Origin of the sequence: Chlorogloeopsis sp. ULAP01 (assembly GCF_030381805.1) — a bacterium.
Taxonomy (GTDB): domain Bacteria; phylum Cyanobacteriota; class Cyanobacteriia; order Cyanobacteriales; family Nostocaceae; genus Chlorogloeopsis.
Genome location: NZ_JAUDRH010000004.1, coordinates 173,015 through 230,685, shown reverse-complemented (window position 1 = coordinate 230,685; position 57,671 = coordinate 173,015). Strand labels below are relative to the sequence as shown.

Below are 57,671 nucleotides of genomic sequence, written 5' to 3'. Positions count from 1 at the left end.
GGGGGTGAGGTGACTTTCAAGGCAGGAGGCAGGAGGCAGGAGTTTTTACTGTTCCCCCAACCCCCAACCCTGTTCCCGACTTTTCGAGGCAGCATCCCACAAACCCTCATAAACCCTCATTACCAAGCTTCAACCTGGTAACGAGAACTAGAGCAATCTGGCTCTCTTAATTTTCCTTCTGCCATCTGCCATCTGCCTTTTTTGCGATCGCTTCTCTAATTTTGGGAACACTGAAATTAAGCGTTGAAATTGAGTGATTTATATGACAACAAAAAGTATCAGTGCCAATATTTCCAAAGTAGACAGGGAAATGGTGATGCAGGCGATCGCTACTATCAAAGAAAAGTTACCGTTTTTAGTTGATTTGACAACAGAGGAACGACGCTCAATGTTGAAGATGGGAGATAAAAGTCGGGCTTTTGTCAGCAAAGCGTTAGAGGTAGCGACACAAAATCCTAATTTTCTCCCTCGTTCTTTTGATGTTGACGAAATGCGCCGCGATATTGAATTGTATGAAGCTTTGTATCCCATATTGCTATCACTAACGCAACTGCAAGAATTAGTAGATGACACTTGGATGACAGCTGGGAGTGAAGCGTATGCATCAGCACTGGCAGTTTACAACTATGCTAAAGCTAGTGGTGACGTCATGGGTTTAGATGCGGTGATTGATGAAATGGGACGTAGATTCAACCGCCGTTCTAAGAAAAAGCCATCAGAAATTCCTGCTAGTTAATTAGCGATCGCAGACAAAATTTGCCCTGTCAGATCCCCAACTTATTAAAGGATGTTTTAAAAGCGATCGGGGATGTATCAAAGCTTTTCGATCCCCCTAGATCCCCCTTTTTAAGGGGGACTTTGATTTATTTTCCCCCTTTTTTAAGGGGGGCTAGGGGGGATCTTGATACAACTTGATACTTTACAAACAACATCTTAGAGAAGTCGGGGATCTATTTGCTAGATCTTGATGTGTTGAGCTTTCGAGGTTCAACATTGAGCTTCTGAAGATGAAGTTTAAGCTTTCGAGGTTCAACCTTGAGCTTCTGAAGATGAAAGTTAAGCTTTTGAGGTTCAACCTTGAGCTTCTGAAGATGAAGTTTGAGCTTTCGAGGTTCAACCTTGAGCTTCTGAAGGTGAAGTTTGAGCTTTCGAGGTTCAACCTTGAGCTTCTGAAGATGAAGTTTGAGCTTTCGAGGTTCAACATTAAGCTTCTGAAGCTCAATTGTGACCTTTTTTGAATAAATTTTAAATTTACTAGTGTTATTCAGAAAAAAAGATGTCTGGCGTTGTTTAAATAGATTGGCTAAATATATCTACAGCGTCACACAACAGCCATGAGCAGCGAATCGGGATTTGCAGTCACTAAGCCTGTTGCATTATGGAATAAACCAGTAAAAGCAGACTTCAAGGAACTCTTTAAGTCATTAAGCAAAGCTGCAATCAATACTGCTTTAGGCAAGTGGGATAGTGTTGCCACCGATGTTGTAGACGCTTCCGCAGCACTGGGTTTGGCAGAAACACCACAAGAAGTTGCCTGGGTATTAATTTATCGCTCCTTGACTCAAGCAATGGTGGATTTGGTAGAGGGCAATAAGGAATTACTTACCAAACAACCAGACACCAATGAAATAGAAATTATTTGCAATCATCGGCTAAACTTCTCCCTGGAAAATATAGAGTTACGCATTGACGAAGATTTTTTTCGCTACCCAAAAAAATTACCGATTGTAGAAGCCATCAAAACTCCTTTTGCTCAGTGGTTAGAAGGCTTTGGTGTCACACCAGCACAAGCAGAAACAATCAGTCATCGCTTGCCTACCTATTTCGTCTTTGCCCTGCACGAAGAATGGGCAAAACACCCAGATAAATATGCCTGTTTAAAAGAGGAACTCGATACCCCTTTTACTCAAGCCAATGCACGAGAACAAGCATGGCAGCGTTATGGCGCTTGGCTGCAAAAACAAGTTGAAGAACCGATGTTTTTAGAAGCCTTTGGCTTGAAACAGGTTTATGTTCCTTTGTGTGCCTACTATCAGCGCAAAGTTGACAGTCAAAAAGAAGACGAATTTGAATACCGTCTCAAAGACAATAAACAATATGAGCGGGTTGTAGTCGATCTAGAAAAACAACTACAAACTTGGTTGAATAACAGCGATCGCCATGATGCCATTCGCGTGATTAGTGGTGGACCTGGTAGTGGCAAATCTTCCTTTGCTAAAATCTTTGCAGCCCAGGTAGCAGAAAAGGGAGAAATTAAAGTTTTATTTATTCCTTTGCATCAATTTAATCCTTTAGATGATTTAGTTGATGCAGTTGGCAAATTTGTCAACTCAGATATTTATAGTATTTTACCTTCTAATCCCCTACGTTCAGAGTATGCTGAATCGCGGTTGCTAATTATTTTTGACGGCTTAGATGAACTATCTATGCAAGGCAAAGTGGCAGCAGAAATTGCTCAACAATTTGTTCGAGAAGTACAGAAAAAAATAGATAGATTTAATCAGCAAGAAACTCACGTCCAAGTCATAATTAGCGGTCGTGACTTAGTAGTTCAAGCAAATAGCAACGAATTTCGCCAACCACAGCAAATTTTGCATATCCTGCCTTATTTCATCACTGAAAATCAAAAAAATCAAGAAAAATACATTGATAATCAAAACTTGTTAGCTGAGGATCGGCGGCAATTGTGGTGGCAGTATTATGGCAAGGTTAAAGGTTACGGATATACAGGCTTACCACTAGAATTAGACCGAGGTAATCTCACAGAAATAACTTCCCAACCTTTGCTTAATTATTTAGTGGCATTAAGTTTTGTTCGCGGTGAAGTTGAGTTTTCTCAAGACAGCAACTTAAATACTATTTACTCTGATTTACTCAAAGCCGTTTATGAGCGGGGTTGGACGGGTTATCAACATCCTTCACTACAGGGAATTCAAGAAAAAGACTTTGTTCGCATTCTGGAAGAAATTGCATTAGCTTCCTGGCATGGAGATGGACGCACAACAACAGTTAGAGAGATTGAAAGTCATTGTGACAACAGTAGTTTAAAACGACTTTTAGAAATATTTCAAGAAGGGGCAAAATTAGGGATAAATCGTCTGTTAACCGCCTTTTATTTTCGCCAAAGTGGATTTAATGAAGGCGAGAAAACCTTTGAATTTACCCACAAAAGTTTTGGTGAATATTTAACAGCAAGACGCATCGTGCGAGAAGTACGACGTATACATGAAATGCTCAAGCGTCGCGAAGACGATCCAGATGAAGGATGGGATGAACGAGATGCATTACAACGTTGGGCAACTCTCTGTGGTGCATCCCCTATGGATGAGTATCTTTTTAATTTTGTTGTTGATGAAATGCGTTTGCAAAATCCTTCAGATGTCGGCAATTGGCAGCAGACACTATGCGATCTAATTGGTTTTATGCTGCGTCATGGAATGCCGATGGAACGCTTAAATCCTAGAGCAGATTTTCAGGAAGAAAACCGACAAGCACGGAATGCAGAAGAAGCTTTGTTAGCTGTTTTAAATGCCTGCGCTAGGGTAACAGAAAATATTTCTCAAATTAAATGGCCTACTCCAGAAGCTTTTGGCACTTGGATTTCTCGACTTCAGGGGCAAAGAATCGATTTCGATGATGTTTTTTGCTTAAATTGCTTGAGTTTTTTAGACTTGCAAAACAGTATTCTCATCCTCAAAGATTTTTGCGGAGCAAGCTTTGTAGGGGCAAACCTTTTAGGAGCAAACCTTTTAGGAGTAAACCTTGAAGGAGCGAACCTTGCAGAGGCGAACCTTGAACGGGCGAACCTTAAATGGGCGAACCTTAGATGGGCGTACCTTACAGGAGCGAAGCTTGCAGGGGCGAACCTTGAACGGGCGTACTTTGAAGGCGCGATCTTTAGATGGGCGAATCTTGAACGGGGGAACCTTGAACGGACGAATCTTGAACGAGCAAATTTTGAACGGGCAAATCTTGAAGGGGCGAACCTTGTAGAGGCAAACCTTGTAGAGGCGTACCTTTTAGAGGCAAACCTTGTAGAGGCGTACCTTTTAGAGGCGAACCTTGCAGGGGCGAACCTTGTAGAGGCAAATCTTGAAGGGGCGAACCTTGAACGGGCAAATCTTGAAGGGGCGAACCTTGTAGAGGCGAACCTTGAGCGGGTAAACCTTAAATGGGCGAACCTTCGGGGAACGATTCTTGAGGGCAAAGATTTATCAAGCTTGAATGTGGTAAGAAGTTCTGACACTGATGAATCTGAGACAAAGTAGCATTCAGTCTGAGTAGTTTCAACTTTACAAAGGCAACTGTAAGCGCACTCTCAAAAAAGCAGCCAGTAGTAGCGTGTCAAGACTAAAATGTTACATGATAGCTTTCTTGTGGAATGGGCTTCTAGCCCGTCCGGTGCGGACAAGATGTCCACACCACAAAATTTATTTTTATAGACGTTAGTCCTAACGCATCGAAAATTAGGATGGTGCGGTCTTGGCGACAACACACCCTACTACGATTGCAAATCGTCGCCCAGGATTTCGGCAATTGTTCTAGCAACTTGATCAGGATCGATAGGCTTCGTTAAGAAAGTTTGGACACCAACCCGCATCAGTTCTTCCCGCACCGACTCGCGCAAATCTCCCGAACAAACCACAATCGGAGTCGATTGATCGAAAGCACGAATTCTATCAATCAATTCAAAGCCTGTACCGTCCCAGAAATATAAGTCCACCAAGTAAAGATTGAACTTCCCACTTTCAGCAACCCGCAAGCCCTCAGTCACGCTTTGCACCGTCTCGATCTCATATCCTGCATCGTTTAGAATAAAACTTAACAACTCACAGTTGTCCTGTGAATCATCGACGTAGAGAATCCGTTTTTTGACGGGATGAACCACAGCTACTTTTTTACCATCCTGCTTTAGGTGCCTGTTTGCTCTGGGTAAGATTACCAAGCTAAAGTGATACCTGTCCGTTCTCCAGCGAACGGACAAAGGAATAGAATTATGCTGAATTTTAGTGAGCCTAAGCGATCAAAAAATTTCATTCTCAATTCGATACCACAAGAAGAATATGATCGCCTACATCCTCATCTAGAACGAGTTGAATTGAACCAAAACGACGTTCTCGCACATATCAGAGAACCGATAACTCATGTGTATTTTCCAACGACTGCTCTACTTTCTTTGGTGCATTCAACAATAGAAGGAGAAACTGTTAAAGTTGGAGCGACGGGATTTGAAGGAATGGTTGGAACTACCTTCATTCTCAATCGAGATGTTGTACCCTGGGAGATTAACGTTCTCCTTACGGGCGAGGCATTCAAATTAAACGCTGAAGCTTTTGTCAGTGTTTTGCACAAGTCTGTTGTTCTCCGGCAAAAAGTGACGGCTTTTGCTTACCTCAAAGTTATGCAGCTAATGCAATCCGCACTTTGCAATCGCTTCCATACTATTGAGCAACGCTTTTGTCGCTGGTTGTTAGCAACCCAAGATCGAGTCAAAACCCCTGAACTGTTGCTGACGCCAAACATCCTAGCTACGATGATTGGTTCAAATCTTTCCGCCGTTAACATTGTTACCGGAACTCTCCAAACAGCCGGATTTATTCGCACAGTTCGCGGTAAAGTTACCATCCTCAATCGCGAAGAAATGGAAGAAGCAACTTGTGAGTGCTATCACATCATTAAAGATGAATTTGAACGATACCTCCGAAACTGAGAGTTTCGTCTGCCTTTAAGAAACTCTGCTATCCTGCTTTGGGTGGAATAAATGGATTACTAAGCTAATATAACTCCTCCGTTCGCTAGAGAACGGACGAAGAAGGGGTAATCGTGCCATTTTGGGAAAATTGTACGTTAAGTAATATGCCTGTACTGCCCAATCATGACTATGTTTGGGTTGCAGACACACAGCTAGCTAGTTTCCCTAGCCTTGCCAGTTCAAGAGCAGCAAACCCGAAATGTATCTATCTGAAAGTCAAACGGTATAAGGCTTTGGGAGGTGCTCTAAATCTATCTAAATTTATTAGCGTACAATTTTCCCCCTTCCCCACGATCACCCTAAGGAAATTATGCTAAATTTCAATGAGCTTCAACGGTCGAAAAATTTCATTCTCAATTCGCTACCGCAAGAAGAATATGATCGCCTACATCCTCATTTAGAACTAGTAGAGTTACACCAAAACGACATTCTCACCAGGATTAGAGAACCGATCACTCATGTCTACTTTCCGACAACTGTCTTGATTTCCAAGGTACATTCAACGCAAGAAGGCGAAACCGTAGAAGTCGGTATCACTGGATTTGAAGGAGTAGTAGGGACAGCATTTCTGTTCAATCAAAATTCTGCTCCTTGGCAAGTTGAGGTGCAACTTACAGGCGAAGCATTTAAATTAAGTGCCGAAATCTTTGCCCGCGTATTACATAAGTCTGTTGTTCTACGACAAAAAGTGACGGCTTTTACTTATCTCAAGCTGATGCAGTTGACGCAATCTGCACTTTGCAACCGTTTCCATACCGTTGAGCAACGCCTTTGCCGTTGGTTACTCGCAGCCCAAGATCGTGTCAAAACCCCCGAACTGTTACTCACGCGAGACACTCTAGCCTCAATGATTGGTTCAACTCGCCCCGCCGTTAGCATTGTTACCGGAACTCTCCAAACAGCCGGATTTATTCGCGCTACCCGTGGTAAAGTCACCATCCTCAACCGTGAAGAAATGGAAGAAGCGACTTGTGAGTGTTATCACATCATTAAAGATGAATTTGATCGATACTTAGAAATTAAATAAGAAGCGATCGCTAAGAGTTCCGTATACGCGATCGCTCCGAGTCGCTCCTCAGCTGGAGGAAACATCGATCCAGATTATATTAGTTACTATGCCATTAGTGATTGCAGTGGCAATCCCCTCATACCCGCAACCCCCCAAGGCTAATCTAAAGACTGCTCAACTTCTTGATAGACAATAATAAAAATTAGCGATCGCCTCTGCTTTGATTCAGTCTAAATAAACTATTTAATCAACATTCACTTATAAATAAATATCGCTCCCCACTAGAGATAGATGTTGATAAATTATTCATATGTTTAGATACCTAGAGATTAGAAAGTCTAAGCTCTCTATAAAAACTTAGGTTACTATGATTTAATTTTGCCCAACTATTTATTGACCGCACCTACGAAGATAGTCCCACAAAACAATTTTCACTGTAGGGGATGTAAACTTCACTTCTTGTCTCTCTTTTGTAATTAAAAATATACAAATAATAAATAAATACTCCTAAAGATAGATTATTATTAGCTAAGAATTTGTTAATAGAAAAAGTCCTAGCTTCATAGAGAAGTCCAGGACACTAAGTGAATGGATAATTGCTTACCATCATAGCTAAAACTTTCAGGAAATTGAATAAAAATTGAGTTAAAGATTGAGTAAAAACTTAAATATTTATTTAAGCAAGTTATGATAACTATTTAGAGATTTTAAATTTTATTAAGATTTTTATGAACAGCAAAGTCGTAGTAGCTCAAAATTAAAAAATATCACCTAACTTTGAGTAAACTACTGGGTATTGAATCAAGCTGTTTTTGAGCGTGGAAAACAATTATACAAGTCATACTTTCTTATATAAGTCTTAGATAAGTACGACTTGCTATACGTAAATAAAAAGTTTTTTATTGGCTTTTAACTAACTCTTAACTAGCTCTTAACTAAACACTAACTGTGCTTGCAATAGGCATTGTTACTTCTGTGACATTCTTTTGATTCTGGCTGACACTGCTATCAGTAAAATGTTTTTCCATCAATGCAGGTACTTGGGCAGCTTGAATGCGACTGTAACGGGTTTTGTCTGGCATCACTACATTTGGCCCTGCTTTACAGTTTTTCATACAACCAGTACCTTTGATAGTGACTTGATCTGCTAAACCGCGATCACGCAAAGCTCCTTGTAAAGCCTGACATACCCCATCAGCACCACGTTTCACGCAATCAGACTTTTGACAAACCAAAATAGTCGCTTTTGCTGATTTTGCCTTAGTTTCAGTTAGAGAGGACACAGAGAAAGTTTCTCCCCCTGTCTCCAACTCTCGCCGTGCTGCCATTATTTGTTGAGCTTTCAGCTTAACTTCGCCTGTTTTGCGATCGTGTTTTTTCTCACCTACGACTTGCAACCAAGTACCACGTGGTAAGCGCCAGTCAAACGCCACTCGCAGATGTTTAGCTAGCTTTACGTAACATTCACCTTCAGAAGTCCCTAGTACCAAGCCTTTGAGCTTATAGCCATCTTTAATCACAAAATCAAGAAATCTTCCCTCAAGACAAAATTCTGATATTTCGTTGCTATGGCAATTACTCATGTTTCTAACCTTTTCTTTAGTTTTTACGAAAACCAGCAATCAGGGAAGGCAGGTTTTGAGATGCACAACAGCTTCCCATCGGGATTCAAGGCTTTTAACGTTTAACTACTGATAGCGATGCTGCCAACAGAGTTCTAAAGTCCAAACCAATTCTTGACGAGAGGCTGTGAATTGTCGCATCACACTCCAAACTTGAATAGCTGCAAGAGTATTGTCAATTTGGGCTGTTAATGGCTCGTTAGCCTCACACCAACAAGGAATATCTAGTTCCTGTAGGCGTTGATAAACTTGCCAACGCTCTGCCCAATTCACCTCTATAACGTGTTTTTCTTGTAATTTTGAACTGAAAGACTTCAAGATTCCTGCCCTCAAAGTGCTAGAAAATCGCAGTAAATGGTGTGTTATCGCTTTTTTATGGTTTTTATTTTGCGGAGTATAGCTCCTTAAATCAGGATAACCTAAGTGCGAACTTTTCTCAGTAGTTTTTGAAAAAAAATCTCAACCGTCCCGCCAGCGGCTAGGGGCTAAAGGCTAGAAACCTTGTCCTTACAATATCTTTGCCATCTCCACGTCATTACTATTCAGCTAGAGAATAAATTTTCTAGTGAGATAGCTCACGCTGCATATTTACGTCTACTAAAAGTGGACTTGCCCTATTTGCCTAAAACTTTAGATGTAATTGGAACTTTGATGATTACAAAAATGTGGGTAATGGCAAAATGGCAAGGGTTAAAAACTAGGGTTGGCGCTAGGTACAGAGAACAGGAAACAGATCACTGATGCTCAATTCTTATCCACGCCATAGCCTTTATTCCTGACAAGGAAATAGAGGACTGTATATAGATAAATAGAAAAACTGTTAATACTGTTAACGAGATATTGATGAGATATTGATGAGATCTATCGTCGTTAAGTCATAAAAGTAGAAGTTTTATTACTTCTAAAAATCAAACTTTTATCGTATTGCTTGGTCTTGATTTCATTTCTTAAAATGCTAGGATGTAGAGACCAAGCGGTTAGCAAAGAATAACTGCTGCAAAGCGAGGAGAACCATGTCTGAAACACAAACTTTATTACAAAACTTTGGTCAAGTTTATGACAATCCTGTACTGCTAGATCGCAGTGTAACTACACCAGTTTGTGAAGGCTTTAATGTCGCTTTAGCTAGTTTTCAAGCACTGTACTTGCAGTACCAAAAACATCATTTTGTAGTTGAAGGTGCAGAATTTTACTCACTGCACGAGTTTTTTAATGAAAGCTATGAAGAAGTTCAAGGACATATCCATGAAATTGGAGAGCGTTTAAATGGACTAGGTGGTGTACCAGCTGCTAGCTTCAGCAAATTAGCCGAATTGTGCTGCTTCGAGCCAGAATCTGATGGTGTATTCTCTTGCCGTCAAATGGTGGAAAATGACCTGAAAGCAGAACAAGCGATGATTAAACTGATTCGCAGCCAAGCTTCACAAGCTGAGAGTTTAGGCGATCGCGCTACTCGTTATTTATACGAACAAATTCTGTTGAAAACAGAAGAACGTGCTTACCATCTGGCTCACTTCCTTGCTAAAGACAGCTTAACCTTAGGATTTGTTCAGCCTGCTCAAAACTAATATCCTAATTACTCAAGCTGTCTGTTTGAGACCAAAGAAAAAGTTAGATGCTTTAGTTCTAAATAAATTATAAAGAAAAGGCAGATAAGGATATCTTTGAATATCTCTGCCTTTTTTAATATATGTATACAAAAAAACACAAAGTTTACTTTTAACGATTCCTTTTACACAGCGATGAGAAAATGTTCTTGTTTGACTGAGTAAAAGTATTAAAATTTTTCTGGCTGAAGATTACCAAACAACAACTCAATTATTGAGAAAAATAGCTAATAATATTTTTTATATGATTTAGACAATTGATAAATTTATTTATAGTTATCACATACAATTTTAGACAGACTAAAACAGCAAAGATAAATGTAAAAATTAAAAATGTAAATGCAAATACATATCTTTTTTACTATGCAATTGTTATAGCTGCTTTAACTTCTACCAGTTCTGTTTGTCATGTCATCCTGACTTAAACAAGACTAAATACTACCTGCTTAGACTCTAAACAAACCGATATCAAGTATCCTGATCCTTGTCTGTTCTCTGCAAACAGTTACAGAAAAGTTGATAATAAACAGCATTAGTGGTGGGTAAAGACCTTTAAAATAATCAGGATTTGTATTCTCTTACTCCAAAGCGACAACTATGCCCCGCCGTGACGACATTAAAAAAATTCTCCTACTAGGATCTGGCCCTATAGTGATTGGGCAAGCCTGTGAGTTTGACTATTCTGGCACCCAAGCCTGCAAGGCATTGCGAGAAGAAAACTACGAAGTGGTACTAGTCAACTCCAATCCTGCAACAATCATGACCGATCCGGAAACAGCCGATCGCACTTATATTGAACCTCTAACACCAGAATTAGTCGAAAAAGTTATCGCCAAAGAACGCCCCGACGCTCTCCTGCCAACAATGGGAGGACAAACCGCCCTCAACATTGCTGTAGCTTTATCAAAAAATGGAGTGCTAGAAAAATACAACGTTGAGCTGATTGGCGCCAAGTTACCAGCAATTGAAAAAGCTGAAGACAGAAAACTGTTTAACGAAGCGATGGCAAAAATTGGGGTGAAGGTATGCCCTAGTGGTACGGCTTCATCATCAGAAGAAGCAAAGGCGATCGCCCGGCGCATCGGCACTTATCCTTTAATTATTCGTCCCGCCTTTACAATGGGCGGTACTGGTGGCGGTATTGCTTATAACGAAGAAGAATTTGCCGAAATGGCACAAACAGGTTTAGATGCTTCGCCTGTATCGCAAATTCTCATCGATCAATCTTTGTTGGGATGGAAAGAATACGAACTCGAAGTCATGCGTGATTTGGCAGATAACGTAGTGATTATCTGCTCAATTGAGAATCTTGATCCGATGGGTATCCACACCGGAGATTCAATTACCGTTGCTCCAGCTCAAACCCTTACTGATAAAGAATACCAGCGCTTGCGGGACATGGCAATCAAAATTATCCGCGAGATTGGTGTAGAAACTGGTGGTTCCAATATCCAGTTTGCCGTCAATCCTGTGAATGGGGAAGTAGTTGTAATTGAGATGAATCCCCGCGTGTCTCGCAGTTCGGCTTTAGCATCGAAAGCGACTGGTTTCCCGATCGCGAAGATGGCGGCAAAATTAGCAGTCGGTTATACCTTGGATGAAATTAACAATGACATCACCAAGAAAACACCCGCTTCTTTTGAACCGACAATTGATTATGTAGTCACTAAAGTTCCCCGCTTTGCCTTTGAAAAGTTCCCCGGTGCCGAGCCTGTGCTGACAACACAAATGAAATCAGTCGGCGAAGCAATGGCAATGGGACGCACATTTAATGAGTCTTTTCAAAAAGCACTGCGTTCTTTAGAAACTGGGCGGGCTGGTTGGGGATGCGATGCCAAAGAAAAACTTCCCAGTGGTGAGCAAATTCGCGCCCAACTACGGACACCAAATCCAGAACGGATTTTCGCTGTGCGTCATGCCATGCAGTTAGGGATGAGTATTGAAGAAATCTACGAATTAACTGGTATCGACCCGTGGTTTCTCGATAAAATGCAGGAACTGCTGGAGATGGAGAAATTTCTTAAGCGCACACCCCTGCGGCAGTTGACAAAAGAGCAAATGTATGGAGTGAAGCGGCAAGGATTTAGCGATCGCCAAATTGCCTATGCCACCAAAACTAGTGAAGATGAAGTTCGAGCCTACCGTAAACAATTAGGTGTTATCCCCGTTTACAAAACAGTGGATACCTGCGCAGCAGAATTTGAGGCGTTTACTCCCTACTACTATTCCACCTACGAAGAAGAAACAGAGGTTATACCCACTGATAAACCCAAGGTGATGATTTTGGGTGGTGGCCCCAACCGGATCGGCCAAGGAATAGAATTTGACTATTGTTGCTGTCATGCTGCCTTTGCCCTCAAAAAAGCGGGCTATGAAACCATCATGGTTAACTCCAACCCCGAAACTGTGTCAACAGATTATGACACGAGCGATCGGCTTTATTTTGAACCGCTAACAAAAGAAGATGTACTCAACATCATCGAAGCGGAAAACCCGGTGGGAGTAATCGTGCAGTTTGGGGGACAAACACCGTTGAAGTTGGCAGTACCAATCGAGCGATATTTGCATTCCCAGGCAGCAACAGAGGCTAATGTCAGCACTTGCATTTGGGGAACTTCTCCTGATTCTATTGATATTGCCGAAGACAGAGAGCGGTTTGAGAAAGTTCTGAAAGAATTAAATATTGCTCAACCTCCGAATGGCATTGCCCGTACTTACGAGGATGCACTGATTGTAGCCAAACGTATCGGTTACCCGGTGGTGGTGCGTCCCAGTTACGTATTGGGAGGGCGGGCTATGGAAATAGTCTACTCTGATACAGAATTGGAACGCTACATGACCTTTGCCGTGCAGGTTGAACCAGAACATCCGATTTTGATTGATAAGTTTCTAGAAAATGCCATTGAAGTGGATGTAGATGCGATCGCCGATCAAACCGGGCGCGTTGTGATTGGCGGCATTATGGAACACATCGAACAAGCAGGCATCCACTCCGGAGACTCGGCTTGTTCTCTACCTTCAATTTCTCTGCCACCAGGAATTCTCAATCAAATTCGCCAGTGGACAGTGCAACTAGCACAGGCATTGAACGTGGTAGGACTGATGAATATTCAGTTTGCCGTTGTTGGTACTCAAGGTTATTCTCCCCAAGTTTACATCTTGGAAGCCAATCCCCGTGCCTCTCGCACCGTACCCTTTGTTTCTAAAGCCACTGGTGTACCTCTAGCGAAGTTGGCATCCTTAATTATGTCAGGCAAGACTTTGGAGGAACTTGGCTTCACCCAAGAAGTCATACCATCCCATATTGCTGTTAAAGAAGCAGTGTTGCCATTTAATAAATTTCCCGGTACCGATACTATCCTCGGCCCAGAGATGCGCTCTACTGGTGAAGTGATGGGTATAGACAGCGATTTTGGACGCGCCTTTGCCAAAGCAGAATTAGGCGCAGGCGAACGTTTACCTTTAAGTGGCACGGTATTTGTGTCAATGAACGATCGCAATAAGGCTGCCGCAGTGCCTGTAGTCAAAGAATTTCTCGATTTGGGCTTTGCTGTGATGGCAACTGATGGTACACGCCGTGTTCTCCAAGAACATGGGCTGAAAGTGGAGTTAGTACTCAAACTCCATGAAGGACGTCCCCACGTTCTAGACGCGATTAAAAATCACAAAATCCAACTTATTATCAACACCCCTTCTGGAGAAGAAGCCCAAACTGATGCCAGACTCATCCGCCGTACAGCCTTAGGTTACAAAATCCCCATCATCACTACCATTGCCGGAGCAAAAGCCACCGTCGCCGCTATCCGTTCCCTGCAAAATACTACTTTGGATGTCAAAGTTATCCAAGAATACTGCATGGTTCGTTAGGTAGAAGGCAGCTATGCAGAGGGCAGAGAGCAGCGCGCCCTTGGAGCCAGTGCGCCCTTGCGGAGCCAGTGCGGTGGACGGGTTCCCCGGCATAAAGCACCTGGCGTCGGGTTAAGCGCGTCGAGTGCGACTGCCCAGAGGCAGAAGGAACTTGGGATAGGGAACAGGGGACGGAGTTGAGGGAGATGAGGAAGTGATAAGAGAGTAAATATCTTCCCCATCTTCTCTATCCCCCTCATCTGTTCCTCCCCCACAGCCCCCAACCCCAGAGGGGAATCCCTTGAAAGCACTCCTCCCCTCTCTCCGTATTAATTACAAGCATCAGGAAAAATTTAACAAGCATTATAAAAAGATTATTATCGTTATCATTGAGTTTTGTTAAGAAAGATTAGAAAATTTTCTAAGCGCTGCTAGAGTGATGGAATAAAGATGCGAATTATATTCTCAAAAATACAGGGTTAAAGGAAACTGCCAAAAATAAAAATTTCTATCTGCTTTGTAGTCAAAAATTTATCATAAATGTTACACTTGTTTACGATGTCAAATTAAAAGACATGTTCGACAAGCTACTTTTTATCTAACTATAGATACTTGTACAAAGAAAAAAGAAATGTAATTTTTAGCAGTTAAGAACAAACTTGGATTTTTACAAAGCGCTGAATTTATCAAGTGCATATCAAGTGCATAATTTACAAGTTCAAGAACGGGTTCCCAGCCTGACTGGGTAGGTACCCATCAAAACCTATCTACATCGTTAACTACCCAACTGTTAAACCCAAAATTACTAAAGAGTAGTGCCATGAAGACCGCTCAGACAGCTACAGACCTTGTGCGGACTTACCTGCGTGAGATTGGCCGTGTGCCACTCCTAACCCATGAGGAAGAAATTTTCTATGGCAAACAGGTGCAACGTTCAACAGCTTTATATGAAGTGAGGGAATCTCTTGCTAGCCTGTTAGGCCGTCAACCAACTTTAGAAGAGTGGGCAAAAGCAACGAAGTTAGAAGCAGCAGAATTAAATGAAGTGATCGCCGAAGGTGAAATTGCCAAGCGTAAGATGGTTGAAGCTAATTTGCGGTTAGTCGTGTCGGTTGCCAAAAAATACATCAAGCGCAACGTTGATTTGCTCGACTTGATTCAAGAAGGTAGTATTGGGATGCAGAGGGGTGTAGAAAAGTTTGACCCTACCAAAGGTTATAGATTTTCCACTTATGCTTATTGGTGGATACGGCAAGCAATTACTCGCGCGATCGCCGAGAAAGGACGCACGATTCGCCTACCAATTCACATCACCGAAAAACTTAACAAGATAAAAAAAGCACAACGTCAGCTATCTCAAAGATTAGGACGTGCCGCTACAGTTTCTGAGTTAGCACAAGAATTAGAATTAACTCCCAAGCAAGTGCGAGAGTACTTAGAGCAAGCACGTGTTCCTTTATCCCTAGATATACGGTTAGGAGATAACTACGATACTGAACTCGGAGAAATGTTAGAAGACACAGCAGCTTCTCCAGAAGAGTTTGTGACTCAATCTTCTTTATCAACTGACATAGAGCGTTTAATGGCAGAACTCACCCCACAGCAAAGGGAAGTAATATCTCTGCGCTTTGGCTTAACTGATGGCAAAGCACTGACTTTAGCTAAAATCGGCGAGATGCTGAATATTAGTCGTGAAAGAGTGCGGCAAATCGAGCGAGAAGCCTTAAGCAAACTCCGCAAGTCAAAATCTGACATGGGAGAGTATTTAGCGAGTTAGTTGATAGATAGTGGTTAGTAGTTAGTGGGAAACAACGTAGTGGAAGAGTGGGAGAGGAGCCAGTACGTTGATCTTCCAGAGTTGTAGAACCTAGAACCACTAACTACTGTACGGGAGGCAGCGCGCCCTTGCGGGTTAAGCGCGTCGAGTGCGACTGCCGTGCGGGTTTAGAAGATAAATTATCAGTTTGAACAGCAAGATTATCAATAAAACCCGCCCCTACTAACCACTAACTAATGAGGTGATACTTTCCGGCTCATCTTGTACGGTTACAACGACTGCCAATCGGAAAATAGCCTGTTACATTAGTTTCCAAGAACACATGATAGTAAATTCCTATATTGAATAGAGTATAAAAACTTAGTAAATTATACCTATTCAAACAAATTTGAGTGTTACTGGTCGATATAACAGGAGGAAAAGACGTGAGTAACCCATCCAATCGAGTTTCAGAATTTTTTAACAGTGAGTCAGAGGCTAGCAGCCCGTTATGGCAATATGTTAAATCTCTAACTCCAGAGACTATCAGCCAGCTTTCCAAACCTGGTTCTTCAGAAGTCCTTCAGGTGATGGAACGTAATATCATCGGACTATTAGGAAATCTATCTTCCGAACACTTTGATGTTACCATTACTACCAGCCGGGAAAACCTTGGTCGCTTGTTAGCATCAGCTATGATTAGCGGTTACTTTTTGCGCAACGCTGAACAGAGAATGAATTTTGAATTAGCATTGCAAGGAATGGAACCTAATAACAAAGAAAATGAATAACAATTAGAAATTAGCTATATAGATAGAGATTTTAGATTGTTTGGTTCCTACTTTTATGCCAACTATACCTAATAAATTCACTCTTCCTCTGTTTGTGCTAAATCTCTTACAGTTTTACTTAACCTGCATAGGGGTAATCATATATCCCCTATGTTGAATAATCTAGAATTTAATATTCAAATTTTTGCTTCATACTTGTTTTCAGTAGTTTATTCTGAATAAAGCATGGACAATCCTAAAAATCTGAAAGTGATTTAATAAAATTTATAAATAATAAAAATTTTTTATAAAATGTAATAAAATACAAACTCGGCAGGCTATTGTCGAGTTTTTCTATTTAGCATCAAAGTCAACTACTAACTACTGTACGGGAGGCAGCGCGTTGCGCTTAACCCGCAAGGGCGCTTACGCTCCTTTATGGCGGGAAACCGCTTATCCACTACCAACGGATACGCCGTACCTACGGAAGCTGCTCCGCATCTACCGCGTCTACGTGTCTACACCAGTCACCTGCGGCGGAGGACAGTCCGTTGCCAAGAGAAGCGCCGTGCGGGGGTTCCCCCCAACCCCACTCCGTGGGGGCCCCAAAGCCCCCCGTTGTAGGAACTGTCCGTTGGAAACCCGCCAAGAGCACTGCTTCACCACCGCACTGGCTCCCCTACTATCTACTAACCAACAGCTTTTCTATGAACGAAACTACTTCCCTCCCACCTCATAAAATTATCGGTGTTGCTGTAATTTGGAACGAGCAGAGGCAAATTTTAATTGATCGGCGTCTTCCAAAGGGAGTAATGGGTGGTTTGTGGGAATTTCCTGGAGGGAAAATCGAACCTGGTGAAACAATCAAAGATTGTATTCAACGAGAAATATATGAAGAATTAGGAATAGTGATAGAAGTAGGTGAGCATCTAATCACTATTGACCATACCTATACACACCTAAGAGTTACCCTCACAGTACATAATTGCCGTCATATTACGGGCATTCCGCAACCAATTGAATGCGATGAAGTTCGTTGGGTAAGTTTAGATGAACTAGAGCAGTTTGCTTTTCCGGAAGCAAACGTTGACATTATTAAAGCTTTACGGGAAGCTTTTATGTAAATTTTTACAGCCTACCTATTATTTAACTTGGATACACTGGTAACGTAAAGTGAAACCATGCTCCACCATTAGGGGCAGTATCTACCCAAATTTGACCATAATGGGCGCGGACTATACGCTGGCATAAACATAAGCCTATCCCGTAGCCTTCTTGAGCTTCATCTCGTTCTAAACGGAAATGATTTTCAAAGATGCGATCGCGATTTTCTTCGGGAATGCCGGGGCCTGAATCGCCAATACTGAACTGAACTTTTTGCGTAGTGCGATGCAGTCCCGCCACACTAATAGTACCACCCAGGGGTGTATACTTAATCGCGTTATCCAGCAGATTCATCAAAACTTGGCGGATACGTTCTGGATCGGCATAAACACAAGGCAAATCTTTGGGAATATCTTTTTCAATTTTCAAAGATTTGATCGTGTAGCGATCGCGTAATTCCTCAATCATTTCAAAACAGAGTTGACCGAGATCTGTTTTTTGCGGTTGAATGGGGAATTCTCTTTCGTTGTTACGACCTACTTGTAATAGATCAGTAATCATACGGTCAATGAGCCGAGTTTGGTTGCGTCCTTGTTTAAACAAGTGCGCAGCCATAGTCGGTGTGAGTCGATCAAACTTGCCTTTTTCTTGATTGTAGTTAGATTGCAGAGTATCTATGGCGATCGCAATCGCAGTTAATGGATTGCGTAAGTCGTGGGCTAACATTGCTATTACCCGGTCTTTGAACTGTAGTTGCTCTTCTAGTTGCTCTTTTTCCTGTTTCAAGCGAAAAATTTCATCAGATAATCGAATCAGTTCAGCAGAAACAGCAACCGAACGAATAGAGGATTTCGGTGATGGTGGTAGGCGCCCATTATCTTCCAAGTTATCCTGCAATCCATTCTGTAATTTTACGTAAGCATCTACTGCGGCTTGCCATCGTGGCCACCAGCTTTTTAGTTGAGCAACTATGTTACTACCAGCTAGAATATGTCTGGGTTCTGGGTGAATCTTGATTAAAGCTGGTGTTGCTACCAGTTTAAAATGTTCTGCCAGATAGGGTTGTTGCCCGACGTCAATAATTTGAAGTTCAAACTTATAGTCAGCCTCTAATTCTTTTAAGTAAGCACGAATTCGCTGCACTTGTTGCCGTGACTTTGGTCGCCCATCGACAAACAGTAACAATTGCAGTGGAGCCTCAGAATAAATAGGCTGATCCTGGGAAGCTTGCATGTAATCGTGTTTTAGCACTGGTAACAAACCGACGACGCTTGGGATGAAAGTAAATTGAACTGGCGTTTGTCGATAGCAATGATCCTTATTGTTTTCAATTTAATATCTATTTTAGATTTTTCATACGCCTATCCCATACAGGTTTTTGAGCAGAGATATAATTTTTTGAGCTTTGCCTGCCCTTTTGGCGAATTTCTGTTTCTGGCAAACCTTTTACGACCGGAATCTCAGTCGCAATCTTCGCGCCGATTGCAATCTTTCGTCAAGGGCAGATGAAAGTTTTTATACCGACTATAACTCAACTAGTACAGTAAAGGATCAATTTTAATTGATCGGGGATGAAGTTAATAGTGACTGCCTTTAGTTGCCTGGATGCGCTAGGGTAGGAATCGACACTCGATTTGTGATTTACCGTGCTGCACTCTAACCCTTTGGCTGTGTCAATCAGCTTGGCAGTTTTACTCACTTCGTTAACAGCCTGTTCCAACAGTCAAATCGCCAAGAATCTAGAACAGTCTTTGGCGGCAGACTCAAGGTTGAAAGACAATCCCGTAATTTTTGGTGGCAATCAAACAGGCGATCGCCCAACTCAACAAAACAACTCAGCAGTACAGTTACCAACTGATTTTCCTAAAGAAATCCCCCTTTATCCCAACGCCCAATTACAGGAAGTTATTCCTAGTAGTGATACAGAAAACCGAGTATCAACACGTTGGTTAAGCTCAGATCCAATCAATTTCATCGCCAGCTACTACCGCAACCAGTTTCAGACAAATAACTGGCAAATTGTGCAACAGCCAACCGATGAACAGGGAGGCTCTTTTGAAGCACGGCACAATGATTTACAGCTAAAAGTAACAATTGTGCCTAAACCCGTGACTAGCGCAGCACCTAACCAACCACAAACAGCTACCGAATTACTAATTGAGTATCAACCAAGTACTACAACCACAGCACAAACTGGTCAAAGTACTAATAACATAGTTCCTCAGCCGAGTGACTCGCAGTTTGTAGGGCCTGTACAACCAAACAACTCAGTATCACAGCCAGTTAGCACACCTAACACCACAAATAACACTATAGGTGCATCTGGAACAAGTCCGCAGGAATTTAGCGACCTGAATAAGGTGCCACAAGAATTGCGGAAATACATTCAAGATTTGGCAGCTTTGGGTGTTTTGTCTCTAGAATCCAATGCTACCAAAAGCAACTCCAACAACACAACTAACCAGTTTGCACCAAATCAAGCCATTACCCACCGCGAATACGCTCGTTGGCTAGTAGCTGCTAATAATGCCATGCATCCCAACAATCCGTCTAAACAGATTCGTTTAGCATCGGAAAGTGCTCAACCAGCCTTTAGTGATGTACCACCAACAGATCCTGATTTTTCAGCTATTCAAGGATTGGCGGAAGCTGGTTTGATTCCTAGTCCTTTATCTGGTGATTCTACCCAAGTTTTGTTTCGTCCTGATGCACCGTTAACACGAGAGCAGTTGATTTTATGGAAAGTGCCTCTAGATACTCGCCAAGCATTGCCCACTGCTAACTTAGATGCGGTAAAACAAACTTGGGGCTTTCAAGATGTCGGCAAAATTGACTCCAAAGCGTTACGAGCTGTGCTGGCAGATTTCCAGAATGGCGAACAATCAAATATTCGACGGGTATTTGGCTATACGACACTGTTTCAACCTAAAAAGCCAGTGACTCGTGCTGAAGCAGCTGCGGCGCTATGGTATTTTGGCACTCAAGGTGAGGGAATGTCGGCCACTGATGCTTTGAAATTACAGCGATCGCCACAACCTACTTCACAACCACAATCCCAGTAGATGGGCAATTCTCAAGCTTCTAATTGGAACACCTTTATCGTTTCTTTATAAAAAACTGCTTAATTATAAAAAATCAATCAAGATAAATGCTCTGTGGAACTTTACTCTCTTTTATATAAGAGAATACAGAGTTAATTTGTGTTTATTTACGCAATAGTAAAGTTGTCAAGTTTATTTTGATATCAAAAATACTTAAGTATAATCGCCTGCGCAGCACTTGTCTTTTCTAACAACTAAGAAGCAGGGACTAATTGACATGAAAATAAAACTGGTAGCGGCGGGATTGTTTCTTTTGTCTTTGCTGTCGCCGCTTAAGACTGCGGCTGCAAATACAGATCCTGAAAAAATTTACATATTCGGTGATAGTCTTTCTGATGCGGGTAATCTCTACAACGCTACAAAGTTTCAAGCACCTCCAAGTCCTCCTTACTTTGAAGGACGTTTTTCCAATGGGAAAGTGTGGGTGGAATATCTTGGAGAGCGGTTGGGGCTAAAACCAGTTTTATTCACCAATTTGCAAAATTCTACTCCATCCGATGGTATTAATTATGCATTTGGTGGTGCGGGTTCTGGTCTGTTTAATACCTTATTTGACCCTAAAGAACTATTGCCAGGAGCATTAGCGCAAGTAAACTTATTTACAGAAAATCAACAAGCCGATCCAAACGCACTTTATATCGTATGGGCAGGTGGGAATGATTATCTGTTTGGTAATGTCACTGATGTTAAGCAACCAATTGCGAATATATCAGCTGCGATCGCACTACTTGCCGTATCGGGCGCCAAAAATATAATTGTCCCTAACTTGCCAGATTTGGGCAAGATTCCTTTTACATCAAGAACAGAAAATGCCAGCCTGCTAACAGCTTTAACTAAAAAACATAACCAAGCATTGGCGGAAGCTTTACAGAAACTGAGTATAATTCCTGGCATTAAAATTATTCCGCTAGATATTGAGTCTCTATTTAATAGAGTGCAGGCTGCCCCCAGTGAATTTGGCTTAAATTTAACCAATGTCACTGATGCTTGTTTAGTAGGCAGCTTGCAGGATGTAGTACAAGGTAATTTTAGTGTGTGTCCCAACCCAGACAATTATTTATTTTGGGACGGCGTACATCCCACGACAGTCGTGCATAATGTCATAGCAGAAACGGCACTCTCCGCACTTGATATTGAGTACGTACCCAAACCTTGGGTGACACTCAAAGATTGGAACTTGGAGCTTTTAAGTAGTAAAAGTGTTCGAGTCGATATCGCCCAAATCCCAGAAGAGTCGGGCTATAAGAACTAAGCCTACCTGCGCGGGCTATAGGTGTCCGATTGGGGGCGTACCACCCGCTACAAATGGAACAAACAACCTTACCTTCTGCCTCCAGCATAGCTGCCTTCTGCCTTATTTCATAAAAGATAAACGATATTACTCCAGCAAGTCGGGTTCTTGACGCACAATCATCTCATACAGTGGTTGAAAACTAAACCATCCCATATAGTGCGAACCGACTTGGCTATGTGCCAAACTAGCATATTGGTGTTTGATGGGAATAGGCTTACCAGCAGCCTCTGCCAGTAATTGAGCTTGACAGGTGCGCTCCATTGTGATAAACCACCATGCAGCTTCATCAACCGAATGACCGACAGTGAGCAAGCCGTGATTTTTAAGAATAATGGCTTTATTATCACCTAGAGTTTTGGCAATACGCCTGCCTTCTTCTGGTTGCAGAACTACACCCGTATAATCATCAAATAGGCTGTGGTTTTCATAAAAAGAACAAGCATCTTGGGTGAGAGGATCAAGTAGGCGACCAAGACTAGACCAGCTTTTACCGTAAAGTGAGTGAGCATGAGCTGCCGCTACAACATCAGGACGAGCCATATGCACTTGGGAGTGAATCGCAAAAGCTGCTTGGTTAATTGGGCGATCGCCTTCAATCACGTCACCTTGATGATTCACCAAAATTAAATCGCTCACTCGAATTAAACTAAAGTGCATACCAAAGGAGTTAACCCAGAAGCAATCAGGGTATTCTGGATCGCGAGCGGTAATATGTCCTGCCACACCTTCACTAAATCCAAAGCGAGAAAATAGTCGAAATGCTGCTGCCAAACGTTGTTTGCGATGCAGGCGTTCTTCTTCTGGCGAAGTAAAGGAGGGGGGTTCAGGCAGATTTGGCTTATTAAGAGATATAGCTTGCATGATGAGAATTTAAGATAATTGAGTTAAAAATTTAAAGATTTTTTTGCTTAGTATACTTAATTTGAAATTGCAATCACTTTTTAAATTAATTGATGAGTTGGTTATGTACCACTTTGCCAGCAAACTAGAAACAGAAATTAACAACACTTACTGCAAAATCTGTAGCTTGGAGTTATAGTCTCCTCTGGTTTCAACCAGTTTTTTTAAGGAAGACTGACTTAGTATACTTATTTCTATCTTTTCTTCTAAAGATTTAGCCTTAAGACATTGGATGAAATCAAGCACTTCCACTCAAAGAAATTTTTGAGCTTGTTCAATCTCTGTTTTGCAGAAAGTATTTTATACTTATTTTTATTTTATTGTACTGATTTAAAAAATAATTATTCGTTCAATATTTTACTAATCCAACACCACTAACAATAACTAACAGACATTTTTAATTAGTCAGGTTAGTGTGATCGCATTGCCAGTGGATTGAGTTTTACGAAGTTAGATCTAAAGCTACATAAGTAACAATCTATTTCACCCCATCAAGTTAAGACCTGTGATTTTCTACAATAAATCCAGAGTCATTGATAAAAGGTATCACTAAAGCCCATGCCTAGAACCGTTGCCGACGTGATGAGCCGCAATCCAATTGTTGTCCGCCCAGAAACTCCTCTTCAAGAAGCCATCCAAATTTTGGCAGAACGACGCATTAGTGGGCTACCTGTTGTAGATGATGCCAGAAAACTGGTAGGTATTATCTCGGAGACAGATTTGATGTGGCAAGAAACTGGTGTCACTCCTCCGGCTTACATTATGTTTCTTGATAGTGTCATCTATTTAAAGAATCCTGCCACTTACGAACGTGACTTACACAAGGCTCTGGGACAAACTGTAGGGGAAGTGATGAGTAAAAACCCGATTACTATTTCCCCTGACAAACCTCTAAAAGAAGCCGCAAAAATCATTAGCGATCGCAAAGTTCACCGCTTACCGGTACTTGACAGCGAGGGCCAAGTTATTGGTATTCTCACCCGTGGTGACATTATTCGGGCAATGGCAGCAAGCCAAGATTAGTTATTGGTTAGTAGGGGCGGGTTTTGTTGATAATCTTGCCGTTCAAACGGATAATTTATCTTCTAAACCTGCACGGCAGTCGCTACAACGCCCTTATCCCGACGCCAGGTGACGCCAGTCGCTACAACGCGGGGAACCCGCGCAACGCGCTGGCTCCTTTATGCCGGGGAACCCGTCCCACCCTCCGGGTACCCAAAGGGAACGCCAAGGGCGTACAGCAGTCCCCCAACCCTTACGGGAAGCCTTACCCTTCGGGAACGTCTTCGACGAACAGGTTCAGGGGTTCGCAATCGTGACGGGAACCGCCAAGACTGCGACCCCCTCACCGCTTTGCGTCTACGCCGGGAACCGCCAAGACGGGGGCTGCTTCACCGCACTGGCTCCGCAAGGGCGCGCTGCCTCCCGTACAGTGGTTAGTGGTTGGTAGTTCTCTCCCCAGCTTCCCCATCTCCCACTCTCCCCCTCCCCTTGTCCCCGTGTCCTCTTTAATACGCGGTTCATGACGACTATTTTAAAAAAAGAGAGATAAAAAATGAGTGTTACTCCTGATTCTGTAAAGCAATTGCTAAGTTCTGAGGATTTGGGTGATCGCTTGCGAGCAGTAAATCAAATCCGTCAACTGGAACCAACAATTGGCTTTGAATTGATACAAAACGCTATTAATGACAGCAATTCCCGTGTGCGATACTCGGCAGTGAGTCAGTTTGATACTTTGGGCGGACAGGATTTAGATTTATCTTTGAATGTGTTGCGCGATCGCTTGCTCAACGATCCGGAACCCGACGTGCAAGCCGCAGCCGCAGACTGTTTGGGCGCTCTGAAGCTAGATGCAGCTTTTGAAGATTTACAAAACCTTTATCAAACCAGCAATGAATGGATCGTCAAGTTCAGTATCATCGCGGCTTTGGGAGAGTTGGGCGATCCGCGCTCTTTTGATTTACTTAGACAAGCACTTTCTTCAGATAATGAGTTAGTACAAACTGCTGCTATTAGCTCCTTTGGAGAATTAGGAAATACACAAGCAGTTCCGCTCTTAACTCCCTATGCCAACAATCCAGATTGGCAAGTTCGTTATAGAGTGGTGCAAGCCCTTGCTAGTTTGGGAGGTACAGAAGCGAATTCGGTATTGCAAACTCTGGCTAATGATGAAGTAGAAGCTGTTGCGTCTGAAGCGAAGAGAGCTTTGCAATCTAGCTAAAAGCTGAATTACCACCCAGCAAGCGCTCGAACTCTCGTTTAACGATCACATAACACTCACAGGAGGTTGACTCCAAACCTTCTGTGTCAAGAATAGTCATCTTGCCATACTTGTAGCTGATGAATCCTGCCCTCGCAATAGTAGTGGCAACTTCACTCACACTTGCGCGACGCACCCCTAGCATTTGTGCTAGAAACTCTTGGGTGAGAGGAAATTGATCTGCTCCCACTCGATCGCGAGTCATCAACATCCACCGGCAAAACCGCTGTTCAATGGAGTGCAGGCGGTTGCAAGCAGAAGATTGAGCGATTAGATTAAATAGCGCTTGCGTGTAGAGTTGCAGCAATTTGTAAAGCGGGCTACCTGGAGTCACTTCACGTTGAAATACATCCGCCCTCATCCTCATGCCTTCACCAGGAATTTGTTGAATAGCCTCACCGGGAATTGAGTTGGCTCCCAGAAATACAGGCAAACCCACCATCCCTTCATTACCCACCGTACCTACTTCCACTGCATCACCACTTTCCACTAAAGAGAGCAGAGAACCGACGCCACTGTTGAGGAAATAGACATATTGGATCGGTTCGTTAGGTGCGTAGAGGATTTGTTTTAAATCTAGAGAGACTAACTCCATGTAAGGCAGGAGGCGTTCGTATTCCTCTGGGGGCAGAGCAGCCAACAGCTGATTTTTAATTGAATTACGGGGGTTTTGGGACGCGGACATAAAGAGCCTCTTTCAGCCAGTCTTATCTCTATCAGATAGCTCAAATCATTGGTCGAAACCCTCTGGCGAAAGATGAACTCTTTTGTAAATAAAGTTTGTACGCTCAGATACATTTAATCTATTTCTTCATACAATGGGGATTGTACTGTAACGTACAATTTTTTCTATTCACTCTCTATATTCAGGCACTGTAGTAGCAATGAGGCGAGCGGGGGCAGAAAATCTCCGATTTTCTGCCCCCGCCGCACCTGCCGGGGGCGATCGCTTACAAAAACATCAGCAAGCAGAAGAAAAATAAGTAATATGACATGAGACACAGGGTTATTTCTCACTTTCCTAATGTTGCTTACAACGTAGTAGCGATAGCAGCTTCTAAAGGTGGGCTAAAAGCCATTAGCAAAATTTTGTCTGCATTGCCAGCTGATTTTCCGGCAGCGATAGTTGTTGTACTGCATTCATCTCCTCAGTACCCCAGCTATTTGGCAGAAATCCTCAGCCGCCGCACGGCTTTACGGGTAAAGCAGGTAGAGGAAGGAGAGCTTTTACGACCAGGAACAGTCTACACCCTTGTTCCAAACAAGCACCTGCTGGTTAACCTAGATGGCACTGTATCTCTCTCAGATGCACCAAAAGTGAACTTCGTCCGTCCGGCAGCTGATAAACTGTTCATGTCAGTGGCGGCTACTTTTCAAAGTCGAGCGATCGCAGTTGTTCTGACTGGTAGAGACAGTGATGGCACTTTGGGGATACTAGCCATTAAAAAGTATGGCGGTACGGCGATCGCTCAAGATGAGGCTAGTTGTGAGTGTTTCAGTATGCCCAAATCTGCGATTGATACAGGAAAAGTCGATTTGGTTCTTCCTCTAGATGCGATCGCCTCTACCTTGGTAAACCTAGTTATGACAGAAAAAATCGAGCAATTCATTGGAGCGTTAGCTTCGATGAATTGCTAAGGAATTGGCTGTGGCTAAAATTAGTTTGACGAGATAGGTAAGAAGCCCGCAAGCCAATAAAGTTAACTCCAAGTTCATTTGATTCAGCTTGAAGCTTTCTAGACTCAGTCCTAATTTGACAAGCTTGGTTTCTCAGCATCCTAGAGTTCGCCCTAATTTCAGTAGCTTGCTCTCTCAGCATCGCCATCATACTCTTGAGTATCTTAAACTCAGCAAGCGACCGATTGTCTAAAGCGTTTTTCAAAAGAGTAATAGAATTCGGTGTGTCTATGTGTCCCAACTCTGAAGTTTCGACCGTCAAATTATAGATGGCACTGAGAAGTTCAGCTACAGACTCACGGACAGTTTTTTTACTTATTAAAATCTTTTTAGCTAATTCTTTAGCCTCATCAAGTGTTAACCACTCTGACGTAAGTGCGGCACATAACTCCTTATTTACATAACTCAACTCTTGCTCTATCTCCTGTAGTTCTAACTGCTTGTATTGCAATTGTTGCTTGAGAGTTTCTACTTGCTAGCACAAAAGTTCTACTGTATCCTCAATTTCTCGTCTTGTACCAGAGTCAATAGTATTTATGAATAAAACGTCACTGTTGATATCAAAGTGTGAACTACTCACCGCTAACTCGGAGTACCGTTATAGTAGGGGACGAGGGCGCGAATTAGTTAAAGTGTCCATCTACTATTGGTAACTTTCCTAACTCGTTTGATTAGCAACCAACTAGCAAAAGCAATTTATACTTTTTGCACTTGCCAAACAAGCTTTAGTCTACTGTTTTGCCAGTTTTTTTGTCTGTCCCCTACCGTATAAAGTTAGTAATATTTTGTATGCTTAGATGTTAACTAATTACTAATACTTAGTTTTAATTTTCCTGTAGGGGGCGAATGATGGCTGGAGAAGTAGGTTGCTGGGGCTGAAATATTGCAGCTAATGCTTGCTCTAAAGTTTCTGCCATCACTATTCGATTTTCGTAAGCAACAATCACCCTCACAAAAGTTGGCAAGCTATTTTGTTCTGCTTCCAGATATAAAGGTTCGACGTAAAGCAGCGATTGTTCAATTGGTATCACCAAAAGATTACCTTGAATTGCTCGCGAACCCTCGCGATTCCACAGAGAAATTTGCTGAGAAATCACCGGATCTTGGTTAATTAAAGCTTCGATTTGCTGAGTACCATAGACTAATTGCTGTTTCGGGAATTCGTATAGCAATAACCTGCCATAATTTTCTCCATCAGAACGTGCTGCAAGCCAAGCAATCAAATTTGCACGTTGTACAGGCTTAAAGGGCATCAGGAGAATAAACTCTTCTGTTTGTGCTTGTGGCAACTTCATGATCAGGTAGTAGGGTTCTATTTGACGCTGTTCGCTGCCATAAATTTCTGTCGGTATCTCCCACAAGTCTTCTCGATTGTAAAATACCTGTGGATCTCTCATGTGATACGCCAGCAGTCGTTCTGATTGAATACTAAAGAAATCCAATGGATAGCGGATGTGGCTGCGCAGGGGAAGTGGCATTGCTGAGAGTGGTTTTAGCATTTTCGGAAAAACTTTCCCCAGAGTTGCAATAATAGGATCGCTTGGATCGGCAACATAAAAATCGACTGTGCCATTATAGGCATCGACAACTACTTTGACAGAGTTGCGGATGTAATTAAATCGATTGTTACCAGGATCGGAATAAGGATAGTGATCGCTTGTGGTGTAAGCGTCAATAATCCAGTAAAGATAAGTTGGCTCACCTTCTATAGTTTCGCCTCCCCCGTCAGCAGCAACTAAGTATGCATCGCCATCGAAACGCAAAAAAGGAGCGATCGCCTGAATTCTTTGGCGGATATTACGACGAAATAACAACTTTGTTTGGGGAGTAAAGCTACGCGTCAGCAGCATTTGCCAATCTTTGAGATACTGAGCAAACAACCAACGCCGCCATGTAGCACTTATAGAAATTCCCCCCTGTCCGTCATAGACGTTATAGATATTCTCATTACCACTGGGATAATCTAACTCTTGCGTTCTTGTCCCAGTCATGACATAAGTATCGCTAATTTCCCCATAATAAATTCGCGGTTGACCGATAGGAATGCTGGCACGAATTTCCTTGCTTGTAATCTGCAACGAACCCTGCTTGTCTGTACCATCTACCCCAATATCTTTAACGTAATAATAAGGTAATCCACCAGGGGCAACTAAATTGACAGGGCTAAGTGTAAACCCGTAACCATGCGTATAAACTAGATGTTGATTAATCCATGTCTGCGCTTGTTCGGGAACATCACCATAGTCTAGTTCTCGTGCAGCAATAATAGTTTGTTGATATTCTGTTGTTTGAGTTGTCAAGTCTCGCAAGAGTGTGTAGCGGTCAATGTCAGCATCGGGAAACTTGTAGTAAGGTCGAATTTGTTGGAGTTGGCGGTTGGTTTCCAAAAGAGGACGAGTATCCCACAAGCGGATATTGCGAATTGTCTGATCATTTTCTTCTAAATCGGCAGCTGTCAATCTACCTCGCGGATCGAAGGTTTCCGCATCAATGGCGTTTAAATTAAATGCCTGCCGGGTAAGAGCAATAGTGCGGGAAATATACGGTCTTTCTCGTGTTAATTCATTGGGTTGGACAATCAGACGTTGTACTATAGTAGGCAAAATTTTGCCAGAAACTCCTGCCAACAAAAGGTAAAATACCAGCAAGTAAACCAATTGGCGCGGAAAGGGAATAGGTTTTAATCTTGATTGTCTGGAACCGGACAAAACAAATATTCGCCATAGCAGGTAAATAGCGATCACTACTGCCAAAAAGCTTAAGGCAGTATAAATTGGCAACTGTGCGTGAACCTCTGTGTAGCTAGCACCGTAGTTAACGCCATCGGTAGAATACAAAAGTCGATAGCGCTGCAACCAATAATGCAGAGCTAGTGTTAGCATCAGCAAGCTTGCTAAACCGTTTAAGTGAAGACGCTGCGGCATAGTAAATCCTGGAAACCATCCCTCACTCAAACTATTGGCGGAGCGTAAATAAATTAATCCTACGGAAACAACAGCGTATAAAAATATTCCTAATAACCAAAAATTTAATAGTTCCCAAATCGGCAGAGAAAATATGTAAAAGCTAATATCCCGATGGAAAAGCGGATCTTTGTCTTGAAAACTAGTGCTACGGAAATATTGTAAAATTACTATCCACCGTCCTGACAGCAAAAAACCCAACAGCAAGCTGATGAGTAAAGCGATCGCCCCCAAGAGAAACTGATGATAAATTAAAATTGCGATTGTCAAAACTACTAGTAAACCCAGCTGCACCAGAGGAATAGGTATTGCTTGTAATTGCAACAGTTGGGAAAATAGCTGGAACTGGGATGACAACTGCCAAGAGGTAGTAGGAAGTTTGATATTTGGATACCAAAAATTTAGGGCTTGCTGGGCATAGTAAATCAGAATTAACCCTGCTCCCGCACTCAACACCACCACTACTGGCATCAGAAAGCGCAGTTTTAAGGGAGAATTTGAAATATTGCTGCTAACATCTACCCTATAGCTTGTACCCTGAACCCTATAAACTTGGGGATGCTTGAGTTGATTGGCGATCGCTAAATTGCCTAGTAAAAAACTAACGGAAAACAAAAAGGCGATCGTCCATGTCCCAAGTTGCGTCACCAAGCGTAATAAAAATTCTTGTAAATATCCAACTTCATCAAACCAAAAAATTTCTGCTGCCAGACGTGAGGCTAATTCAAAAACTAACCACAAACCTAACAGCAGCAAAACTAATCGAGAAATCTGTTTCATATACAAGGAACTGGAAGGGATTAGGAACTAAAGACAGTGAACAGTAAACAGTAATCAGTGAACAAAAAAGAAGTCAGAAGTGGAGATAGAGTTGCTTGGCCAAGGAGTCAAAATGCAATTGGTGAATTCTGGCTCCTGGATTCTGTTTAGATAACTGATAACTGATAACTGATAACTGATAATTAGCCTCTAGCCCCTACTCAACTAAACTGCTCACCTGCATCTAGGTTAAATAACATTTGCAGAGCTTGCATACAGCGACGTCTTGCCTCTACATCTTGCTGCGCTCGCAATTGCACCATTGGGTCATGTAAAATTTTGTTAACTATTCCTCTTGTTAAAGCTTCAATCACTTCTTGATGTTTATCACCAAATTCAGAACCTAATCTTGATAAAGCTTTCTCTAATTCTTGTTCTCGAATGGTTTCAATTTTGTTTCGCAGACAACTGATAGTGGAGACAGTTTCTAGCGATCGCCACCAAACATCAAAAGCTTCTACTTCCTGTTCTAAAATCCCTTCTGCTTCTTGTGCCATCTTGCGGCGGCTTTCGTGATTTTGCGCCACCACAGCCTTTAAATCATCGACATTGAACGCTTGCACGTTTGCCAATTCGTTGACATCAACATGGACATTGCGAGGTACAGAAATATCAATTAACATCAAACCGCGATTAGGTTCCAAAACCAGTTCTAGTTTGGCGCGATCAAGAATTGGATCAGTCGCGGCTGTACTGGTAAATACTAAATCGCATTCGGAAATAACTGTCAGCATTTCCGAAAGCAAACAAATTTGGATATTGTGTTCAGGGAACTGTTGAGCCAACTCCTGCGCCCGTCCCACAGAGCGATTTAGAATACAAATTTTGGCAGCACCCTTAGAAATAAGGTGTTGTACCAACAACCGCGACATCTTACCAGCACCTAGAATTGCCACTCGGCAAGCCGCCAAGTTTTCTACCTTCATATGTGCCAATTCTACAGCCGCAGAACTGATAGAGACTGCACCAGTACCAATACTGGTTTCGGTACGTACTCGCTTGCCAGATGTTATTGCTTGTTTGAATAATCGATTCAAAATTGTTTTTATACCGTTATATTGTTGTCCCAGTTTGTGAGTATTTTTTACCTGGGCAAGAATTTGGCCTTCTCCGAGTACCAAGCTATCTAAACCAGCAGCTACTCGCATTAAATGCATGACTGCATCTTGATGTAATAATACAAACAAGTGTTGCCGGAGCAACTGCGTAGGTAATTTACTGTGTTCTGAGAGAAACTGGCTTACTTCTCGAACGCCTTGTTCAGATTCCTCTGTCACAATGTAAATTTCTAGACGGTTACAAGTACTGAGGATGGCAACTTCTTTAAGATGAGGATAACTAAGCAACTGTGCGATCGCGCTTTCGGTCTGTGGTTCTGGAATGCTCAGTTTTTCCCGGACTTCTACTGGGGCTGTTCTATGGCTTAACCCCACCACTGCTATATTCATCTGCTAAATCTTAGTTACGAATCGGTGATTGTAATTGAGAATTGGAAATTAAGGAAAAGGGAATAAATGGCTGCTAGTAGTTAGTGGATAGTCGATAGTGGGTAATGGATAGTGGTTAATAAGTAACTACTGTACGGGCGGGTTTTGTTGATTATATGAACGGTTTAAACCGATAATTTATCTTCTAAACCCGCCCCTACCAACTACTAACTACCAACTACTAACTACTATCTACTAACCATTATCCATCCCCATTCTTCATTAATTAATGCAGTTGCAGTGATTTTGGTTCGTCGAACATATGGATTGTATCGACAAATCGAGCAGTTTTGGACTGGTTAGAAATTACCAGACTTTGAGTTCGTGCTCCTCCGTGGAAGAAGCGCACACCTTGGATGAGGTTACCAGTGGTGATGCCGCAAGCAGCAAACAAAACAGTTTCACCAGACGCCAACTCATGAGCATCGTAGACTTTATCAGGATCGTTAATACCCATTGACTTTAGCCGATCAAGGTTGGCTTCTTTGCTTTCGCCAATCAAACCTGTCTTCACGATCGCCGGATCGTAAATCAGCTGTCCTTGGAAGTGTCCGCCCAAAGCACGCATTGCCGCAGCAGAAATTACACCTTCTGGAGCAGCACCAATTCCCATTAAGGCATGAATATTGGTACCAGCAAAACCACAGGATAGAGCGGCACCGACATCACCATCCGAAATGAGTTGAACTCTAGCTCCTGCTTCCCGGATTTCTTTAATCAAATCGTTGTGACGCTCACGCTTCATTACCACTACAACAAGTTCTTCGATAGAGCGATCTAAACACTCGGCGAGAATCTTGAGGTTTTCTGTTGCAGATTTGTTAATGTCCACTTTCCCCCTAGCAGCAGGAGGAGCTGCTAACTTCTTCATGTAGAAGTCGGGAGCGGCAAACAAACCACCTTTTTCAGAAATTGCCAAAACAGCCATCGAGCCTGGTTGACCATATGCTACTAGGTTAGTACCTTCACAGGGGTCAACAGCGATATCAATTTCAATCAATTCATCTGGGTTACAAAAGTCCTTGGCATCCGGACTGCTACAAATACCGACTTCTTCCCCGATATAGAGCATAGGGGCATCATCGCGTTCACCTTCCCCAATCACAATGCGACCGCGCATATAGATTTTATTCATCCGCTCCCGCATAGCTTCTACAGCTACTTGATCAGCAGTATTTTTTTCGCCCTTGCCCATCCAACGAGCAGAAGCGATCGCGGCTTGCTCAACTACCTCAATAATCTCTAACCCAAGAGTATTTTCCACAGAGTCTGCCCTCTCGATAGCTTGATTTTGCGACTTTTCATCTGGCCGATTCAGTTTTACAGTCTACCAAAGGGCGGATACCCGTGGGAATGTGGAAAATAGTCTTCACTGTCGGCTTTATTTACCAAGGGATATCAAAAGTATTACCTGTACAGATAAATGTCCTTTATTTTGAGGCGGATAAATTTATTAGAATCCATACAGACGTTTATAGAACGTCACACTTTTAGCTTGCGATTTTTCTATTATGCTGGACTTTCTCAATCCTCTTCTCAATCGCCATCCAGAACGTGTCAAAGCCAATGTTGAGATTTACACTTGGCAAACCTGCCCTTACTGCATCCGTGCCAAGATGCTGTTGTGGTGGAAGGGTGTCAAGTTTACCGAATATAAGATTGATGGCAACGAAGCAGCGAGAGCAAAAATGGCAGAACGTGCCAACGGACGCCGCACTGTACCGCAAATTTTCATTAACAATCAACACATTGGTGGCTGTGATGACATCTATGAGTTAGATACAAAAGGTCAACTTGACAATCTTTTAGCCCAGCCAGCACTTTAAATTGTCTGGAAGATTTACCAACAACAAAGGGAATTAAAAAGTAGATGGACAGTTCTAACAAAATTGACACAACAGCAATTGAGTCTGAAATGCTGTCAAAACTTGATTCTGAACAACTACTGATGGTTGCCAAATGGCTAAGGCAAGAAGGCTTTGCTAAGTTCGAGGAATGCTACTCCTATAAGTTCATAGATGCGCTCAACTATGTAGCGGCAAGATTGGAAACTTTCGCCGAAGAGAAAGAAGTTTAAGAATTCACGCCATGTGTACAAAATAAAGTCATTAGCCCGTGCAGACGGGCTTTGTTTGTGTAGCCCTAGACTTCTAGTCTAAGGGCATTCTTTGCCTCAAAATATGTCACTCAAATACACAGAATATCTTATACATCGCCAATGGATGGATCGCGCCATAGAATTAGCAGAGCAAGCTGGGAATGCAGGTGAAGTTCCTGTCGGTGCTGTAATTATTGATTCTTTTGGGGAAGCGATCGCAGAAGGCGAAAATAGAAAAGAACGCGACCAAGATCCAACAGCTCATGCGGAGATAATTGCCCTGAGGGCAGCCGCTAGTAAGTTAAAAACTTGGCGTCTAAATCAATGTACTCTCTATGTTACTCTTGAACCTTGTCCGATGTGCGCAGGTGCAATTATTCAAGCCCGGATTGGGCTTTTGGTTTATGGGTTAGATGACCCCAAAACAGGCGCTATTCGTACTGTTGCCAATATTCCTGACAGTGCGGTTTCTAATCACCGTTTGCGTGTAATTGGAGGCATTCAAGAATCTGCTTGTCGTCAGCAATTGCAAAGCTGGTTTGCTAATCTGCGACATCAAACAGACTAACGGACAGAGGTAAAACTGTCCAGCTGGTGCGACACAAGTCTGGGAAGAGAATCTACGGTGTATTTAATCAATAATTTCATCACATTGTAAAAGTTTACCCAACAGTCAGCAGCCACCGTCATGATGGAACTTCACTCATCCGACTATACCAGTCAGAACATATTAGCCAGCACCCAAGTAAATACGAAGGTGGCTTCTACTACCTCATGGGTTTCTCCTTGGTTAACTCCTTTAGCTTATCTTTTAGGGTATAATTTTTTGCCTTTATTCTTTGGGCAAATTCAAATTACTGGAAAAGAAAATATTCCCTTCACTGGCCCTGTAATCTTTGCTCCTACTCATCGTTCTCGTTGGGATGCAATACTTGTACCCTACGTAGCAGGACGCTGGATTACAGGACGAGACTTGCGTTATATGGTGACTATTACTGAGTGCCAAGGATTACAAGGCTGGTTTGTTCGCCGGATGGGAGGGTTTCCTGTAGATATCAAACACCCATCAGTTACGACTTTGCGTCATGGTGTTCAAATACTTCAGCAAAAAGAACCCCTAGTGATATTCCCAGAAGGTGGTATTTTTCGAGATGGAAAAGTACACCCTTTAAAGCCTGGAATTGCTCGTTTGGCTTTGACTGCTGAATCTAGCTATCCAGAACTAGGAGTGAAAATAGTTCCTATCGGTATCAACTACAGCGATCCTTATCCGCGTTGGGGTACTAATGTCAGCATTCACATCGGTTCACCTATTCAAGTAGCAGATTATATAAGTGGTAAAAGCAAACAAGATGCCAAGCGCCTGACTAGTGATTTAGACAAGGCACTTAAACTATTAAGCCATGATGAATCGGCGATCGCTACTCATACATTTGCTGAGATGCCCAATTCTTGATTTGTGAGGGGTTTTAGTGGTTAGTAGGGGAGGCAGCGCGCCCTTGCGGAGCCAGTGCGGTGAAGCAGCCCACCACCAAAGGCGGTTCCCGGCGTAGACGCAAAGCGGTGAGGGGGTCGCAGTCTTGGCGGTTCCCGTCACGATTGCGAACCCCTGAACCTGTTCGTCGAAGACGTTCCCGAAGGGTAAGGCTTCCCGTAAGGGTTGGGGGACTGCTGTACGCCAAGGGCGTACCCTCCGGGTACCCGGAGGGTGGACGGGTTCCCCGGCATAAAGGAGCCAGTGCGCCCTTGCGGGTTAAGCGCGTTGTAGACGCCCGGAGGGCGGCTTCCCGCAGGGTAGCACCTGGCGTCACCTGGCGTCGGGTTAAGGGCGTTGTAGCGACTGCCGTGCGGGTTTTGTTGATGATCTTTGAGTTCAAACCGACAATTTATCTTTTAAACCCGCCCGTACAGTAGTTAGTAGTTACTTTCCCCTCTACCCCTGCACCTTGTCTCCTAAATTCCCAAAGCTAATTCCCAGTTATTCAGTCTGCCTACATCTTGCGATACGTGATCAATCATCCACAATTGCCAACGCCCATTGGCTGGCAAAGACAGTAACTGCTGGAGGATTGGGTGTGATTGTACTGTGTAAGTAGCTTGTAATTCGCTGCGGCGTCCTAAAGTGCGATTTTGCAGTAATACAAGATGATTGTTCGGAGCAATCAAATAAATCTCTAGATCGCCTAAAAAATCGTGAGTAATGTTAACGCTTACCTGAATATCTTTTACCAGACTAGAGTCAGAAATAGCGATCGCGCTTTTAATTCCTTGTGGATCGTTATCTGGAATTAAAACCTGATTATGATTGTGTCCTCCGATTTGCCGGGTAGCGCTGATCATGGCTGTTCTTAGCTGTTGTGCTGCTTGCACTGCCCGCAAAGCATTCACCTTCCCATAACCAAACCATTGGGAATGACCGTTCTCATCGTAACTGCCATAACGTAAACCTAATTGGGCATCAGCATCAAGGTCAACAATTTTATCAGCAGTTTCTTCCAGAATGCGTTTTACTTGTTTGGCACTCAAGTCAGGATTCACAGATAAAATCAGTGCTGCTACACCTGCAACTACGGGAGTAGCACTGGAAGTTCCGCCAAAGTTATCAGTAAAGTTGCTCGAATCATAGCCAGCAGCCCCTACCTGATCGGTAGTGAACATACCTCGCCCAGAAATTGCTGTGGCGATCGCAGGCTGGGTATAGATATAACCTGTTTCTTGAAACCACATCCCTGGTGAAGCGTTGTTACTAGGCGCACAAACTGAAATATTACTTCCCCAATTACTGTAAGCAGCTTTTTTATTCAAACTAGTGGAAGCAGCCACCGCAATGACATCTGGGTGTACCGCAAATCCACTTAACCATTTGGTATTACCTTTAATAATATTTTTTTCCCATCCCTGTTCGTATACGATGCCATTAATTGGACGATTGGCATTCCCCGCAGCAAATAAAATCACACAGCCCTTACCATTACGTCCTTTAGTGGCAGCACGAGTAATAGCAGTACGTTGGCGCAAGGACAATGGGAAGTAAATTGCTGATGCTCCCCAACTGCAAGAAATTATACTAGCCCCTTTTTCAGTCGCCCAATCGAAAATCGCCTCGATAGATTCATCATCTAAAAAGCCAGTAGTACGAATGGGCATCAAAGCACAACCAGGAGCAACTCCAGCAATGCCCGTACCATTTTCTTCTGCCAATGCTATTCCCGCGCAAGCTGTACCGTGGCTAGTTTCTTGCTCGTCAGGTAAGGGCAAAAAGTCATTTTCTTTGAAATCTCTGGGAGCAACAATTTTCCCACTACCTTGAAAATCTGGGTGGTTTAAATCAAAAGAATCGTCTACCACTGCCACCACCACAGAACGAACACCGCGAGTAATATCCCAAGCGTTTTCTACAGAAATATGAGAACCATTAGCCAATTGATTACCGCCTTTATGATTGAGATACCATTGCTGCGGATAGAGAGGATCTCGCGGTTGGTAATGATGTTGTTGATGAACAATGATATTCGGTTCAGCAACTAAAATCTCTGGCAATGAAATCAAATGATTGGTAATTTTGATTGGATTTTCTGTAGCTTGTTCACTAACTAAAAAAACAAAAGTATTGGCAAGAGTAGGAACAGATTTAACTTGGACTAAGCCAAATTTTGTGGTAATGGCATTAATAGTGGCAGTATCTACCCAGGAAGCAAATTGAATTGTAATTTGGTCAGTTAAATAAACTTTCGCTGTAGGATTATCTTTGATTTGGTAAACATGACTGGCAAATGCCACATTTTGAGAAGCACGCGCTCCAGCCATAGCTCTGTCTAGTTGGGTGGGTGCAACGGCGAATAAAGCCAGTTTTGCTTTGGGGATACTGCGACACCAACTGCCCCAATTTGCTTGGGATAATTGTTGAGGGGAAATGTTATCAACAGGACGAATGGTAAAGCGATCGCTCACTTTTTCTAATATCAATTCTTCGCCACCACGTTGTAAAATCAACCCCAGACTAGTTGTGGATACTCCAACAGAAGAAACCTCAGAGGAATTTAGGCGATCGTTCATGGCTACTCATTTAAAATACGATTAAAGAGGCAATGGGAACATGATTTGATTCATTTGCAGTCTAGATCGGAGAAACTTCAAGATATGGCTTTGTTGGGTCAAAGTCCGAAACAGAGTTAAGATACCCGAAGTTCCTATAATTTTTTGTTTAGTAGTTGCATAAATTTATCCCATGAAGTCGGCAGTAACTGTCCCCATAATTCGCTTCAGTTTTTTATCAGTCATAGCAGCCCTTAGCCTGCTATTACCTGTTAATGCTCAACAACCAACGCTAACAAATACTCCCAACCAACCACAACCTATTGATCCCAATAATCCTAACAATCTCCGCCCAGCAGTTCAAAATAACAGTATTTTGAGCCTTGACGGAGGTAAGCGTTTGATGTCAGAGGCAAGCCAAGCTGTTAATTCTCAAAATTATGATGCTGCTGCGAAGAAACTCCAAGAAGCACGATTAGTTTTTAATCAGCTATCAAATTTCTACCAAGATCTCAACTCTAGTTTTTCTGGTATTGACAATAGAGTTGCCGATGCCCAGCGAAAAAAGGCACTAGAAACAGCTCAAATGCGAGACGAAGCTACCTATCAATTAGCCCTTGTACACAGAGCGCAAAATAAACCAGAATTGGCAGTACCATTACTAATTCAAATTGTTAAAAGTCAAAATCCAACGCGGGATTTAGGTAAGAAAGCTTACCAGCAATTATTGGAGTTGGGGTTTGTTGATGCTCCTTTCCCCAGAGGAGCAAACAGTACCTCTTCCTCATCTCAGAAGTAATTACAGTACCTATACCTGGCATCAGTTTCTTTTATAGACCGCCGCCAGTAGGTAGGCGGGCTTTTGCATATCTAAGTGGTAGGATGGGTTTGTAAATGTCAAAGAAAACGCACTTGCCAAAAATATTAGCTAGAAAGCGCGATTCTGCCTAAACTTGCTAAATCCCATGTTGGCAAGTCATAGAATAAATAATTGCTAATAATAGAAGAGAAGTTTTATAGGAATTGCGATGATTAGTCCGCAGCAGATTGAAACAATGATCAAGGCGGAACTGCCAGACGCCCAGATTCAGGTGCAAGACTTGACTGGTGGCGGCGATCACTATCAAGTCACAGTAGTTTCATCGCAGTTTGCAGGTAAAGGATTAGTGCAACAACACCAGTTGGTTTATGGTGCGCTACAACAAGCGATGTCCACTGAAGCAATCCATGCCTTGGCGCTAAAAACCTATACTCCTGAAGCTTGGCAAAGCAGTCAATAGTCAAAAATTTTTGCACTAGGTACTATGGATGAATGACTAACGACCTATAAGTAACAGAAAATCCCAAAAGACTATGACACCAGAACTCAAAGAGCGAATTGACAATTTAGTAAAAGAAAACAAGATTTTAGTTTTCATGAAGGGAACTAAGTTAATGCCTATGTGCGGCTTCTCCAACAATGTTGTACAGATTTTAAACACATTAGGAGTTCCCTTTGAAACCGTTAATATTCTAGATGACTACGAAATCCGTCAGGGAATTAAAGAATACTCCAACTGGCCCACAATTCCCCAAGTTTATATCAACGGTCAATTCATTGGTGGTTCAGATATTATGATTGAACTTTACCAAAAAGGCGAATTGCAACAAATGGTAGAAGTGGCTCTAGCTTCGTAAGTTGTAAAGAAATGTTAGATCCATGAGGTGGGTGATGCGATCGCGTTGCGCACCTTTTTCATGGCTGCCTAAATTACAAACTCGGAGGGTGTAGGGGAAAGAAGCCTTTTTCATAACTTGGTGGTGAATTTTATTCATGGCGACTACCTTCTGCCACGGTGCTCCTTGTTCGCCCGCAGGTGGCGAACTCGCGCCTCCTCTGCCTACCAACCGATACGCCGTACCTACGCTCTTGCATATTCGCCGTCAGGCGTTGCGTTAGCTAGCGACTTCTGTACACTGTTGGGCAAAGCCCTTCCCGCAGGGTGTTCCCATTCCCTCGTAGACGCGGTAGACGCGTTCGCCGTCAGGCATTGCGTTAGCTAGCGGCTTCCGTAGGTACGGCTTCTGTAAAGTAGAGGGTTCCCGCAGGGTAGGGTAAGTAGCTGCTCCGATCTACTGCATCTACTGCTTCCTGCCTTTTTTACTACCCCACAAAAAATCCCCTCGGTTGCAAGTCTTGAACGCCAACAGGGGATTGATTGCTCAAAAATCTCCAAATTTCACACCATTACCATGGTTGACTCAGACAAGAATCATGCTATAATAGCCTGCGTCAATCGGTAGTAACTATAAATGACTAATATAAAAAGTCACTTATAGTAATCTGGTTCAGGTTCAGGTTGCGTCATTGTAAAATTTGACACATCATATAAATAGCGGGTAGCTTCCTCCTCTAGACGATGGATCAAATAAGGTTCAATGGCATTACTGTGTCGCAGCGCGGCTAGATAACCATCCAAATACATCCGCATATCATCAGTGCGATAACCGCGATTCCACAACTCGACGAAGGCGTCGGTTAATCTTTGGTAATAGCGGATGGTTTGTGTGTCTTGGAGCATATTCTGCTATAAAAATCTCTTTGGAATGAGAATTGTAAATTATTCACGCTTAAAAGTGAAGTATCACTTTCAGTTTGATATAAATTTCAAACCTCTATCATCTGCTGTGGGAGATACACCTTATAAGTTGTAGTCTAAATCAATCCTAAGCTAGAAAACAGGAAAGTTGATGGGTTGAGAAGCGATCGTTATATTAAAAATCTACAACTAGCGCCTCAAAATTTATCGATTTGCTTAAGGATTGTTTTTAGCAGCTTCTTTTTCTAGCCAAAAATATAGGTGAGATTAATTTTTGTTTGTAGAAAACCAACACACTAGCTTTTCTTTGGTAAATAGTTTGTAAACAGCACACTTAACTAAAAAACTTTTAACAATAATAACAAAAATTTAATAAAATGACTAACTTGGCTTGGGGCAAGGCTTTTGAGTGAATATTTAGTCAGATGTAGTATGAGTAAATTAAAAGTCAATAGCTATTGAAGTAACAAGGGTTACAAAACCTAAGATAGAGGCTTTGTTACTTTGAAAGTCATGCACGCTAAGGGGTCTTGCCACCGTGGGTTCGGTTTGTATTGAAATCGTTGAGGGAAATCCCCATCTGAGGTCGTTGCTTGGCTGGCACTTGCAACAACTGGACTATCGGGTGCATCAAGCTGCAAGTATTTATCAGGCAAGGGAAGTTTTTTTAAGCCATCAACCAACACTAGTCATCTTAGATGCTGACTTGCCTGATGGGGATGGTATTGAGTTTTGCCGTTGGTTACATCGTCAACAACAGCCATTGATCTTAATGCTATCTGCCCGAAGTACTGAAGCTGATATTGTTGCTGGCTTGAAGGCGGGGGCAGATGACTATCTCTGTAAACCTTTTGGGATGCAGGAGTTTCTAGCACGAGTAGAGGCACTCATTCGTCGCAAGCGCACACCTGCTGCTCCAGCTTATTTAGATTATGGGACGTTGCAAATTGATCTAGTGCAGCGTCGCGTCCGTTTTCAAGGGGAGTTTATTGATTTAACCCCCCAAGAATTCAGCTTGCTGTATGTTCTAGCACAAGCTGGAGGAGTGCCTTTGAGTAGATCGGAATTGCTACGCCGTGCTTGGCCTGATGCTATCGACAATCCCCGCACTATAGATACTCACGTTTTATCATTGCGGAAAAAAGTTGAACTAGATCCGCGACAACCCAGTTTAATTCAAACTATTCGTAACGTGGGATATCGTTTCAACATGGAAATTTTAAATAATAACACTAATATGGTACACTCACAAACAAAATTAACAGCACAGAGGTTCAACAATCATCATTCAACTGTTACTACTCAAATATAAAAGTTAGTAGCTAGTAGGTAGTGGTTAGTAGGGGAGGCAGTGCGTTGCGCGGGTTTCCCGCGTTGTAGCACCTGGCGTCGGGTTTCCCCGGTTGTAGCACCTGGCGCGTCGGGTTCCCCCGGTTGTAGCGACTGCCGTGCGGGTTTTACTGATTATCTTTCGTTTAAAACCGAGGATTTATCTTTTAAACCCGCCCGTACAGTAGTTAGTAGATAGTAGTTAATTGCCAATTTTCCACTATCCACTAATCACTAACCACTATCTATCCCCATTCTTCATTAGCTTCTGCTTCTGCTTGTATTAAACTTTCTCGTAATTTATTCCAATCCACACTCGAAGCGCTCTGATTTACCAATAAACCTCCTTGCACCAAGTGTAATAGCCGTGTGCAAAACACCTGAGCTATCTCCAGTTGATGATTTACCATCAAAATAGTAGTTTTATGACTTTGAGCCTGTTGAGTGAGGATGTGCATCACACGGGAAGTTGTAGCTGCATCTAAAGCAGAAGTAGGCTCATCCAATAGTAGAATTTGCGGTTGAATAGTTAAAGCACGAGCGATCGCTACTAGCTGACGTTGCCCCGCAGAAAGTTGCACTTCTGTTCGTCCTAGCCAATCATTGGGAATGTGCAGCTGTTCTATCCAGTTGCTCACTCTTTGCTGAATTGTCTGTTTGGGCAAACCACGTAAAACAAGAGGGTAAGCCAAAGCTTCTTTGACTGTCATTCCCAACAGCTTTGACTCTTGGGGTACGAGTATAACTTGCGAGCGCAGTTGTAAAACAGGAATTTGATTGTACTCCTGATTGTCTAAATATATTTTGCCACTGGTTGGTTCACTCAAACGGTTAAGCAGACGTAATAAGTGAGTTTTCCCAGCCCCTGAAGGCCCAACAATCGCAATGCGATCGCCCTCAAACACCTCAAAAGAAATATCTTGTAATATCGGATATCCTTGTTGGTTACCCGATAATTTTGTATATAAACTAACTTGCTCTAACCGCAGTTTTGCATGAGGAAAAGTTTCCAAATTCAGCCTTTACTTTGTGATTACTAATTTTAGATCTCTATAATCAGAACTCAGAACTGGTGAATATAGAAAATAGAAAAATTATTCTGAGTTCTGACAACTGAGTTCTTCTTGCAAAATCCGTTGCCTTATCTATTGCTAGGCTTGAACTTTAATTGATTTGCGCTAGGGCAGTGGAAATTGTCCAGCCATCTACCAACAATAACAGTAGCGTAAATATTAATAAGATCAAATACATCCACGGTTGGGCTAAAGGGTAGACATCAGTTGTATCTATGCCCGTCTTTTCTTGCACCAGCTTTACCAACCGGGAAAAGCCTACTACACGCATTGGTAGTAAATAAGCTTTTCCATCTTGAGCGAGAAAATAGTAAACCAGTCCCCCTTGCCCGGTAGTACGGGGTTTTAATTGCTTCACTTCAGCCCAAGGTAACGACCAACCTTTACGAAAAAAATGTGGTACCCATTTAGGATAAGCTACCTGAATACCTTGATCATCTACAATTACACGTTCCGTTAATGCCGCATACAAAGCAACTAAGCCAATACTAATTCCTAACCACAATAAAATTGGTGGTACAGGTGCATTTGTTACCTGAGCTAAAAAAGGTAAAGGTACTGTTAGTGCTACATATAAACTTAAAAGTGTGATCCGAATTAAGGGAGATAGGCGAAAAATTGCAGGCAAGGAATTAACTGAGTTAGCTGTCACGGCTCCATCACAATTCTTAACTTTAACTATATACTAGCTAGGATTAAGCAAAGAGCGCTTCATCACCGGGAGACTTCCGGCAAGAATAGTTAAAAATCTAGATGATTGCACTTTGTGAACCTTGTCATCTAATAATTAAGAATCAAGGTTGTAAATGTGATCGCTCTTTTTCTCATTTACCAATAACTAATTGCTCTTGACTATTAAGGCAAATACTTTTGTACCACAATCCAACCAGTGAGTGAAACCCAAGCAAAAGCAAAGAATAGGGCAATATTAGCACCGATGTGAATGCGCCTTGCCCAAGGTTTTCTGACACGAATTTGCATCGCACTGCCAGCAGACAGCAAAACTAACACCACACTGATTAACCCAGCCCAAAGGTGTGGCGAGTGTCCCAAAGAACCAAAGTGACCATAAGTACCGATAATACCAATAAGTAGCAAAAGCAGCACTAAACTAACCATGCAAAAGCCGATGATGTAGTGGAGAGAGCGTAACCACTCAGGTTCACCTTGTTGTAAAGTTCTAGCACGAAACATCCAAATACCCATACTCGCTAGTAGCACATAGGCTAGTAGCGATAAACCCATCGACCACGCTGCGATTCTCCACAACCACAAAAATGAGGGTAGATTCAAGATAATTAACCTAAATATATGCTTAACATCTTAGGTTTAAGTTTATTTTTCCACAAAAAATAATTACGTCTAGCTGTGTGGAGATTTTTCTGTATTTTACTAAACTTAACTTTGTACTAAATTTGTACTAAATAAAAAAGGGTTGCTATCTGATGCAACCCTAAAATTTAGCCATTTTTTTCTAATCAATGGATGCAAAACCAACAGTTGTTAAGGGTTTTGTTGTATCTCCAGTTTTTGTCTTAATTGAGTGTACAATCGGTTTTTTATTGATAGAATCTTCTAGTGTTTCTGAGTCTGTTTCTAATTCGTAACTGCTAATTTCATTAACAGCAAGGCGATCGCACGGAATTTTATCCGACAAAATTGCACTTGCCATCATGCCTGTATGAATCTCAAGTTGAGCTTCGCCTGGTGCTTCAAACACTAGTCTTTGTCCGGGAAAAACAACCCTTTCAAAGTACCAGTTAGGGATATTTGAGATGCGAGCCACCTGGATTTTACTCGTGGCATTAACGTAGCAGCAGAGAATCTTTCTCGATTGCTCCGGTGGTAAGGGATCTAATATTTGAGCCATAACTGCTGAGGAGCTTTACGCCACAATTTTATCTTACATAAGCCAAGCTAGCACCGGCTGATCCCCATCTGCTGTAACCCCGACTACCAACTGAAACTTTCTAGATTATTTCTATCTCTAGACAGGGGTCGGGTTATGAAATTTTTGTAAAAATTTATGCCTTTTCTGCAATTATACATTAATGGAGAAAAAGTTTGTTCAAACTTGTAAATCAGCAGTAATGCTAACAATAGCTTGCAAGTAAGTAAAGTTGGAGAAAGTTGCCATCATATTGCTGTTGTGCAATCTTGGGGATCTGTTTTTTGTTCCTTGATCTGATGGCCTAATTGGTAATGACGATCCCTTCAGGAATAAGGTCGATGTTATGGTAAAAGTATAAGCTTACTAATTTCATATCATCTAAATCAATGTTTTGCATTTACAGTGCAAAGCAAATCTAGCCATTTTCACTATCATCTACAGCAAAAGAAGTTAGTTTCATAATCGTCTTGAATGTCAAGTACGATTGTGATCAAGCACAACACAAAACTAAATTTTTAAACCAGATTTCCCCTAAGTAACGGCAAGATGGAAGCTAAAGCATCCTTAATGGAAAACCGAATTCTCTATGTTCGCCTTCCGTGTAACCCTATCTTTCCTATTGGGGTTGTCTATCTTAGCGATCACGTTCACAAACTGTTTCCCGATATCGAACAGCGTATATTTGATCTAGGGACAGTTCCACCCTTAGACTATGCTCAAGCCCTGGATCGCTGTATTGATGAATTTAAGCCAACACTACTAGTGTTTTCTTGGCGGGATATCCAGATATATGCTCCAGTGGGCGGGCGTGGTGGAAACCCATTGCAATATACTTTTGAATTTTTCTATTCCCGCAATCCATTTCTCAAGCTACGGGGTGCTGTTGGTTTACTGCGGATTGCGTCTGTATACTACGGTGAACTCTGGCGGAATCTGGGTTTATTGAAGCGGGGTATCAAACGCGCTAAACGCTATAACTCCAATGCTCGGATTATTGTTGGTGGTGGTGCTGTTAGCGTCTTTTACGAACAGTTGGGTAAAAGCTTACCTGAGGGGACAATTGTTTCTGTTGGTGAAGGAGAAACCCTACTGACAAAATTACTGAGTGGACAAGAATTTCGAGATGAAAGGTGTTATGTCGTTGGAGAAGATAAACCACGCGATCGCCTCATTCACGAACAGCCTACGCCATTAGAAAAAACTGCTTGTAACTACGACTATATCGAAACCATCTGGCCGGAGTTCAAATATTACCTACAAGATGGAGACTTCTACATTGGTGTACAAACCAAACGTGGTTGCCCTCATAATTGCTGCTATTGCGTATACACAGTTGTAGAAGGTAAGCAGGTACGTATCAACCCTGCGGATGAAGTCGTTGCTGAAATGCAACAACTATATGATCGCGGTGTTCGCAATTTCTGGTTTACTGATGCCCAATTTATCCCGGCTCGAAGATTTATCGACGACACCATAGAACTCTTACAAAAAATCGTTGATTCTGGGATGAAAGATATTCACTGGGCAGCATACATTCGGGCAGATAACCTGACGCCCCAATTGTGTGACTTGATGGTGAAAACCGGCATGAACTATTTTGAAATCGGTATCACTAGCGGCTCGCAAGAACTGGTACGAAAAATGCGGATGGGATACAATCTCCGCACTGTCTTGCAAAACTGTCGGGATTTAAAAGCAGCTGGTTTTAACGACTTAGTTTCTGTCAACTACTCCTTTAACGTCATTGACGAGCGCCCAGAAACAATTCGCCAAACTATTGCCTATCATCGCGAACTCGAACGTATTTTTGGTGCAGATAAAGTTGAGCCTGCCATCTTCTTTATCGGGCTACAACCCCACACTCATCTAGAAGAATACGCCTTCAAAGAAAATATTCTCAAGCCAGGATACGATCCGATGAATATCACACCTTGGACTGTCCAAAAAATGCTGTGGAACCCAGAACCTCTTGGTTCCTTCTTTGGAGAGGTATGCTTGCAAGCTTGGCGACAAAATCCCAATGACTTCGGACGTGAAGTCATGAATATCCTAGAACAGAGGCTGGGTTGTGCCGATTTAGAAGCAGCGCTATCTGCACCGATTGAGGTTCAACAGAAGCAGTTAGCAACTATTTCTTGATGGATGGACACAAAGCGATCGCCCTATTAGGATAATTTCTGCCATGAATTTCCGCGCGATCGCACTTCCTTTGCTATATGAGTTATGGCTGGGAACTTTACCAATCACTCTTTACTATTCACCTGAAGCCGCATTAGTGCAACTCCTAATCTATTCGATAGCGTAATTTATCGCTCAAACAGTAAACTAAAGAGTCATAAGCAAAAATTTAAAATTTTTTTTCACTTTGCGTACTTTGCGTCCTTTGTGGTTCGTTTAACCAAACCCATGTTAAAAGGCTCTCTACTTCAACAGCTAGAACTTGCCCATCGCAATACCAAAAGACCAATCCGATTCGGTGTATACTACAAAAATACTCTGGTCGCTCTGTGTCACGCTTTAGAAGACCAGATATTACAAGATGTCACCTCTCCCTTAATGATAACTGCCTTTCAACAAGGGAAATGGTATCTGCAAGAAGCAGAAAGATATGCAAATATTGCGAAAAAATCTCGCCAAATAGCTATCATGGCAGCACCGGATAGTATTTGGTCAAATCATCCCACTAGCCAGCTACCCAATGTCAACTTAGTCCCACTCGCTCCTGACGATCCAGTTGCACAAGAGTGGCACTTAATTATTATTTCACCTAAATACACAGCTATGGTAATTTGTCAAGAATTATCAGAAGCTGATTATGGTGCCTCTGGAATACCTGCATCGGATTTAGAACGGAAATTTTATGGCTTGTGGACATTTGAGCCAGAGCTAGTACAAGAGACAGCTCTATTGGCGATCACTCATATCGAGCGCTACAATCCCCAACTGGCAGCACAACTTACCACAGCACAAAAAGCCATTCAACCAAATCTTGCCACACCAGAATTTTTAGGTACGGTAGTTTCTCGTGTAGTAGATTACCTCCAATCTGAGCAGTTGAATATATCTGTCCCCACAACAGCACGTCATCAGGCATTGGATCGTAACTTAATTTCCAACGAAATCCAAGCATTTTTACGGATGGCACAGATAATTGATGCTGCTGATATAGCAAATCCAATGGCAGCAGCAGAAGTTGTGGTGCTCTCAGAAACGATGGGGCAGCTTTTAGATCTTCCTGCATGGCAAATAAAAAGATTGCGCCTTGCCAGCTTGTTACATCGTATAGATCCATTACAAAAGGCAGAAAGCATACTAACTCCCACAGCATCTACCCAATACCGTGAAGATGCGCCCAGTTGTCCTTTGACTTGCCCTTTAATACCGGGAGCGCAAGTACTGCGAACCATGCCAAGATTGCGTGCTGTAGCACAAATTATCACTCACCAAAGCGAGTGGTGGGATGGTACTGGGGAACCTGCAGGATTAGCTGGTGATGAAATTCCTCTCGAATCAAGAATTTTATCGCTAGCCGCCGATTTTCAATGGCGAGTTAATCAGAAAAAAAACTCCCAATTAAGCCAACAAGAAATATTTTCTCAAGCTTTAGAAGAATGCATAAAACAGCAATCGCATCGCTTTGATCCTAAGCTAGTAGATACCTTAACACTGTTAGTTATGGGTTTGCAGCAAGGGCTAGAATTACCTCAAATCACACCCAAAGTCAGCACTGGGATGTGGCTGCTCGATCACAGACTAGATAGCGAAAGCAAGACTAACATAGATATAAATCAAAACTTGTCTGCAAGATAATTATTCTGGTATTGCTGATTTAGGGTATAAAAATGATTTTGTTAGTTACCAAAACCCTTATAGAGACGCGAAATTACCCTCCAAGAACGCCTGGGGCGTACGCATCTCTACATCTAAATTCATACTATGATTCAGCAACGCCTGTATTTTTATCTTCTTCGTGTTTTTTGTGAAGAGAAGCGGTTCTATGAGCACCTACATGGTTAAATAAATTTTTAATGAACCTAAGTTACTCAAAAAAGCGAAGAGGATTCTCTATAATTTTTATGAATATAGAAGCTATTAAATCAGGAAATCTTAAACACTTACCAGGTACAGATTTAGAAGACGAGGATTTATCTAACCTTGATTTAAACCGCATCAATCTTGCGGGTGCTACCCTTGTTGGTACCAACTTTGCTGGTTCCAAACTAGAAGGGGGGCATTTAGAAGGTGCAAATTTGATGGGGGCAAATCTTCAAGCAACCGACTTACGGGCAAATTTGATGGGAGCAAATTTGATGCAAGCAGACTTAACAGGTGCTGACTTACGAGGTAGTAATTTGAGGGGCGCTAACTTCATGGGAGCAAGACTGAGTGAAGTATCACTGACTGGTGCTTTCTTGAGTGGTGCCAACTTGATGAATGTCAATTTGCAGGGCGTTGACTTTCGGGGTGCTGATTTACGTGGTGCCAACTTGGCTGGAGCACATCTCAAAGGCGCAGACTTGAGTCGCGCAGATTTACAAGGTGCTTTGTTGAGCGAAGCCAATTTAGAAGAAGCTGATTTGCGGGGAGCGAATCTGGCAGGAGCGAATTTGACAGGTGCGAATTTGCTCTGTGCAGAGTTAGAAGGTGCGAATTTAAATGGAGTAAATTTGGAGAAAGCGTGTCTAATTGGCACACTAGTAGAGAAATAAAGTATTAGGGTTTAGGAAATAATTGGGATTGGCACTCTCAGCAGCAAAGCAAAGGTATAACTATTTCAACGACTCTTTTTCAACCGCATAGATGAGTGCGTTTCCTCCGTGCAGTCAGTCAAAACCGAACAATCTCCAGGCGATCACTCCCAACAGTACGCTTGAGACTAATATGATGATTTTACCCATTGGTATAGTTACTTCCCACTCATTATGAGCATTAACAATAACGTTAACTTTGCCATTCCACCGCAGTTTGATTCAGTTTTAGGCTTTTGTGAAGGACTGGCATTGGTAAAGGTATTTGATAAGTGGGGCTATATAAACAAAAGTAGTCAATTTATGATTGAACCACAATTTGATTATTTGGCGCTTGCTCCGACTTTTTCTGAAGGGCGAGCATGGGTGGTTGTTGAAAGCAAGGTTGGCTATTTCGATACAAATGGTCAAGTTATTATTGAACCTAAGTTTGATAATGCTGGCGACTTTTCTGAAGGATTAGCTCCTGTCATAATTGACAATAGAAGTGGTTATATTGACAAGAGTGGCCAAATTGTTGTTGAACTAGAAAATAATTGTGTTGGTGGATACTTTTCTGAAGGATTGGCAGATGTGGTATGTGTATCTGAAGCCAATTCTCCCAAATGGACTTATATTGACAAGACTGCTCAGGTAGTTATTGAACTTGAAGTTGATTGGGCAGGAGAATTTCACGAAGAATTAGCATTGATAGATATTGGTAAAGAAAATGCCTTATCAGGCTATATTGATAAGACTGGTCAGGTTGTTATTCAACCACAATTTTATAGATCTAGACCTCGGAGCTTTAAGGAAGGTCTAGCATTGGTAAATATTGATGATAAGTATGGCTATATAGATAAAAGTGGTCAGTTAATAATTCAACCACAATTTGACGATGCTGGGAACTTTTCTCAAGGATTGGCATATGTCAAGATTGATGACTACTACGGCTATATAAATAAAAGTGGTCAATTTACAATTCAACCACAATTTGACAATGCTGGGGACTTTTCTCAAGATCTGGCAGTATTTTCGACTCTCCGGAGTGACAACAAGTACGGCTATATTAGCAAGAGTGGTGAGGTAGTAATTCAGCCGCAATTTGATTACGCCGATCAATTTCAAGAAGGATTAGCAGCAGTAGCAATTGGCGATAAGTGCGGTTATATTTGCCATCCTTAGAATTTATCAAATCAAATACGCGATCGCTCACCTTTCCCCCGCATCCACAATACTAAAACTCCCAAAAACGCCAACCCCATCACCCCAGCTAAGGGATTCTTATTCACACCCGTCACCCAATCGGGAACTCGCCCAGAATATTTCACCAACTGCCCGACGTTGATAATATACCAGCCCCAAACTAACCCTGCATGTATACCTATTGGGAAGCCCAATCTTCCCCGACAACGGCGTTTTGCCCATACCAATGCTAACCCCAAAAGTAATAACCCCAAAAATTGGGGCGATGTGCGAATTACTTCTGACAAGGGTTTAATAAAGTGAGCGACAGCAAAAATTGTCGCAGTTGCCCACAGTACTACTGAAGGGTTGTAATCGCGTTGTAGTTCATCATACATCCAGCCTCGAAAAAATAATTCTTCGGCAAACGCTGTACCCAAACCAGTAATTATCCCTTCTAGAACAAATCTCAATTGAAAAGAACTAGTTTGCAGCCACTCCAACCAACCCAGCAATCCTTCTAAACCAAACAAAATCAAAATACTGACGAATCCAATTGCTAAACCTCTGAGCAGTTCTACTCCATTCTTGCGCGTTAGTTCTAAGCCATAATGCTGGAATATCTGTGGTTGCTGATGAACGTATTTGCCCCAAAAAGGAAGCAAAATCAAAAATTCAATGGCTAACGGCACCATTGTGAAGATAATAACTAAATTAGGATCTTTTACCAGTAAATATATAGGTGCTGCTATGGGCAACCACAATAGCAACAAAATCAAAATAAAGATAGCCAGTCGAATCGGGAAAGAATGCTGGGCTAGAGAGGTAAGGTTTATTTTCATGCAGCAATAGGCTACTCGCTAATCGTAGTCATACCATTAGCAAATAGTAATTTACAATTCAATACCTTCACCGATTTTCTGAAACACCCACAGGCTGGGGAGGCAGCGAGAAGTCTGTAGACGCTTTGCGGCTTCCGGCGCTCAGAACTTCGGAGCTTGGTACGTATAGCAACACCCTTCTAGGGTGTTGGATTTTGGCGAAGGTATTTACAATCAGCAAGCAATATTTATTCTTCTGGTTCAATAGTGCTAGTCAAACCATGATTTTTCAAGGTTTCACAATAAAATTCCGCGTGTTCTTGAGCGCAGGTAATGACTAAAGCGATGCCATTGGTATGAGCTTCCATCATAATACTGACAGCCTGGGGTTGAGTAAGGCTTGGCACTGTAGTCAATAAAACCTGCACCACATACTCCATAGAGTTGTAGTCATCGTTATGGAGCAAAACGCGATACTGAGGCGCTAATTTACGGGATGTTGAACGCTTCTCTAGGGTTTCTAGTGACACGGCTCTTTGCTCTCTTGTGTTATTTACTACAACAGAAGTTTTTGTTTAGAAGTTATTTGTATAGTTGCTTAACTTATTGTATAGCACCAAGATTGAATATTGGAGCAGGACAATGACTACAATTGCTAGTTGAATCGCTCTAACTACACGATCGCTTGGCTGTGGCGTACTCATATTTTTTTTGCCGCCTTTGAGCGTCAATGTATTGTCGCTACAAGTTAGTTATATTTAGCTTTTAAAATAAAAAAATAGCAACTAACAGTGGTTACCACTAAAGACAGCCCTGTGATTGATTATGGAGATTGTCTCAGACTTTCAACCAGGACAAATAGTTTACCTAGAGCATGGCGATCGCAGGCTCTATGCAGAAGTAATTCAAGTTGTGCTTTCCCGTCAATCGTGCTGGGTACGTCCTTTGCTACTTGTAGTCTACTCTTGGGAACCCCCTTTAACAAGAGATTTGCGAGCGGCATCAGATCTACTTTGGCCTTTAAATTTATTCCAGCCTGCCTTAGATACAGAAATAATTTCTATATTGAGTGAAGTTTTAGCTAAAGAAGCCAAACTCGGAATAGACACAATTACTAAACAACAACTCAATCAATTTATTTATCAAGTTTGGCACGCATACAAAAAGGATAATGGCCCAACATAATACTTCATCTTTGTAATACCAAATTGGCACGCGGGAGTCTTGTTTCAAAATTCTGGACTAGCCTATGAATAAAATGTTTTTAATCCAAAATCCACGCATTGGTATAAGTTATTCCGCCGCCATCCTTGATGCGCTAAATTGTCTTATACATCAGTGTTCTTAAAAAAACACCAGCAGTTATATCAATCAGACGCTCATGCTGCTGCGTCATTTTTGTAGAAATTATATTGCCAATTTTTCAGTTAATTTCAGGTACTTGTTGTTGTAATTGACTTAAATATTAGGAAACACATTACTAACAAACTACCATCAAATACTAGGAATCAACTGAATTCGACCGGCATCCATTTCTGCCATCAATAATTCTAGAGCCTCGTAATCAACATCAGAAATATAACCCATTGCCGTTAGTTCTGAGTTAATTTCATTTTCAATTTCAGGAGTTAGTTTTTTAATAAAAATGGCTTTTTCTACTAATTGACGAATAACGTACTTTGTTTTCATAAGTAATAAACCAACTAAATTGTATAGTTATTATCCCAGCTGCACCTCAGTATAAATTGTGATTACACACTTAGTTTTAGGTGATTCAAATCACAGTTAGTAGGTGATTTTAGTCATAATTGCTTAAGACTTTCACCAATACTAAAAACCAAAGTCAAGAGATTTAATCTCAGTTTCCTGTCGTTATGTACGAGTTTGAGTAATAACTGAGTAATAACTTATGTAGGAATAATAGGCATAGCAAACTATTATTGAGCCAAATTTTTAATAAAAAGTATATTTGACTACAGTTTTTTGGGTAATTGTGACAATCTTTAAACAGAGACCTCAAAGGAATAAAGATTCGACTAAGAAACTTAATACGAATGGTCGATGTGGGAATAAAGAGTTTATGTTCAAATACATCTATCTTCATAATTTAGAAATTTTCATAGGATGTCACGATGCAAGCAGTACTTAAAAATCCAAAAATAACAGTTATTCGTCCTCAAGGAAGTTTAAACGCTGCCAATGCTTTGGAATTTGAGCGAAATCTAACCGCAGCATTGACACAAAATGATAATAGTTTCTTGCTAGTGGATTTAGAACAAGTAGAGTCACTAGACAGTGCGGGCTTAATGGCATTGGTGTCGGCACTTAAACTAGCTCAGAATTTAGGGCAACGGTTCACTCTTTGCTCTGTTTCCCCATCTATTAGAATTATCTTTGAACTTACTCAACTTGATAGAGTATTTGAAATATTGGAAAGTCAAGCGGCTTTATAAGCCGCTTGCTTTGTGAGAGTAGCAAAGATTGCTTAGAGGCTAAATGTTAAGTTTTTTCGCTTCAAAGACCTTAGCACGAAGCAATCAGCGCTCTCGCAAGCCATAATAAATGCTAAGGTTGGAGGTGAATAGCAGTAATTTAAAATCGCTAGAAGAATAGCACAGTGGCTGTTGCAGTAGAAAAATTAATCACATCGGACATACTCAAGCCAGCTCGTTACCTGGGTAACGAGCTTTTGGCAGTACACAAGCCGTGGCATCAAGCAGTCATCCGTTGGGTGTTAACTTACCCAGAAGTATACGAAGTAGGTGCTTCTAACTTGGGGCATATCATTCTCTATAACATTTTGAATGCCCAACCACGCCAGTTATGCGATCGCGCTTATCTACCAGGACAAGACCTAGCAGCAAAACTGCGATCAACTCAAACACCATTATTTGCCGTAGAATCAAAGCGATCGCTGATAGAATTTGATATTTTAGGATTTAGCCTCAGCTATGAATTAGGTGCTACTAACATTCTAGAAATGTTGGATTTAGCAGGTATTCCCCTGACGTGGCGAGAACGATTAGTGGGAAATTATCCTCTGATTTTTGCAGGAGGACAAACGGCGACATCCAATCCTGAACCCTACGCCGATTTCTTCGACTTTTTTGCCTTAGGTGATGGTGAAGAACTCTTACCAGAAATTGGCTTAGTTTTAGAAGAAGGCAAACAAGCTGGATTAAGTCGTCAAGAGCTATTGTTGGACTTAGCCCAAATACCGGGTGTATACGTTCCCCGGTTTTACGACATGGCGGCAGACGGTTCGGTACATCCCAACTGTCCAAATGTTCCCAAACGCATTCTCCGCCGGGTTGCCACCCCGATGCCAGCCTATTCGATTGGACTAGTTCCCCACGTTCAAACAGTACACGATCGCCTAACAATTGAAATTCGGCGTGGATGCACTCGCGGCTGCCGCTTCTGCCAACCAGGAATGTTAACACGCCCGGCGCGTGATGTAGAACCAGAACAAGTGATAGCAGCGATAGAAAAAGGAATGCGGGAAACTGGATACAATGAGTTTTCTTTGTTATCCCTAAGTTGTTCTGACTATTTATCCCTGCCAGCAGTGGGAGTAGAAATTAAAAATCGCTTGAAAAATGACAATATTACTCTGTCTTTACCCAGTCAACGCGTAGACAGGTTTGACGAGAATATCGCCAATATCCTTGGTGGTATCCGCCAAGGTGGTTTAACTTTTGCCCCTGAAGCTGGTACCCAGCGAATGCGAGATATCGTAAATAAAGGTCTGACAAACGAAGAATTACTGCGAGGTGTTAAAACAGCTTGGGAACAAGGTTGGGATAAAATAAAGTTATATTTTATGATCGGCTTGCCAGGTGAAACTGATGCCGATGTCCTGGGAATTGTAGAAACTGTGATCTGGCTACAGCGCGAGTGTCGCTCCAAAGGTAGAAAACCTCTATCATTTAACTTGACAATTTCCAACTTTACACCCAAGCCTCATACACCCTTTCAATGGCACTCGGTTTCTACCACCGAGTTTAAACGCAAGCAGCAATTGCTACGGCAAGAATTTCGCCGTCTCAAAGGAGTGAAAGTAAATTTCACCGATGTTCGCATCTCGGCAATGGAGGATTTTATCGGCCGAGGCGATCGCACTCTTGCTCAAGTCTTGCGTCGCGCCTGGGAGTTGGGAGCAGGCATGGATTCTTGGTTTGACAACATCGAACAAGCATACAATGCTTGGGGAAATGCGATCGCTGAAGCAGGATTAACCTGGAAATATCGCCAGGTTGAAAATGGTGAGTGGAATTTGTTCCAAAAAGAGGACACAAGGAAAGAGGACACGGGGAGGTGGGGACACGGGGAGGTGGGGAACATTTTTGATAATTTCTCCGCGTCAGAGCGTCTCAACCTCTTTGCATCTAATCAAACCCCGTCATCCACTCAATACTCCCTCGACAAACCCCTTCCTTGGGATCACCTTGACACTGGTATCGATAAAAAATGGCTCAAAGAAGACTTAAAACGTGCTCTCGAAGCTGCTACTGTACCAGACTGCTCTTTTGATGGTTGTTCTCACTGTGGTGTTTGCAGTACTGACTTTGGTCACAATATCGTAATATCGCCACCTCCCATACCGGAATTTACTGGGCAATTTGTACCAAATACAACTAAAGTTCAACGACTGCGGGTATGGTTTGGCAAGCAGGGTGATATGGCCTTACTTAGCCACCTTGATTTAATGCGTCTATTTGACCGTGCGATTCGACGTGTTGGATTGCCTATTGCTTTTACTGGTGGTTATCATCCCACACCCCGCATTTCTGTGGCTTGGGCTTTGCCGTTAGGAGCTACCAGTAGTGGAGAAATTGTCGATTTTGAGTTAACTCAATCTCTTGATGTTAATACTTTTCGACAAACATTAGCGCAAGCACTACCCAATGATATTCCTATTTATGAGGTGGTACAGTTAGATTTAAAAGCTCCTGCCGCCACCCAAGTATTAGACGCTGCCGAATATTTGCTCACTGTAGATACTCAAACACCAGCAACACCCTCACAATGGCAAGGTTGGATTGATACAATTGAGCACAAAAAAGAGATTTGGTCAGAACAAACAACAAAGTCAGGTAAAAGCCAACTCATAAATCTGCGCGATCGCCTATTTGAACTCGAACTGATGCAAATCACTTCCAATTCCCCAGAGTCAGTAGCGATATTGCGTTATCTGGGAAGTTGTCGTCATGACGGCATACTATTGCGTCCTGAACAAATTCTGTTTATGCTAGAGCAGGTAGCAGGTTTAGAATTCCAACTGCTACATATTCACCGCAATCGTCTTGTTTTGCGGGATTAATACCCTGAGGGTAATTTGCTACGTTAATTGCCCTCTGGTTCTACATAATAGGAATTGATTTTTGACAAGGTTGCGTTAGAATGAGATGAAGAGAATTTTTCTGGCGCTGCATTGAGTTATCTGATCCACAACCCTGGTAATCAGGGTTTGAAAGCAAAGATTTAGAGAGTAACATCTAGGATTTTATCCCAGACCAGCAGAGGCAAATTCAAGAACACTCTCTCTTGATGGCTAAACTACCTTGTGAATCAGTAACTAATAACAGGCTACGTCGGCTTCTCTAAACTTTATGATTTTTAAAACAATGCCGAATGCCCAATTCCTAGAGGATGAAGGCGTCGTATCAGAAATTCACCACGGACGGGTGATTAAATTGCTTAAATAATATGCAGCCGTTGTGGAATAATCGGGCGTGTAAACGCAATTACGGTCTTAATAGCTCTTTAAGTTTGGGCTTAGGTTCGCAATTTTTATTACCAGCAGCGCCTTTTTGGGCTTGCAGGGGTAACAGGATCAACAAACCCCCAAGTCTTTTTGTGCTGCCGATTTTTGAGGAAATTGAATGCCAAAACAAATTATTATCGCGGAGCAGCATCAAATAGCTGCAGTCTTTTCTGAAGATCAAATACAAGAACTTGTTGTA

General features: G+C 42.2%; 57 protein-coding genes (1 of these 57 cut by a window edge). 35 read left to right on the top strand and 22 right to left on the bottom strand.

Annotated features, from left to right (window positions below; all coding sequences use genetic code 11):
* Nucleotides 1-262: 262 nt before the first annotated feature.
* The 3 genes from QUB80_RS09625 to QUB80_RS09615 all read left to right on the top strand — a co-directional run bounded on the left by QUB80_RS09625 (nucleotide 263) and on the right by QUB80_RS09615 (nucleotide 4,268).
* Complete coding sequence (locus QUB80_RS09625) at nucleotides 263-736, top strand: hypothetical protein (protein ID WP_289789280.1); 474 nt, start codon at nucleotides 263-265, stop codon at nucleotides 734-736.
* Nucleotides 737-1,007: 271 nt separating this feature from the next.
* Nucleotides 1,008-1,238 carry a hypothetical protein gene (locus tag QUB80_RS09620; RefSeq protein ID WP_289789279.1) on the top strand — a complete coding sequence of 77 codons (231 nt, stop codon included), beginning with the start codon at nucleotides 1,008-1,010 and terminating at the stop codon, nucleotides 1,236-1,238.
* A 96-nt stretch (nucleotides 1,239-1,334) separates the two neighbouring features.
* On the top strand, nucleotides 1,335-4,268 hold the full coding sequence (locus tag QUB80_RS09615) for a pentapeptide repeat-containing protein (protein WP_289789278.1): 2,934 nt from the start codon (nucleotides 1,335-1,337) through the stop codon (nucleotides 4,266-4,268).
* A gap of 233 nt (nucleotides 4,269-4,501) precedes the next feature.
* Here the strand turns inward: QUB80_RS09615 and QUB80_RS09610 are convergent, their stop codons facing one another.
* Nucleotides 4,502-4,888, bottom strand: a complete 387-nt coding sequence (locus QUB80_RS09610) for a response regulator (RefSeq protein WP_289789277.1) — start codon at nucleotides 4,886-4,888, stop codon at nucleotides 4,502-4,504.
* Between the two features lie 108 nt (nucleotides 4,889-4,996).
* Here QUB80_RS09610 and QUB80_RS09605 point away from each other — a divergent pair, with 108 nt between their 5' ends.
* Nucleotides 4,997-5,710, top strand: a complete 714-nt coding sequence (locus QUB80_RS09605; RefSeq protein ID WP_289789276.1) for a Crp/Fnr family transcriptional regulator — start codon at nucleotides 4,997-4,999, stop codon at nucleotides 5,708-5,710.
* Nucleotides 5,711-6,062: 352 nt separating this feature from the next.
* Nucleotides 6,063-6,779: a Crp/Fnr family transcriptional regulator gene (locus tag QUB80_RS09600; RefSeq protein ID WP_289789275.1), complete on the top strand. Its 717-nt coding sequence runs from the start codon at nucleotides 6,063-6,065 to the stop codon at nucleotides 6,777-6,779.
* A 917-nt stretch (nucleotides 6,780-7,696) separates the two neighbouring features.
* On the opposite strand, the gene QUB80_RS09595 is transcribed toward QUB80_RS09600, so the two are convergent.
* Nucleotides 7,697-8,344 carry a (2Fe-2S) ferredoxin domain-containing protein gene (locus QUB80_RS09595; RefSeq protein ID WP_289789274.1) on the bottom strand — a complete coding sequence of 216 codons (648 nt, stop codon included), beginning with the start codon at nucleotides 8,342-8,344 and terminating at the stop codon, nucleotides 7,697-7,699.
* A gap of 105 nt (nucleotides 8,345-8,449) precedes the next feature.
* The gene (locus QUB80_RS09590) at nucleotides 8,450-8,701 is read right to left on the bottom strand and encodes an Asr1405/Asl0597 family protein (protein ID WP_289789273.1); all 252 of its coding nucleotides are present in this window, start codon (nucleotides 8,699-8,701) and stop codon (nucleotides 8,450-8,452) included.
* A gap of 183 nt (nucleotides 8,702-8,884) precedes the next feature.
* Here QUB80_RS09590 and QUB80_RS09585 point away from each other — a divergent pair, with 183 nt between their 5' ends.
* The 7 genes from QUB80_RS09585 to mutT all read left to right on the top strand — a co-directional run bounded on the left by QUB80_RS09585 (nucleotide 8,885) and on the right by mutT (nucleotide 17,486).
* Nucleotides 8,885-9,124 (top strand): hypothetical protein, encoded by a 240-nt coding sequence (locus tag QUB80_RS09585; RefSeq protein ID WP_289789272.1) that lies wholly within the window; start codon nucleotides 8,885-8,887, stop codon nucleotides 9,122-9,124.
* Nucleotides 9,125-9,396: 272 nt separating this feature from the next.
* Nucleotides 9,397-9,951, top strand: coding sequence for a DNA starvation/stress protection protein DpsA (gene dpsA, locus QUB80_RS09580; protein WP_289789271.1), 555 nt, complete (start codon nucleotides 9,397-9,399; stop codon nucleotides 9,949-9,951).
* A 636-nt stretch (nucleotides 9,952-10,587) separates the two neighbouring features.
* The gene (gene carB / locus QUB80_RS09575) at nucleotides 10,588-13,857 is read left to right on the top strand and encodes a carbamoyl-phosphate synthase large subunit (RefSeq protein WP_289789270.1); all 3,270 of its coding nucleotides are present in this window, start codon (nucleotides 10,588-10,590) and stop codon (nucleotides 13,855-13,857) included.
* A 799-nt stretch (nucleotides 13,858-14,656) separates the two neighbouring features.
* Nucleotides 14,657-15,613, top strand: a complete 957-nt coding sequence (locus QUB80_RS09570) for an RNA polymerase sigma factor, RpoD/SigA family (RefSeq protein WP_289789269.1) — start codon at nucleotides 14,657-14,659, stop codon at nucleotides 15,611-15,613.
* 425 nt (nucleotides 15,614-16,038) lie between these two features.
* The gene (locus tag QUB80_RS09565) at nucleotides 16,039-16,383 is read left to right on the top strand and encodes a DUF760 domain-containing protein (protein WP_289789268.1); all 345 of its coding nucleotides are present in this window, start codon (nucleotides 16,039-16,041) and stop codon (nucleotides 16,381-16,383) included.
* Nucleotides 16,384-16,800: 417 nt separating this feature from the next.
* Nucleotides 16,801-16,986 (top strand): hypothetical protein, encoded by a 186-nt coding sequence (locus tag QUB80_RS09560; RefSeq protein ID WP_289789267.1) that lies wholly within the window; start codon nucleotides 16,801-16,803, stop codon nucleotides 16,984-16,986.
* Nucleotides 16,987-17,069: 83 nt separating this feature from the next.
* Nucleotides 17,070-17,486, top strand: coding sequence for an 8-oxo-dGTP diphosphatase MutT (gene mutT / locus QUB80_RS09555; RefSeq protein WP_289789266.1), 417 nt, complete (start codon nucleotides 17,070-17,072; stop codon nucleotides 17,484-17,486).
* Nucleotides 17,487-17,508: 22 nt separating this feature from the next.
* Here the strand turns inward: mutT and QUB80_RS09550 are convergent, their stop codons facing one another.
* Nucleotides 17,509-18,699: a histidine kinase gene (locus QUB80_RS09550; RefSeq protein ID WP_289789265.1), complete on the bottom strand. Its 1,191-nt coding sequence runs from the start codon at nucleotides 18,697-18,699 to the stop codon at nucleotides 17,509-17,511.
* Between the two features lie 413 nt (nucleotides 18,700-19,112).
* Here QUB80_RS09550 and QUB80_RS09545 point away from each other — a divergent pair, with 413 nt between their 5' ends.
* Nucleotides 19,113-20,528 (top strand): S-layer homology domain-containing protein, encoded by a 1,416-nt coding sequence (locus tag QUB80_RS09545; RefSeq protein WP_289789264.1) that lies wholly within the window; start codon nucleotides 19,113-19,115, stop codon nucleotides 20,526-20,528.
* Between the two features lie 256 nt (nucleotides 20,529-20,784).
* Entirely contained in the window at nucleotides 20,785-21,819 is a 1,035-nt protein-coding gene (locus tag QUB80_RS09540) for an SGNH/GDSL hydrolase family protein (RefSeq protein WP_289789263.1), read from the top strand.
* Nucleotides 21,820-21,945: 126 nt separating this feature from the next.
* Here the strand turns inward: QUB80_RS09540 and QUB80_RS09535 are convergent, their stop codons facing one another.
* Entirely contained in the window at nucleotides 21,946-22,722 is a 777-nt protein-coding gene (locus QUB80_RS09535; RefSeq protein WP_289789262.1) for a class II aldolase/adducin family protein, read from the bottom strand.
* 597 nt (nucleotides 22,723-23,319) lie between these two features.
* On the opposite strand from QUB80_RS09535, the gene QUB80_RS09530 reads away from it, so the two are divergent.
* Both QUB80_RS09530 and nblB read left to right on the top strand, forming a co-directional pair.
* A complete protein-coding gene (locus QUB80_RS09530) occupies nucleotides 23,320-23,784 on the top strand; it encodes a CBS domain-containing protein (RefSeq protein WP_289789261.1) in 465 nt (154 codons plus the stop codon).
* 532 nt (nucleotides 23,785-24,316) lie between these two features.
* Nucleotides 24,317-24,982: a phycobilisome degradation protein NblB gene (gene nblB / locus QUB80_RS09525; RefSeq protein WP_289789260.1), complete on the top strand. Its 666-nt coding sequence runs from the start codon at nucleotides 24,317-24,319 to the stop codon at nucleotides 24,980-24,982.
* Here nblB and QUB80_RS09520 read toward each other — a convergent pair.
* Nucleotides 24,975-25,706 carry a Crp/Fnr family transcriptional regulator gene (locus QUB80_RS09520; protein ID WP_289789259.1) on the bottom strand — a complete coding sequence of 244 codons (732 nt, stop codon included), beginning with the start codon at nucleotides 25,704-25,706 and terminating at the stop codon, nucleotides 24,975-24,977. The two genes, nblB and QUB80_RS09520, sit on opposite strands and share 8 nt — an antisense overlap.
* A 308-nt stretch (nucleotides 25,707-26,014) precedes the next feature.
* On the opposite strand from QUB80_RS09520, the gene QUB80_RS09515 reads away from it, so the two are divergent.
* Complete coding sequence (locus QUB80_RS09515; RefSeq protein ID WP_289789258.1) at nucleotides 26,015-26,659, top strand: chemotaxis protein CheB; 645 nt, start codon at nucleotides 26,015-26,017, stop codon at nucleotides 26,657-26,659.
* Here QUB80_RS09515 and QUB80_RS09510 read toward each other — a convergent pair.
* The 4 genes from QUB80_RS09510 to glpX all read right to left on the bottom strand — a co-directional run bounded on the left by QUB80_RS09510 (nucleotide 26,628) and on the right by glpX (nucleotide 33,231).
* Nucleotides 26,628-27,149, bottom strand: coding sequence for a hypothetical protein (locus QUB80_RS09510; RefSeq protein WP_289789257.1), 522 nt, complete (start codon nucleotides 27,147-27,149; stop codon nucleotides 26,628-26,630). The two genes, QUB80_RS09515 and QUB80_RS09510, sit on opposite strands and share 32 nt — an antisense overlap.
* Before the next feature lie 373 nt (nucleotides 27,150-27,522).
* Nucleotides 27,523-30,441, bottom strand: coding sequence for a UPF0182 family protein (locus QUB80_RS09505; RefSeq protein WP_289789256.1), 2,919 nt, complete (start codon nucleotides 30,439-30,441; stop codon nucleotides 27,523-27,525).
* A gap of 200 nt (nucleotides 30,442-30,641) precedes the next feature.
* Nucleotides 30,642-31,928, bottom strand: coding sequence for a glutamyl-tRNA reductase (locus QUB80_RS09500; protein ID WP_289789255.1), 1,287 nt, complete (start codon nucleotides 31,926-31,928; stop codon nucleotides 30,642-30,644).
* A gap of 265 nt (nucleotides 31,929-32,193) precedes the next feature.
* Nucleotides 32,194-33,231 carry a class II fructose-bisphosphatase gene (gene glpX, locus QUB80_RS09495; RefSeq protein WP_289789254.1) on the bottom strand — a complete coding sequence of 346 codons (1,038 nt, stop codon included), beginning with the start codon at nucleotides 33,229-33,231 and terminating at the stop codon, nucleotides 32,194-32,196.
* Nucleotides 33,232-33,478: 247 nt separating this feature from the next.
* Between glpX and grxC the strand changes: the two genes are divergently transcribed.
* From grxC to QUB80_RS09475, 4 genes are all read left to right on the top strand, one after another.
* Nucleotides 33,479-33,793, top strand: coding sequence for a glutaredoxin 3 (gene grxC, locus QUB80_RS09490; protein ID WP_289789253.1), 315 nt, complete (start codon nucleotides 33,479-33,481; stop codon nucleotides 33,791-33,793).
* Between the two features lie 44 nt (nucleotides 33,794-33,837).
* The gene (locus QUB80_RS09485) at nucleotides 33,838-34,044 is read left to right on the top strand and encodes a hypothetical protein (protein WP_289789252.1); all 207 of its coding nucleotides are present in this window, start codon (nucleotides 33,838-33,840) and stop codon (nucleotides 34,042-34,044) included.
* 103 nt (nucleotides 34,045-34,147) lie between these two features.
* Complete coding sequence (gene tadA / locus QUB80_RS09480; protein ID WP_289789251.1) at nucleotides 34,148-34,633, top strand: tRNA adenosine(34) deaminase TadA; 486 nt, start codon at nucleotides 34,148-34,150, stop codon at nucleotides 34,631-34,633.
* A gap of 123 nt (nucleotides 34,634-34,756) precedes the next feature.
* Nucleotides 34,757-35,521, top strand: a complete 765-nt coding sequence (locus QUB80_RS09475; protein ID WP_289789480.1) for a lysophospholipid acyltransferase family protein — start codon at nucleotides 34,757-34,759, stop codon at nucleotides 35,519-35,521.
* A 13-nt stretch (nucleotides 35,522-35,534) separates the two neighbouring features.
* On the opposite strand, the gene QUB80_RS09470 is transcribed toward QUB80_RS09475, so the two are convergent.
* Nucleotides 35,535-35,747 (bottom strand): hypothetical protein, encoded by a 213-nt coding sequence (locus QUB80_RS09470; RefSeq protein ID WP_289789250.1) that lies wholly within the window; start codon nucleotides 35,745-35,747, stop codon nucleotides 35,535-35,537.
* Between the two features lie 64 nt (nucleotides 35,748-35,811).
* Here QUB80_RS09470 and QUB80_RS09465 point away from each other — a divergent pair, with 64 nt between their 5' ends.
* Entirely contained in the window at nucleotides 35,812-35,979 is a 168-nt protein-coding gene (locus tag QUB80_RS09465; RefSeq protein ID WP_289789249.1) for a hypothetical protein, read from the top strand.
* Between the two features lie 39 nt (nucleotides 35,980-36,018).
* Here the strand turns inward: QUB80_RS09465 and QUB80_RS09460 are convergent, their stop codons facing one another.
* Nucleotides 36,019-38,121 (bottom strand): S8 family serine peptidase, encoded by a 2,103-nt coding sequence (locus tag QUB80_RS09460; RefSeq protein WP_289789248.1) that lies wholly within the window; start codon nucleotides 38,119-38,121, stop codon nucleotides 36,019-36,021.
* Between the two features lie 172 nt (nucleotides 38,122-38,293).
* Between QUB80_RS09460 and QUB80_RS09455 the strand changes: the two genes are divergently transcribed.
* The 3 genes from QUB80_RS09455 to grxD all read left to right on the top strand — a co-directional run bounded on the left by QUB80_RS09455 (nucleotide 38,294) and on the right by grxD (nucleotide 39,777).
* Nucleotides 38,294-38,899, top strand: a complete 606-nt coding sequence (locus QUB80_RS09455) for a hypothetical protein (protein WP_289789247.1) — start codon at nucleotides 38,294-38,296, stop codon at nucleotides 38,897-38,899.
* Between the two features lie 229 nt (nucleotides 38,900-39,128).
* Nucleotides 39,129-39,380, top strand: a complete 252-nt coding sequence (locus tag QUB80_RS09450) for a BolA family protein (RefSeq protein ID WP_276745226.1) — start codon at nucleotides 39,129-39,131, stop codon at nucleotides 39,378-39,380.
* 73 nt (nucleotides 39,381-39,453) lie between these two features.
* Nucleotides 39,454-39,777, top strand: a complete 324-nt coding sequence (gene grxD / locus QUB80_RS09445) for a Grx4 family monothiol glutaredoxin (protein ID WP_016872484.1) — start codon at nucleotides 39,454-39,456, stop codon at nucleotides 39,775-39,777.
* On the opposite strand, the gene QUB80_RS09440 is transcribed toward grxD, so the two are convergent.
* Nucleotides 39,766-39,915, bottom strand: a complete 150-nt coding sequence (locus QUB80_RS09440) for a hypothetical protein (protein ID WP_289789246.1) — start codon at nucleotides 39,913-39,915, stop codon at nucleotides 39,766-39,768. The two genes, grxD and QUB80_RS09440, sit on opposite strands and share 12 nt — an antisense overlap.
* Between QUB80_RS09440 and QUB80_RS09435 the strand changes: the two genes are divergently transcribed.
* On the top strand, nucleotides 39,914-40,039 hold the full coding sequence (locus QUB80_RS09435; protein WP_289789245.1) for a hypothetical protein: 126 nt from the start codon (nucleotides 39,914-39,916) through the stop codon (nucleotides 40,037-40,039). The two genes, QUB80_RS09440 and QUB80_RS09435, sit on opposite strands and share 2 nt — an antisense overlap.
* A 370-nt stretch (nucleotides 40,040-40,409) precedes the next feature.
* Here QUB80_RS09435 and QUB80_RS09430 read toward each other — a convergent pair whose 3' ends face one another.
* On the bottom strand, nucleotides 40,410-40,661 hold the full coding sequence (locus QUB80_RS09430) for a DUF6761 family protein (RefSeq protein ID WP_289789244.1): 252 nt from the start codon (nucleotides 40,659-40,661) through the stop codon (nucleotides 40,410-40,412).
* Between the two features lie 556 nt (nucleotides 40,662-41,217).
* On the opposite strand from QUB80_RS09430, the gene QUB80_RS09425 reads away from it, so the two are divergent.
* Nucleotides 41,218-41,991 carry a response regulator transcription factor gene (locus QUB80_RS09425; protein ID WP_289789243.1) on the top strand — a complete coding sequence of 258 codons (774 nt, stop codon included), beginning with the start codon at nucleotides 41,218-41,220 and terminating at the stop codon, nucleotides 41,989-41,991.
* A gap of 262 nt (nucleotides 41,992-42,253) precedes the next feature.
* On the opposite strand, the gene QUB80_RS09420 is transcribed toward QUB80_RS09425, so the two are convergent.
* From QUB80_RS09420 to QUB80_RS09405, 4 genes are all read right to left on the bottom strand, one after another.
* The gene (locus QUB80_RS09420) at nucleotides 42,254-43,021 is read right to left on the bottom strand and encodes an ABC transporter ATP-binding protein (RefSeq protein WP_289789242.1); all 768 of its coding nucleotides are present in this window, start codon (nucleotides 43,019-43,021) and stop codon (nucleotides 42,254-42,256) included.
* A 151-nt stretch (nucleotides 43,022-43,172) separates the two neighbouring features.
* Nucleotides 43,173-43,733 (bottom strand): hypothetical protein, encoded by a 561-nt coding sequence (locus QUB80_RS09415; protein WP_289789241.1) that lies wholly within the window; start codon nucleotides 43,731-43,733, stop codon nucleotides 43,173-43,175.
* 203 nt (nucleotides 43,734-43,936) lie between these two features.
* Nucleotides 43,937-44,374, bottom strand: a complete 438-nt coding sequence (locus QUB80_RS09410) for a DUF4079 domain-containing protein (RefSeq protein WP_289789240.1) — start codon at nucleotides 44,372-44,374, stop codon at nucleotides 43,937-43,939.
* Between the two features lie 181 nt (nucleotides 44,375-44,555).
* The gene (locus tag QUB80_RS09405; protein WP_289789239.1) at nucleotides 44,556-44,951 is read right to left on the bottom strand and encodes a DUF1830 domain-containing protein; all 396 of its coding nucleotides are present in this window, start codon (nucleotides 44,949-44,951) and stop codon (nucleotides 44,556-44,558) included.
* A 567-nt stretch (nucleotides 44,952-45,518) separates the two neighbouring features.
* On the opposite strand from QUB80_RS09405, the gene QUB80_RS09400 reads away from it, so the two are divergent.
* From QUB80_RS09400 to QUB80_RS09385, 4 genes are all read left to right on the top strand, one after another.
* On the top strand, nucleotides 45,519-47,111 hold the full coding sequence (locus QUB80_RS09400) for a photosystem II high light acclimation radical SAM protein (protein ID WP_289789238.1): 1,593 nt from the start codon (nucleotides 45,519-45,521) through the stop codon (nucleotides 47,109-47,111).
* 267 nt (nucleotides 47,112-47,378) lie between these two features.
* Nucleotides 47,379-48,782: a DICT sensory domain-containing protein gene (locus tag QUB80_RS09395; protein WP_289789479.1), complete on the top strand. Its 1,404-nt coding sequence runs from the start codon at nucleotides 47,379-47,381 to the stop codon at nucleotides 48,780-48,782.
* 266 nt (nucleotides 48,783-49,048) lie between these two features.
* Nucleotides 49,049-49,681, top strand: coding sequence for a pentapeptide repeat-containing protein (locus QUB80_RS09390; protein WP_289789237.1), 633 nt, complete (start codon nucleotides 49,049-49,051; stop codon nucleotides 49,679-49,681).
* Nucleotides 49,682-49,894: 213 nt separating this feature from the next.
* Nucleotides 49,895-50,884, top strand: coding sequence for a WG repeat-containing protein (locus tag QUB80_RS09385; RefSeq protein ID WP_289789236.1), 990 nt, complete (start codon nucleotides 49,895-49,897; stop codon nucleotides 50,882-50,884).
* 11 nt (nucleotides 50,885-50,895) lie between these two features.
* Here the strand turns inward: QUB80_RS09385 and QUB80_RS09380 are convergent, their stop codons facing one another.
* The 3 genes from QUB80_RS09380 to QUB80_RS09370 all read right to left on the bottom strand — a co-directional run bounded on the left by QUB80_RS09380 (nucleotide 50,896) and on the right by QUB80_RS09370 (nucleotide 52,409).
* Nucleotides 50,896-51,726, bottom strand: coding sequence for a CPBP family intramembrane glutamic endopeptidase (locus QUB80_RS09380; RefSeq protein ID WP_289789235.1), 831 nt, complete (start codon nucleotides 51,724-51,726; stop codon nucleotides 50,896-50,898).
* Between the two features lie 227 nt (nucleotides 51,727-51,953).
* The gene (gene clpS / locus QUB80_RS09375; RefSeq protein WP_289789234.1) at nucleotides 51,954-52,235 is read right to left on the bottom strand and encodes an ATP-dependent Clp protease adapter ClpS; all 282 of its coding nucleotides are present in this window, start codon (nucleotides 52,233-52,235) and stop codon (nucleotides 51,954-51,956) included.
* A gap of 45 nt (nucleotides 52,236-52,280) precedes the next feature.
* Nucleotides 52,281-52,409: a hypothetical protein gene (locus tag QUB80_RS09370; RefSeq protein ID WP_289789233.1), complete on the bottom strand. Its 129-nt coding sequence runs from the start codon at nucleotides 52,407-52,409 to the stop codon at nucleotides 52,281-52,283.
* A 121-nt stretch (nucleotides 52,410-52,530) separates the two neighbouring features.
* On the opposite strand from QUB80_RS09370, the gene QUB80_RS09365 reads away from it, so the two are divergent.
* Nucleotides 52,531-52,890 (top strand): hypothetical protein, encoded by a 360-nt coding sequence (locus QUB80_RS09365; RefSeq protein WP_289789232.1) that lies wholly within the window; start codon nucleotides 52,531-52,533, stop codon nucleotides 52,888-52,890.
* Nucleotides 52,891-53,199: 309 nt separating this feature from the next.
* On the opposite strand, the gene QUB80_RS09360 is transcribed toward QUB80_RS09365, so the two are convergent.
* Nucleotides 53,200-53,394: a hypothetical protein gene (locus QUB80_RS09360; RefSeq protein WP_289789231.1), complete on the bottom strand. Its 195-nt coding sequence runs from the start codon at nucleotides 53,392-53,394 to the stop codon at nucleotides 53,200-53,202.
* 443 nt (nucleotides 53,395-53,837) lie between these two features.
* On the opposite strand from QUB80_RS09360, the gene QUB80_RS09355 reads away from it, so the two are divergent.
* The 3 genes from QUB80_RS09355 to rne form a co-directional block, all read left to right on the top strand.
* Nucleotides 53,838-54,158 carry an STAS domain-containing protein gene (locus QUB80_RS09355; protein WP_289789230.1) on the top strand — a complete coding sequence of 107 codons (321 nt, stop codon included), beginning with the start codon at nucleotides 53,838-53,840 and terminating at the stop codon, nucleotides 54,156-54,158.
* Nucleotides 54,159-54,322: 164 nt separating this feature from the next.
* Nucleotides 54,323-57,028, top strand: coding sequence for a TIGR03960 family B12-binding radical SAM protein (locus QUB80_RS09350; RefSeq protein WP_289789229.1), 2,706 nt, complete (start codon nucleotides 54,323-54,325; stop codon nucleotides 57,026-57,028).
* 562 nt (nucleotides 57,029-57,590) lie between these two features.
* On the top strand, nucleotides 57,591-57,671 hold the start of the coding sequence (gene rne / locus QUB80_RS09345; RefSeq protein WP_289789228.1) for a ribonuclease E. Its footprint extends 1,968 nt past the window's final position; only the first 81 of its 2,049 coding nucleotides appear in the window; its start codon is at nucleotides 57,591-57,593; its stop codon lies off the right edge, out of view.

Bases quoted from the DNA above. Each gene is read 5' to 3' on its own strand.
- QUB80_RS09625 (WP_289789280.1), top strand. From the start codon at position 263: ATGACAACAAAAAGTATCAGTGCCAATATTTCCAAAGTAGACAGGGAA.
- QUB80_RS09620 (WP_289789279.1), top strand. From the start codon at position 1,008: ATGAAGTTTAAGCTTTCGAGGTTCAACCTTGAGCTTCTGAAGATGAAA.
- QUB80_RS09615 (WP_289789278.1), top strand. From the start codon at position 1,335: ATGAGCAGCGAATCGGGATTTGCAGTCACTAAGCCTGTTGCATTATGG.
- QUB80_RS09605 (WP_289789276.1), top strand. From the start codon at position 4,997: ATGCTGAATTTTAGTGAGCCTAAGCGATCAAAAAATTTCATTCTCAAT.
- QUB80_RS09600 (WP_289789275.1), top strand. From the start codon at position 6,063: ATGCTAAATTTCAATGAGCTTCAACGGTCGAAAAATTTCATTCTCAAT.
- QUB80_RS09595 (WP_289789274.1), bottom strand. From the start codon at position 8,344: ATGAGTAATTGCCATAGCAACGAAATATCAGAATTTTGTCTTGAGGGA.
- dpsA (WP_289789271.1), top strand. From the start codon at position 9,397: ATGTCTGAAACACAAACTTTATTACAAAACTTTGGTCAAGTTTATGAC.
- carB (WP_289789270.1), top strand. From the start codon at position 10,588: ATGCCCCGCCGTGACGACATTAAAAAAATTCTCCTACTAGGATCTGGC.
- QUB80_RS09570 (WP_289789269.1), top strand. From the start codon at position 14,657: ATGAAGACCGCTCAGACAGCTACAGACCTTGTGCGGACTTACCTGCGT.
- QUB80_RS09560 (WP_289789267.1), top strand. From the start codon at position 16,801: ATGGCGGGAAACCGCTTATCCACTACCAACGGATACGCCGTACCTACG.
- mutT (WP_289789266.1), top strand. From the start codon at position 17,070: ATGAACGAAACTACTTCCCTCCCACCTCATAAAATTATCGGTGTTGCT.
- QUB80_RS09550 (WP_289789265.1), bottom strand. From the start codon at position 18,699: ATGCAAGCTTCCCAGGATCAGCCTATTTATTCTGAGGCTCCACTGCAA.
- QUB80_RS09540 (WP_289789263.1), top strand. From the start codon at position 20,785: ATGAAAATAAAACTGGTAGCGGCGGGATTGTTTCTTTTGTCTTTGCTG.
- QUB80_RS09535 (WP_289789262.1), bottom strand. From the start codon at position 22,722: ATGCAAGCTATATCTCTTAATAAGCCAAATCTGCCTGAACCCCCCTCC.
- QUB80_RS09530 (WP_289789261.1), top strand. From the start codon at position 23,320: ATGCCTAGAACCGTTGCCGACGTGATGAGCCGCAATCCAATTGTTGTC.
- nblB (WP_289789260.1), top strand. From the start codon at position 24,317: ATGAGTGTTACTCCTGATTCTGTAAAGCAATTGCTAAGTTCTGAGGAT.
- QUB80_RS09520 (WP_289789259.1), bottom strand. From the start codon at position 25,706: ATGTCCGCGTCCCAAAACCCCCGTAATTCAATTAAAAATCAGCTGTTG.
- QUB80_RS09515 (WP_289789258.1), top strand. From the start codon at position 26,015: ATGAGACACAGGGTTATTTCTCACTTTCCTAATGTTGCTTACAACGTA.
- QUB80_RS09505 (WP_289789256.1), bottom strand. From the start codon at position 30,441: ATGAAACAGATTTCTCGATTAGTTTTGCTGCTGTTAGGTTTGTGGTTA.
- QUB80_RS09500 (WP_289789255.1), bottom strand. From the start codon at position 31,928: ATGAATATAGCAGTGGTGGGGTTAAGCCATAGAACAGCCCCAGTAGAA.
- grxC (WP_289789253.1), top strand. From the start codon at position 33,479: ATGCTGGACTTTCTCAATCCTCTTCTCAATCGCCATCCAGAACGTGTC.
- QUB80_RS09485 (WP_289789252.1), top strand. From the start codon at position 33,838: ATGGACAGTTCTAACAAAATTGACACAACAGCAATTGAGTCTGAAATG.
- tadA (WP_289789251.1), top strand. From the start codon at position 34,148: ATGTCACTCAAATACACAGAATATCTTATACATCGCCAATGGATGGAT.
- QUB80_RS09475 (WP_289789480.1), top strand. From the start codon at position 34,757: ATGGAACTTCACTCATCCGACTATACCAGTCAGAACATATTAGCCAGC.
- QUB80_RS09460 (WP_289789248.1), bottom strand. From the start codon at position 38,121: ATGAACGATCGCCTAAATTCCTCTGAGGTTTCTTCTGTTGGAGTATCC.
- QUB80_RS09455 (WP_289789247.1), top strand. From the start codon at position 38,294: ATGAAGTCGGCAGTAACTGTCCCCATAATTCGCTTCAGTTTTTTATCA.
- QUB80_RS09450 (WP_276745226.1), top strand. From the start codon at position 39,129: ATGATTAGTCCGCAGCAGATTGAAACAATGATCAAGGCGGAACTGCCA.
- grxD (WP_016872484.1), top strand. From the start codon at position 39,454: ATGACACCAGAACTCAAAGAGCGAATTGACAATTTAGTAAAAGAAAAC.
- QUB80_RS09435 (WP_289789245.1), top strand. From the start codon at position 39,914: ATGGCGACTACCTTCTGCCACGGTGCTCCTTGTTCGCCCGCAGGTGGC.
- QUB80_RS09440 (WP_289789246.1), bottom strand. From the start codon at position 39,915: ATGAATAAAATTCACCACCAAGTTATGAAAAAGGCTTCTTTCCCCTAC.
- QUB80_RS09430 (WP_289789244.1), bottom strand. From the start codon at position 40,661: ATGCTCCAAGACACACAAACCATCCGCTATTACCAAAGATTAACCGAC.
- QUB80_RS09405 (WP_289789239.1), bottom strand. From the start codon at position 44,951: ATGGCTCAAATATTAGATCCCTTACCACCGGAGCAATCGAGAAAGATT.
- QUB80_RS09400 (WP_289789238.1), top strand. From the start codon at position 45,519: ATGGAAGCTAAAGCATCCTTAATGGAAAACCGAATTCTCTATGTTCGC.
- QUB80_RS09395 (WP_289789479.1), top strand. From the start codon at position 47,379: ATGTTAAAAGGCTCTCTACTTCAACAGCTAGAACTTGCCCATCGCAAT.
- QUB80_RS09390 (WP_289789237.1), top strand. From the start codon at position 49,049: ATGAATATAGAAGCTATTAAATCAGGAAATCTTAAACACTTACCAGGT.
- QUB80_RS09385 (WP_289789236.1), top strand. From the start codon at position 49,895: ATGAGCATTAACAATAACGTTAACTTTGCCATTCCACCGCAGTTTGAT.
- QUB80_RS09380 (WP_289789235.1), bottom strand. From the start codon at position 51,726: ATGAAAATAAACCTTACCTCTCTAGCCCAGCATTCTTTCCCGATTCGA.
- QUB80_RS09370 (WP_289789233.1), bottom strand. From the start codon at position 52,409: ATGAGTACGCCACAGCCAAGCGATCGTGTAGTTAGAGCGATTCAACTA.
- QUB80_RS09365 (WP_289789232.1), top strand. From the start codon at position 52,531: ATGGAGATTGTCTCAGACTTTCAACCAGGACAAATAGTTTACCTAGAG.
- QUB80_RS09360 (WP_289789231.1), bottom strand. From the start codon at position 53,394: ATGAAAACAAAGTACGTTATTCGTCAATTAGTAGAAAAAGCCATTTTT.
- QUB80_RS09355 (WP_289789230.1), top strand. From the start codon at position 53,838: ATGCAAGCAGTACTTAAAAATCCAAAAATAACAGTTATTCGTCCTCAA.